Below are 56,997 nucleotides of genomic sequence, written 5' to 3'. Positions count from 1 at the left end.
CATATACTGTATCTGGTGCAAAAAACTTCGAGATATCTATTTCAGGCGCTTTTTCTGGAAGGTCTCTTTTTTCAATTTCTACTGGTTGATATTCTTCAAAAGGAAAATTCTCAATCTGTTCTTCATCTATTTCTTCTATAATCCAATAATTTTCATTCAAATCAACTGGATAGTATTTGTACCAATAGTCCCAATCATTTTTCAATACATAATGTGTCTGAGAGTGGACTTGTTTTGCATACACTTCTACAAGGTATTGTCTACCAAACCAGTCTGTCTGGTCATATGTAATATCCATACCTAGATTGTCTTCTGGATCTACAAGGATTCTGTTTTTATTTCCTTCATATTCATAATCATATGATTCACAAAAAGAGAAATCTTCAGGATATTTATCGTAGTATTCTTTTTCTTTAAAAAGGGTTTTTAATTCCTTTACCGCTTCTTCAGGTAATACTTCTAACTTCAAAAATGCTTTCATATCCTGACGAATGTCAATATTATATGATGACAAAACCTTTTGAATATCTCTTCCTAGCGTACGTTCATCATATATAAAGCAATCATATTGGGAACGATCGAAATCTTTCACAGGTATAATACGTTCTGTTTCCGGTAAATCATCGGCATAAATCCATTTGCAAGGCTGATCATATTCCCCTTTTTTTACTACATAGCTATGTAATGTTACATTTTTTTGCATCTTATCTCGTGGGAATACATAATATTTACTTCCATAGTCTGTCTCTTCTTCAAAGATTCGTTTTCCATCTAACCATATTTTCATAAAAGACCTCCCAGTTTACAGTGCATAACTCATATATAAAAATAACTAGACATATATATTTTATCATATTTCATGCGATATAAATTCACATTGAAGGGCATACAGACTTCTTTATGTAAAGAAGTCGAAGAAATTATGTACCTTAGTATTTTGACTTGCTGAATATCCATGTATCTCTTTCATAGAGACGCTTCCCTGTTAAGGGGATTCCCTTGATAAACTCTATACATCTAGTGTATCGAACATATCTATCTCTAGCCAAGCCGATGGCATCGCAATGGATTTTTAACGAATAGGAAAGGGCAAGTATTATGTCAGCTGAACTACATGATACTTGCCCTTTGTTTTGGGGTACTTCATTTTTCACTCCGCATATACAGAGCCATATTGATTGTTCTTCCCTATTATATAACAAATACCGACATTGTCACAGGTGAGATCCCCTATATAATGTATTTTCCTTTTACATTATATATTTTAATCGTGGTATGTGAAATTTTATTCTTCTATATGAAACAAAAACGAAATAATTTTCTGAATAATGATAAAATTACATTGATAACTATTTAAAAGGAGGAATTCATTTGACTTTTCTACGTGACATTGTTCGACCTATTATATTTTTTATGGTTCTGGTGCAAATAAAGGATCAATGAGGATTCCTACCGGAATCGTTCTTTACCCTGTTAATCCAAATAATTGATGAATGAATTGTTTTTGATTTTGAACAGACTGATCCCGTAAATCAATCTGTTCTTTTTTTATCATATGCATGGCTTCTACTCCTGCAAGAATCAATGTAGCTGTACGAAAAGATTTAAGTCCTAACATAGAGCGTATACGTTTTTTAATGAAACGATGATCTTGCTCTACGATGTTATTTAGATATTTTATCTGTCGGATTTGAATGCCTAACAGTATCTGTTTTTCTTTCTTTAACCCTGTGATAGCAATTGGATAAGCCGGGTTTTTATCAACTGTGATTGCACGAGGTTTTGAAGCATGAAAAGACCGCAAAGCTTTTTTGAAGAATCTCTTTGCAGCCTTATGATTTCTGGATTTACTTAGATAAAAATCAATCGTGTTTCCTTCAGAATCAACAGCACGATATAGGTACATCCATTGTCCTTTTACTTTTATGTACGTCTCATCTACTCTCCAGGAATCATTCGTTTGTTTGAGATGACGTCGAATTCGCTTATCTAATTCAGGCCCATATTGATGGACCCATCGCATAATCGTTGTATGAGCTAAGGATAGTCCTCTTTCCTCCATCATTTCTACCAAATCACGAAAACTGAGATTGTACCGCAGGTACCAGCGCACAGTTAACAAAATAATATCTGGCTGATAGTGCTTCCATTTAAACGAAGTTTCCTTTTTCATACTGATCACACACCTTTTTAAGAATAATAGTATCAGTATGTCCAAGTTTGAGAGATTATTTGCAAGTGGCCTGAAGTTTTTGCACCAGAACCGTAAAGTCTCAGTTCCCATTTGAATTCTACTGTTTTGTTATATTGATACACGTCCTTTTTAGTTTAGTAGTATCAGTATGTCCAAGACTTAGAGGTTAGTTCTAAGTTAGCTGAAATTTTGCATCTGAACCTTACAATGTAATAAAGCGTATTCCTGTTTATCCATTATATATGTAGAACTTTCTCAATATTTGTCGATGATGATGTGTGGTAAAATAAGTGTGGACATGAAACCCTTTCCGTTGGTCATAAAATAAACGCAAAGAAGAAACGCTTTCATAAGAATTGCGTTTTTTCTTTTTGTAGCAAATTTGTTAATTAAAGTGAAATATTCTCGGTATCCCTGTTTTGTACGCAGATCATTCCGTAAGATATTTCTCAACCTATGAAATCTAGTAAAGTAGAATCCATTATTGTATGGTTGTATATGCCATATATAACACTTTATTGGAGGGGTTTTACAAGATGAAATTACGAAACAATCAATTTATTTTAATTCCTAGTATTCTTGCTTGTTGTAGTTTTATGATAGCGGCGCCCTGTTCTGCGGCAGCGTTACCGACAGGAGAAAATATCGTAGATTCTTCGAGACAAGTTGTAGATGTATCACCAAATCAACCAGGTGGCTCTACAGCGTATCAATACACAGGATCGGAATGGTTAGATATCACACAAATCTTTCAAAAAAATAATACCGTCTATCTTCGATTAGCTCCAGAAGGAGCAATGGATGCACCAGGACCAGTGGTTTTGCCCCAAAAAATGAACGACCTATTCATAAAAAATACAAACAATTTAAAAGGATGGTACATGTATAAATACATGCGATATATAAAATATCCGAATGTACAAGAACTTCGATTTGATTTTTATGATAAAAATCAGCAATATCAAGGAACAGCATCCACGACCTATTGGTTACCTTAAATCACTTGTCGATCAGTAGAACGAGTACTCGCGATGATATTTTAATATGTACCAAAATATGAAAGGAGATTTACGTATGAAAAAAGCAATATGCAAGGTAGGTGTCATAGGCCTACTTGGAATTTCTATGATTTCTACTTCACTATTTGGTAATATCAGTGCAGCTTCTGCACAAGAACAAGAAACGACGTATGCAACTCAGTATGAATTTACAATGAACAACTTGAATCAATATAATGGTTTGAGAGTAAAAGAAGTGGGAAATCCTACTATTTATTTAATTGACAATGGAACAAAAAGAGGAATTACTAGTCCAGACGTATATAATCGTTTATTTCGAAATTGGGATAATGTGCATGAACTATTAACATTATCCGGTGTGCCAAACGGCACAATCATTGATGGTAATATAGGTCTTGTTAAATTTGAAAATAACCCTAAAGTGTACTTGTTAGATAAAAATATCCATGGAAATACTGTCAAGAGATGGATTACTAGTCCTGCGGCAATGGATAAATATCACTTTAGGTGGGACATGCCTATCATGCCAGCATGGATGGAACATACGATTCCAGATGGAACATCTATTCATTCTTAAAAAATCAGGACATAATTTTTACAAAGCCGGGCAAAAATGCCCGGCTTTTCCGAGGATATAAAGAACAAATACGTGAAAGTCATTATATATAGGAGGACAAAATCATGCGAAATTTTGTAAAAAAGACCTGGCCATTTGCAGTTGTGGCGTCGTTAGTAGTTACTTCGGTAGCAACCTGGAATGTTACGCGTTCTAGTGAAGTGAATGCAGACGAAAAGAACAGTAATACGAAGATTAAAAATGTGATTGTATTAATTGGAGATGGTATGGGGCCTTCTTATATGACAGCACATCGCTATATGAAAGATAATCCTAAAACGTTTGAAATGGAATCCACTGCATTTGATACATACCTTGTAGGCACACAAAAGACTTATTCAGAAGATGAACATGAAAACATTACGGATTCTGCATCAGCAGCGACTGCAATGGCGTCGGGTGTGAAGACATATAATGCGGCAATCTCAGTTGATAATGATAAAACAGCAGTGAAAACAGTTCTTGAGCAAGCAAAAGAACACGGGAAATCAACAGGACTAGTCGCAACTGCTGAAATTACCCATGCGACACCAGCTGCTTTTGGGGCGCATGATATGCATCGCGACAATATGGATGCCATAGCAAATGATTATTTTGATGAAAAAATGAAAGGGAAGCATAAAGTCGATGTGATGCTTGGTGGTGGCAGAAAAAACTTTGTAAGAGAAGATCGTAATCTGACAGAGGAATTTAAGAAGTCTGGTTATAGTTATGTAACGGATCGAGAACAACTATTACAGGATAAGAATGATCAAATCCTTGGTTTATTTGCGCTAGGTGAATTGGATAAAATGATTGATCGTAATGATAATACACCGTCATTAGAAGAAATGACACAAGCAGCAATTGAACGTTTGAACAAAAATAAAAATGGTTTCTTCTTAATGGTGGAAGGTAGCCAAATTGACTGGGCTGGACATGATAATGATATTGTCGGTGCAATGAGTGAGATGGAAGACTTTGAAAGTGCATTTAAAGCGGCAATTGAATTTGCTAAAAAGGATAAGCAGACACTAGTTGTGGCTACGGCAGATCACTCTACTGGCGGTTTATCTGTAGGAGCAAATGATGCGTATAATTTTAAAGTGGAACCCATTAAAGCTGCAAAACGTACACCAGATTTTATGGCTAATGAGATTGTAAAAGGGGCAAGTGTAGAAGAGACATTGAACACATATATTGATTTAGCATTAACGCCCGAAGAAATAAAGGCTGTACAAGATGTCGCGCCATCAAAGGATGTGACCGAGATTGATAATGCCATTGAAGCTATTTTTAATAAGTGTTCCCTTACAGGTTGGACGACGGGTGGACATACAGGTGAAGATGTGAATGTATATGCATTTGGGCCAGGTAAATATGTATTCTCTGGCGTTCAAGAAAATACAAATATAGCAAAACGTATCTTTGCTATTGTTGGTGGTAGTGATCCAAATAAAGAAAGACAATAAGTAGAACACGTGGGGGGACTTAGCCTCTCCTTTTATTTCAGATGGTACTATGTTGTAAATTTATTGTTTTTCTATACATTTCATTTACGAATAGCATGTACAGAATGGAACATATATACAAGGAGATGTCGAATAAAGTGAAAGTCTGTAAGAAACGAAAAACGGTAGTACAAACACCAGAAGAGATATGGGACGAAAAGTGTCAACAAGCAATTGTTTTATTTAATCAGGGAATAGCCTATCCAGATATCGCAAAAAAGGTTGGATGTCATGTGAGTCATCTATATAGAGAATTGAAAAAACGTGATTTGTTCCAGTTTCCAGAGTAATGTAGAAAGATAAAAATAGAGACATCTGTAACGTGAATCCTTGAGAAAAAAGCAATTGTATTTTAAATATACAAGATGGTTTTTTAACACGTATAATGATACGCTCTATGTATATCAAGAAATAAAATATGTATTGTGATTTTACAAGCAGAAGGGTATAACATGTAGGATTTGAACCTATGGCTGGACGGGTTAGCCGTATGCTATTACCAATGTAGCATGGCGAAGACTTTGAAATCTTACGGATTAAACAAAGCATCATTACATGTTAAGGGGATTCCCTTAACATGTATCGTGTCTTCGTCAAATTTTGCAAGACATGATTTAGAATAATAGGTGTGTGCTACAGCTACAGTTTCAGTCACACTTTTTATATAATAGGAAGAAACTCGGTTGTCTTCTTTTTAAATATCATTCAATTTCAGCTGTATATTTCGTTTTTCCTTGTGCTTCATATTCTTTTACTAGTTTATAAAAAGAAGAACGTTTTATATTATATTTTCTCATTGCTCCGACAGCTGTAATTTTTCCAGATTGCCATTCTCGGTATGCCTCCATAAATTGATCTGTAATTTGTACAGGCGGTCTTCCTAAATGTTTTCCTTGTTTCTTCGCTAACGCAATCCCTTCCGCTTGTCTTTGTTTGATATCATTTCTTTCTTTTTCTGCAAAAGCAGATAGAATGGTAAGGGTTGCTTTTTGTACAGCTTGCTGAATCACATCGTTTGTACTTTCGCCATTATAATTCACATTAATAAAGGGCTCTTTAATAAATTGCAAATTAATACGCTGTTGTTCAAAGTAACGAAATTCCTCTAACACATCATTCATGCTACGTCCTAACCTTGTTAAGGAATCAAAAACAATGGTGTCCCCCGTACGCGCCAATCTTTTTAACATTTGATAATTTTCTCTCTTCATATCTTTACCAGATTGCTTATCAATAAAAATATCTCGATCTTCTATTCCAAGATATTTCATATTTTCAATCTGGCGTTCTTCATTTTGGTCTTTACTGGAAACTCTGACATATCCAAACTTTTTATCTTGCAACATTTTCACCTCAACCATAATTATAGCTCATTTATATCTTTAAAGGTGTAAAAGTTTTAAAGATATCTGTAAAATTAAAAATGAACTTTTACGGATGTAGGTTTCCCTATGTTTCTATGTATCTGCAAAAGTACACCTTTATGAACAGGTTGAAAAATACTATGCTAGTTATTATTATAAAATTAACCCTATATCTTAGAATTAACCGTATTTTAATTATCTGAATTCTCTTTCATAAATTCAATTGAAATGAGTGATGACATGCTTGCCGTTAGAATTGAAGAAATCTATCAAGAAATATTAGATGGAGACAGAAAGAAGTTTCCACCTGGAACTTGGAGTGAAGATGAAAATAATGAACTAGCTAGGCGTGTTACAAAATATTTAATTGAACAAGTGTTAATATGGAATATACAAGATCTTCGTGAAGGCTGGAATCAAAAATTAATTCAAAAAATGAAATTAACAACAGTGCTTGCAAAATATAATAACAGTCCTTATAGGATGTTAAATGATGCGTACCCAGGACACGTAAAAGAATGGGAATTAAAAATGGCCCCTCTACATTTTTGGACGAAGGAAAATGGATTGAACGCTTTGAAATGGACTATTGAAGAGAAAGAACAATTAGATGAAAAAGAAATTTTGAAAGTATATAGTACAAAATGGCTTGCAAAGCATAAACTTACGACTCCTTGTCGAATTTTTTTTAAAGACAGTCCTTATATGATGATTAATTCATTATATCCTGGAAGGTTTAAAGAGTGGCAATTTCAATGTGTTCCTAAATATTTTTGGACAAAAAAAATAGCAATCGAAGCACTACTATGGACCATTGAAAAAAAAGAGCAATTAAATGCGGGAGAACTCTTGCAAAAATATAGTCTGCGTTGGATAAAAGAGCAAAATTTATATTCACCTTGCTTCATTTTCTGGAAGGGTAGTCCCTACGCATTTTTAAATGAGTTATATCCGAATCGATTTAAAGAGTGGGAATTACTAGTAACTCCAAAAGGGTTTTGGACAAAAGAAAAAGCATTAGAAGCACTAAAATGGACAATTGAGGAAAAAGAAAAATTATCAGACAAAGAGCTAAAAAGCAAGTATAGTATGAAGTGGTTAATTCAACATGGTCTACGCACGCCAGTAAACCAATTTTTTAAAGATAGTCCGTATCAATTTTTAAATGATTTATACCCCAATCGGTTTAAAGAATGGGAATTACCGGTAACTCCGAATGGGTTTTGGACAGAAGAAAAAGCATTAGAAGCATTAAAGTGGACAATTGAAGAGAAGGAGCAATTGTCGGACGAGGAGTTGAAACGAATATATAGTGCTAGGTGGATTAAAAATCAGAAATTATCTGTGCCATTACATAAATTTTGGAGTAATAATCCATTTATTATGTTAAATTCTTTGTATCCAGGGCGGTTTAAGAGATGGGAATTCTCAGTATCTCCTTATAATTTTTGGACAGAAAAGAATGCGTTAGAAGCTTTACGATGGACGATTGAAGAAAAGGTAAAATTAACGGAGGAAACATTGCTACAAATATATACGGGAAAATGGATCAAACAGCAAGGATTGAAGTACCCTTGTGATAAGTTTTGGGGAAGCAGTCCGTATGATATGTTACATGCATTATATCCGAATCGATTTCCTAAACATATGTTAAAAGGATACAAGCATCAAAAAAAGAACAGACTATTGGTATAGTCCATCCTTTGAAAAGGGAATAATGGCAATTATTCTTCTTTATTATACCAAATTAAACAGAAAATTCGTTCTATTATACATTGAGAAAATACTCATCTTCTGAAGTAAGGTGGTTGTTATGAATAAAGGCGATGCCATTTTAAGATTGCTATCAGAAATTAAGTTGGAACTTAAGGAAGTAAAAGAACAAGTGGAACAAATGCAAACAAAATTAGATATATTCGAACAACAAAATCAAGTGAAGAACAAAGTGGAGCAAAAGAAACCAAAACAAAAAACAAACATAAAACCTGATAAAAAAGATAAGCCAGATTGGAAATATCCAGCTAAAATGAAATAACAAATTGAATAGTGACTTCCCCTGATATATAATGAATATAGACCATTCTTTTATTCAGTCGAGGGAATGAGCGGATGATACAACAGTATACGATTCTTATTCTCTCTTATATCTTCACACATCATATGAAAAGGGTGTGCTATGTGTATATGATTTTCTTATATCGATTTGATGTAAAAGAAAATGGCATTCAATTTGTTTTAAATAAACAAATTGCGGCTGATATGCTTCCACACCATGATATTCTATTGAGACCATTAGTGACAGTATTGGCTGAAACCTTACAATTGTATTGCTTGTTAAGTAAAGAGCCGACCTTATTAACGAGTAACATGCGAGAAAACGGTGAAATAGAAGTCATGTTCAATCAAGAATTAGGACAATGTATAGACGAGTATACAAAAAATCACGTGATTTTGAAAAATGGCAAACGAATTGCTGATATTTTAATAGAAATTCGGAATGCTTATACCATATACCACTAAACTTACAAGAATAGTAATACATATATAAATTTCAATTATAAAAACAATTGAAAAGAATGTAACAGAAGAAGTGTATCGTTTGAATTTCCAGATTTCCTTTTCTATTTTTCCATAGTAACATGAAAACTATCAGTAAATTGGATGCAAATAGATATCGAAGACAGGAGAGGGATTATACGTGGACAAGTCATGGTCTGGTAATTCTGCACAATTGTTACAAGAAATTGATGGAAAAATGGGCAGAATTGAGTCTATTCTTCATCAGGTTTATATAGACGGTTTGATAGAAGAAGCATATGAGATTCACGAGATGCTTATAAAAGTGTCCCAGTTATTGCTCATCTTACAACAAGACCTCAAGATGGCACCAATGGCAAAAGGACTAAGTTTACAACTCCAAAGTATACAGGAACAGTACAATCGCTTGTTTAGCAGGAGAGAAATACAAACAAAACTCTCTGAATAATCAGACAATAAAAAGTAGGCATCTCATGTAGGGATGCCTACTTTTTATTGTCCCAAAATATGACGTATATCCGACAGGTCCATACTCGTAAACTTTGCAATATCTTCTATATCCATTCCGTTTTTATGCATGCCCTGAATTAGTTGGATTTTCCCTTCTTGAATGCCAACTTCTTTTCCTTTTTCCATTCCTTTTGCTATACCCTCTTGAAGCCCTTCTTCTTTTCCAACTTGCTTCCCTTTTTCCATTCCTTCTTCTATACCAACCTCACGAGCATGTGCTAATTTTGCTTGTTCATCAAATAATACTTTTTCACGTGCTTCATATGCGAGACGGAAAGAGCTACTCTGACTCATATTTTCCCATTTGTGGATTGCCTTCTGTAACATTGGATCTTGTTTCATGGCTATATCCTCCAACGTGTGGGTTAAATGTTCATCTTCGTGCGCTGGTAGTAAAAGTAACCAACGAGCGAATTCATTTTCCCACGGATTAATTTTTTCTTCTCTCCATTGTCTTACTAGCTTTGGAATCTCGATGAAATGTATTTCTAGGTCTTCAAGTAACACTTCCTTCTGTTGCCTGCTCCAAAATTCTCCGACTGTATGCATATCATCATAATGAGGAAAGAGCTTAAAATCTAATAGATTGATGGCAATCGTTTTTCGCAAAGAGCGGTAAGGCATCCCCTGCTCTAATTGGGATGTATATAACTTACTCCAATAATACAGGGAGCGTTTCACAATTTCTTGTGTATTTCGCAACTGAATTTCAATATTAACTTTTGTTTCATCTTGAAGTGTCGCTAATATATCTAGTATGGATAATTTATCTTCTTCGTATTCTTTATGGAGGTGTGGGTCTTCAATTTTTAGCGATACTATCGGTATAGATAAGGATTCATGCAAGATTGCATTTAAAAAAGAAATCAATAATTCCTCTTGTCCTTGTACACCAAATAATTGTTTAAAAGCAAAATCCACTCGTAAATTCACTAAAGGTTGATTCATAGAGTGAGTCACCTTTCTTATTTCATATTCTGTCTTTTTTGTTATTCCCCTTTTTCGGGGGAATGGGCAAAGAAAGTATATATCTATTGTAGCGGAGGAAGGAGAGAAGAAGCAACCTTTGTTTTGGATGTTTTATTTTATTCTTTTTACTATGGTACGTGAAATTTTATAAACCACTTGTATATGCACTTATTCTCACTGATTTATATCCCTTTCTACCTGAAATATTTACTATCCATATTTTTCATACCCTTATCTATTCGTATGGATGCTTTTTTTCTTTCAAGACCTAAATGTATTCGGCGCTTTCTTCTCTTTCGTTACAGAGGAATCTGAGCGTTCATGTTTTTATCACCTCGACTAATAAATTGGACTTATTTTCCATTTATTAGGTAGTATTCAAGTGAACAGAACATTCTCCTGTACCTCCTGAATTACATGTGAATCGTCAAATGGACCGAACAGTAAGACACCGCTCGTTGCTTCAACTCTTCGTACGTGCATAATCTTTGTTTCTCAAATAATTTCGGATGTTTCTGTCTATAGTATTGGAACAATTCTTCTCCATTATTTCGTATACGATACCGACGTGTTTCTCTAATTGTGCCTGGGATTTCTTCCGGATCAAATTGTCCTAGAATTTGTAATGCTTGTGAAGAGGGAATTTCTTTCCCTGTCACATAGGCATGGATAAAAATGATTTCTTTTATTGTGATATACGTGTAATATAAATTCCCACCCATAGAAGCCCCCTCTTCTCGTTTTATTTTTATATCCGTACATAACTAGGCAGATACACGAAACTAGCTGTTTAGCCCATCAGTACGTAAAGCGCTTGTTTCACTTGTTTATCGTCCACTCGATAAAATACTTCTGTTCCTTTGCGTTCATGTGATAACACTTTATGATTTCTCATTTTATGAAGATGTTGTGAAACCGTAGATTGCGGCAATTTCAAAATCTGTTGTAATTCGGTCACATTTAAAGTCTGTTTCCTGACTAATTGATGTACAATGTGTAGACGGACAGGATGTGCCAATACTCTCAGTATTTCCGCACCTCGTTCGAGTTCATAATCAAGATCGTTGAGCTCCATATAAAAAACATTTGTCATCTTCTTTCGCCTCATTCTCTTTTTAGGGTACTTTCTCATGTACACGTTTTCTCGTTCGCAAAGAATCTGATCTGTTACACTTACAAACTACCTTGCACCGTTTTCATTCTCGCCTTATACTAAGATAATAATCATGACAATAAGAGGTGTTTTATGAATAAAACAGAATTAATTCAAAAGGTAGCGATGGAAACAGGATTAAAAAGACCACAAGCAAGCCTAGCAGTAGATACCGTATTAGAATCCATCCAGCAAGCACTGCAAAAGGGGGACAATGTTCAGCTAATTGGATTCGGTACATTCGAAGTCCGAGAACGGGCTGCACGAGAAGGGCGAAATCCAAGTACGGGAGAGTCTCTTATCATTCCTGCGAAAAAAGCACCTGCCTTTAAAGCCGGTAAACAATTAAAAGAAGCAGTCAACAACTAAATATGTATCTGTCTATCAGACTACAGAAGCATGAAATCATTAGGATTCATGCTTTTTTATAATCGAATCGTTGAAATCGCATGTTTATAAATCAGATGATTTTTATCATCGAATTCTACCAAAATAGAAAATGCATCATATTCTTTTACGATTCCTTTCATATGAAATCCATTGATTAAAATCAACGAAATGACCTTCTTCTTTTGTATGACTTCTTGTAATAACCGTTCCTGCATCGATACGGTATTTCTAGCTCTTTCTTTTAAAATAGGTTGTGATTTTTTCTCCATCCTGCATTCCCCCCTCGTATTCTCAAACTCTGTCCAGATACTGTTCTAATTCCTCTAGAAGCTGTTTTGCCCCTTCTGGACTCAACGTCAGCTGTCCGTCCGCTAGTTTGATATTCTGGGAAGAAATTTCTCCTGTTACGAGACACGTACCATCCGATTTATATTTCTGTAAAATGATACTTTCCTCTTCTACAAATATTTCTATGGCGTCTTTTTCGTGGATCTCAAGCGTACGCCTTGTTTCCCTTGGTATCACAATCCGTCCTAACTGGTCTACTCTTCGTACGATCCCTGTTGATTTCATCCTTCTGTTTTCCTCCCTTTCAAATAGAATTTTTTCTCTCTCGTTACCGTTTTCATTCTGGTGAAATGTATGTATACTTTATAACATATTGTATACAACACGGGAGGCTATTCATGTCTACACCCTATATTTCCTATTTACAAAAGAAAATTAAGAAGAAACAAAAAATACTTCGGAAATTAACAAAATTATATGGATTCACACATCCTGTAGTTGTCGCCTATAGTCAAGAATTGGATCCATTAGTCGTTCTTGTCATGCGCTATCTTTCCTCTTGATGAAGGAGGAATTCGAATTCGGCAAAAGAACCGAATTCGAATTCCTTATACACATGTCTCCTCTATTTTACCATACTTTTTCATAGAATGGTTTTTATAACCATTTTCGCATAAAATTTTTCTTTTTGCACATCCTAACATGACAATCCCATCCAACTACTGTTATTTACACCATAACTACATCTGTTTCGTTGGATTGTCATTGCTTATTTTTCCTTAACTCCATTCAAAATGAGGACAAGACATATCAACATACATCGTCTTGTCCTCATTTTATGATTTCACTCAAAAATAAAACGAATCACCTAAAGAACATATAAAAAAACGGACTTCACATATAGTAAGAACAGCAATTCCACCATACAATTCATTCATTGCACACGAAATCCCTACAGAATACTACAAAGTGGCATTGCGCTTTCTCCTGAAAGGCATAAGGGCACAGAAAGGCGTACTGTTCTTCCGTACGTCTTTTTTCATACGCTCCCCTTTCGCATAACAAATCAGCATTCCGATTCTTTCATTTGTTATGCGAATCTATTTCTCTTCTTCCATCCTTCTACTTTCTAACTCGCTTTCTAATTTCCGATACCACTTTCCTTTTTTTCGTGTGAAATACGTCTTTACTTCTACATACGGTATCCAAATATCACGTGCCTGAATTCGTTCCATCACACTATCTAACATATATTCTTCTTCATAACGTTTGGGTTTTCGCAAATACATGACGATAAAACCTCGATATTCTTCTTGTAACCATCCTGCTATCAAATTCTTCTGATTCTGTTTCAGATGTGACCATTTCTTGTTCGTTTGGAGAATTTGACCATTTACATGCTCATGATTTTTCATCGTTCTCCCTCACTTTGCTCACCATTATTTGTTCCTTTATTATACCATATTCTACTTTCTTTTCGTTGTACTCCCCCAACCTATCCCAAAACGGAAAAACACGTCCCCACAGCGATGGGAACGTGTTTTAGGAAATCAGCTATTTAAGTAACAACACTACTCATATTAACATGCTAATTTCCTCACGTAAATAAGGAGGCGGAAGAACTCCAGAAAAATCGTCTAAATGGGTTGTCACTGCACAGAAAGAACAAGAAGATTGTGCGAAGGTCCTTGACAGACACCTTTACATACGTGCGATGAACGGGCGGGCTAAAAACAGATACCCAAAAGGCTAAAAGTTCCGCAAGGAACAGGTTGTATTTTCTTCCGCTTTGCTTCAGAAAATCTCCACCTTTGGAGAGGGCCACTCTACGTTGTTCCGTAGCCCTTCCATCCTTGCCAAACTTTTTTTGGCACGTCAACGTATCGTTGCTAAGCTGACGACAAAAAAGGAGATTTTAGGTTCTTCAGCTTACACCGAATAGTATACGTGCCAAAACGCCTGTACTATCGTCCATTCATTTCATGTATTTCATGTATCGTTACGTCAATCATGGGGACTAGCCCCCATACCCCCAGCTAGCTTCTGCCAAAAAAGAAGGAGACATTCTAAAATAAAGATATGCATTATTACATATCTTTATTTCTAATAAACATGGTATGATGTATACTATTCCCTTTAACTGTATAGCAAGTTACTACTCATTTGTATTTGTCTATTTTCAGAAAGCGACTGTATCATACAGTCGCTTTCTCATTCATGTCTTTGCTATTTTCTTTTTCTTCGGAAATACAAACTGAATATTCCCAGCGTCCAATTTTAAATACGCATCGAATTCCTTTTCTGATTTCCCTTTTAATCCTTTAAGTAACGTCGTTTTCTTACCCTCTAACAGCTTTATCATATTACTTTCACTAATCTTCTGTCCTAAAAATTCTTTCGAAACAGAAAACTTACAACTCTTTAGATTGTCTTTCGCATATCCAGAACAACCATATATCGTTTTCTTATCTACGACAGGTTTCCCGCAGGATGGGCACTCTCCTATATGATGTTCCGTTTTTTTATCCTCTACAAAGTCATTTATCGCCCATGCGTTTACTTGGTCTTTTGCTTCGTTGATGAGTTTCTGCGCTAACTTTTTGGAGGTTTCTACGAAAGGCTTATCCTTTTTCTTCCCTTCTCCAATTCCTTTCAAATATACTTCCCATTTTGCAGTTAATTCTGGTGAACCAATTGCGGTATCTTTAATGGCTTCCACCATCATTTTCCCTTTATTAGTTACATGTACGATGTTCTTTTCAATTTTGATATACAACAGTGTTTTGATTCTCTCTATAATGCCTGATCTCGTTGCTTCGCTGCCAATATCATGCTTTGCCATTACTGTAATTAGTTGCCCTTCTGTATATAGTTTAGGAGGTTGTGTTTTACCTTCATGTAACTTGATTTCTGTTGTCTCTACAGATTGACCTTGTTCTACAAGTGGAAGCGTCTGTTCTTTTTGATTCTCTTCCTCTTCTTTTCCAAACACGACTTGCCATCCAAGATGGGTAATTTGCTTCCCTGTCGATTTAAAAATATCTTGATTCACTTCAGTGAAAAAGTCTGTTTGATTATATGTCATAGGCTCATAGAACGTTGCTATGACGCTACGCACAACCTCATCATAGAGCCATCTTTCTTCTTTGGATAAGGTTTCTAAGTTAGGAACTTGATTCGTGGGAATCAGTGCGTAATGGTCTCCACATTTCTCATCATCCACGTACGCTTTTTGCTGTACAATCGTGTCTCTTTCTTTTTTTTCAATCAGAGTTTGATAATCTTTACAATTTGCGAGCTTTTCTAGAATACCTGGCAACTGTTCCGCTTCCGCAACAGGAATATGCTGATATTCTGTTCGGGGATACGAAAGCATTCTTTTATCGTATAGGCTTTGTGCAGTTTCTAGTACTACTTTAGGGGACATTTTATATTTCTTATTTAATTTTGCTTGTAAGCCCGACAGATTATATAATTTCGGCGCTTGTTTCAATTTTTGTTCCACTGTCACCTTTTGTATACGTGCTGTATGCTCTTGCAATTGTTGCAACTTTCCCTGTGCTTCTTCTTTTGAATGGAGTTTCATAATGTTATGATCTTGGAGGAGTTTTCCGACATAGGGTATTCCATTCGCATTAAAATGCCCATGAATTTCATAGAATGATTGCAATTTGAAATGCTCTAATTCTTTCTCACGTTGGCGAATTAAGTGTAACAAGGCTGATTGTACCCGTCCTGCACTGAACACCTCTTTCACGCCTTTCTTGTCTCGGAACAACAACGTAAATACTCGTGAGGCATTCATGCCTATAATCCAATCGCTAACAGAACGGGCTTGTTCTTCTAAATAATAACTATATGTTTCTTCTGCATCTCGTAAGTTTTGAAATCCTTTTCTGACTGCATCATGCGTCATACTCTTAACCCACAAGCGTTTTTGTGGTGTTTCGTTCACACCTGCCATGATAATAATATTTTTCGCAATGGCCTCTCCAGCTCTAGCAGGATCAGTCGCAATAATGATTTCATCTGCTTTTTGTAACCACTGTTTCGCATTTTGAAAAATCGTTTTTTTATCTTTTGACACCTTCATTTTAAACTCTTCTGGAATAATAGGTAGTTGGTCCATACTCCATTTTTTCCATTCTTCTTTATACTCATCAGGGTTACATAATTCGATGAGATGACCGAGCGCTGATATCATAATCACTTCTTCATCTCCGAAGATTTCCGTATCTTTTACGATAATATGTGTACTTTCTCGTTTGGCACTTTGAAATGCTTCCGAATAACTTTTCATTTGTTGCGGTTTTTCACATAGTATCACTTTCACGTGGATTCCCCCTTGAATTGAATTACAGTTAGAACTTCCGCTCTTCCTATTACTGTTCTATTTCCGCCCATCCATCCGTATAGTACTCCGTAAAAAAGTTTGCAGGGTCTGCATTCCATTCCCCTATACACACTCTACCTAGACTATTTTCTAATTTTTTGAATGTAACTTGTAGATAATCATGTAAACGTTTCAACTCATGTAAGTTATAATTCTTCAATTCTCCTTCAACGAGTGTTTCATCTCCATACGGAATCGTCATGAGTGCCTTGATTTTCTCCAAAAACTTTTCATTTTGTTCTTGTTCTAATAGCATTTCTTGCTCAATTATTTTTTGGAAGTTACATAAGTGAAACCAGCTTGGCTCGTGAATATGCTTTAAATAAACACCTTCCCAATTGTGATGCAGTTCAATTTCAACATACTCTTGATTCCACCTTCTTGCATGTGAAGTGAATCCGAAATATTTACACAATATATTTTCCAAAGGGGCACCAATAAACCAATTATCCTTTACTCGTTTACTTTTCATATTTAACACAATTTCTTCAATATGTTGTAACAGTTTCCGAACTATAATTTCAGCATGATGTGTAGATACATATATTGCTCCCTTGTCATATTCTAAGCTCAAATCATGATAGATTCGGTATACAGTTTCTTTTCTTTCTTGCACTTCTATATATTCTTCCAACTGTTTTCACCTCTTCAATTTAGTCATTTAGCAATATACACATTCCATGATTCTAATTTTCTTTTGCAATACTCAATATGCTCTTCTACTGTGCAAGTCGTACCCGTGTTAATATATAACTCATTTGTTGTTTCTTTATATAGAAAAGAAAGAAGCATGGAAAAAATAAACTTCACTTCTCTCACGTAAGGTTGCAATTCAGATATCGGCATGACAATATCGCCCATCGTAAGATAGTACCCTCGATATCCTTTAAATACATCATTCTGATAATCTTTTGGACTGGTATGAAACTTTTCAAAATCCCCCACATAACTGCACCAATTGAATTCAGGAAGTGTTACTAAGAATCTTCCGTTCCCTTCATGGTTATACACCTGAATTTCCATATCCCCTACGTTCGGAATACCAACTTGTGCATACACACATCCTGTAACATCAACGTGAATCCCCCATATTGCCAGATTCGCTTCACCATATCGGAATTGTTGTTCCAAATCCCTCACCTCAATTTGTTATATAGAATCAAGTTAGGTTCAACTCACATATTTTTTGTGTATTTTTACTAAGTACAACTTCCATTCTTTGAAGATTAGATTGTAAAAACATAATGTCAACATGCTTCTGTTCTTGTAAGAACACTACCGTATCAGCCAGTTCTTCTACTATTGCTCTTTTATTCTCACCGAGAAGAATCTCCGGCAAATTATGCATTCTGTCCGCGATTTCAAAAATAAATTGATGGTAAGCTGTTTTTCCAAGCATTTTCTTATACTGATTTGAAGAATACATTCGTAGCAACACAAATGTGTTGTGCATCAATCCTGCTGCCATTTCTTTTAATTGCAAGATGTCTACTTGTATTAATTGTTCTCTTAACCTGTGAATTTTCTCTCTTTCACCTTCGATTTCATGGAAATTTTGCACTTTCTCTTGTTTTTGTTCTTGCTGATTTCTATCATATTCTTCAGAAGAACTCCCCAATGTTTGAAGCATATAACAAATGACTTCTCGTTCGACATGAGAAAATGTACACCGTGGATTACTCCAGATAAACCGTACCATTTCTCTATACCTAACCTTAGTAAAGAGTTCATTCTGCTCAAATTCTTGTAAAAGTTCTCTTTGATATGCTGTTAATACCGATGTATCAATCACATCTAGGGATATAGGGGATTTCTCTACACCAAATAAGTTTCTTAGTTTCTCAAGGTTTTTCTGATACACCTTCTCTTCCTGTGCTGAAAAATCTTCAAAACGATATTCATGTACAAATTTGCTAAACTTCAGTAAACTTTTCAAAAAACGCTTTTCAAAGAATTTCATACTATACTCCTCCGATTCTTCTATAAGATTTCCTCCACAACACCTTCTCCTTTCTTCCAATATTTCAATTTTGCAAACAAGCCTATTCCGTGAAAATAAATAACCCTGTTACTTGCTCTCCTTCTACTGTTTTATAAGGGTCTAGCAATCCAATTCCTAAGCACTCTCTCATAAAACCTTTGTATTTCACTGCTGTTACATCGTTAAAGACAAAATCTATCTTATTAAGATCCTCAAGAATCGTTTCTTTCGCCATATTTACTACCACTAAGTCACTTGGTGCATCAAAGCAACGACTTAGCATAATACTTATTTGTTTACTCTCAATCAAGGCTAATACTTCTCTCACACCTTGCATCATAGTCTTTGTATCAATTTCCATTGGGATTTTTCGAGCTGACACAGCATCGCATAAGTAACAATCTGTTGATTCACAAACATTTTCACATCTTTCACATACATATACTTCTCTCGTTTTTTTCATTTTTTCTTCTCTCCTTTTGGATTATGAATCTGTACTCCAGCATTAAACTTTATAAGCAAGCTTCTCCTCTGTACTGGCGCTGAACCTTTGATATCCTCATACTCTTTTTCTTCGATTTTTTAATTTGCTCCCACATATATTGAAGAACTCGAGCTGTAATTTTTTCTGGAAAGAATCCCTGACGTTCTAATAGAATGTTTTCTATTACCCACGCCTTTCTTGTGTAATACTCATACTCTCCGCCTGTTTCATCCGCAGTAGCTTGTAATGTACTTTCTGTTTTGGAAGCTTTATTTAGTAGTTGTAAACCGTAATACGTTTGACTCCTTGCTTCTCTTACTTCCTTTAGCAACACATACAAATCGTACGTATGATACTGCTTCAACTCTTCTACAGACTGATGAATGTGTTCTAAGAAGAGTTGTTGTTGCATCTTAGTGAACTCAAAACGCTCCCCATTCTGACAAAGCTGTAAGACACCTGTTTGTTGTTCCCGCATATGACCACCACAGAATTCACAAATTTCTTGTACTACACCATTCTTATCAACTTGTATCGGAGTTGCACAGTATGGACAGTTCACGATTATCACACTACCTTTCGTTTAAAATTCTAAATTAATTATACAACTAACTACATGTAGTCGCAAGTAGTTGAAAGTAATTTAAATCATTTATATAATTACATTAGAGGTGGTAGAAATGGAAAACCGAGGCTTAAAAAATCGTAAGACACTTTCGAATGCAATTGCTAAAGAACTTTGGTATGATTTAGACCAATTAGCGAAAGACACTCGTATTAATAAATCTAAATTACTAGACGAAGCTGTTAGCGATTTACTAAAGAAGTATGAGAACCCTACAAAGAAATAACAACGTAGGGTTCTATTTTGTTGTCCACTCCTTATTTTTCGAAACTCACTGTAACCTCTTCTTCCATCACGATTTCTTCTTGTTTTTCCTTCACTAAATCCGCAAATTTTTCTACCTGCTTTTCGTCTGTTACTTCCTCTGCTATGACTGCTAACTCTTCTTTTTGATCTATAATCTTGGCTTGTTGGTTCACTAGTAAAATATGTGATACTTTTTCAATCCTTGTGACAAATTCTTCCGCATTCACTTGTTCAATTCGATGAATATGCGGATGCTGTTCTACAATATACTCTCGTAATGCTTCCATCGTTGCTTCTGGATGTTTTTCAAACTGTTCTGTTACCACTTCTTGAAAGTTCTTTTTTATCGTATCCGTAGGTATTTCAGCTTGTTGTTTTACTAAGAGGTCTTTTTCAAGAGGTTGTGGCATAGTAGGTTCTTCCACTGTTTTTTCTTGCACCACTTCTTTTTCTATAAGTTGTTCCTTTTCCTGTACAACCGTCTTCTCATTATCCTTTTCTCGTAACGTTTCCTTTTGATATGGTCTCGCCTGTTCCAGTTTTTGATTCAATTCTTGGCTCTTTGTAAGGATGAGATTATTTACACGAACTACTCCATCAATTAACCTATTTTTTGTATACTGTTTAACTTGCCCTGGTGCGTCTTTTACCGTTTGTACATTTTGTTTCACTTTTTGCATAAAGGTTTCTTTTAAGGTTTGATAACTCTGTTTTACATTTTCTTTTAAGGTATGAATGGCTTCTTTCCACGAAGCCCCCTTCTCTTTCTGTTCATAGTATTGATGAAGTGTTTGCTCTAAGCTCTTCACATGCTGATCTAATAACTCTTTCACATCCTCTTTGGTCAATGTAAAACCTTTCGGATTTTCTAAATCGCTTTCAATCAGTTGTTGCACGTCCTTCATACTTTTATTCAATACGTTTTTTACTGTAACCGTTTGTAAGTTGTCACGTAACACTTCCATTCCCTTTTCTAACCCTTTTTCTTCAGAAAGTTGATGTTCATATTCAAATGCCTGATTGACCTCATACACACCCGACTGTAAACGCTGTAAAAAGGTAGATTCTTGTAACGTCTTCATCGTCTCGCTGACAGTGCGTTCGGATACCTGTGTTTGTTCTGCGATTTCTTTTTGTGTCATATGCAATTGATTTTTTGCATCCAATCGTTCCATCACAAAATTTAATACTTGGATTTTTTTCTCCCCTTGTAACTGTAAATCCAATAGCGCATTCCAATTTCTATCATGCTTCATTTTCATATAAACCACTCCCTCTATATAAAATAATTAATTAATATATCCCTCTTCACCTAAAGGCTGTTGGATACTAATGTTTCCTACAATCCATTTTTTCTTTTCAGGACTATATACCATCTCAATATCTAATACCATTTGCATGGTACTCGTTACACCGTTTACAGTCGTATTAATCCACACACGAGAAAACACATTCGCTTTCTCACCATTTTGCACAGCTGTATAGTATAACTTGACATCTTTTATAGCTGAAACAATCGTTGTTTCTGGTGGGGTTTTTTCTGGCTTCTTTTCTTCTCCTGCTGGCTTTAACTTCCCTCTTACAGACTCTGTTGTATATGCATCAATTTTTGACCACCCTTGTTCACCTTTTGACGTATCATACGTAAAGAAGGCTCGTAAAAAGGCGTCTGTATCTTTTTTTACTTTTGTTTCCTCATTGTTCTCTTTTGCCTGCACCTTCTCTTTTAAACTGGTATTTTCTTTCAAAACTTGTTTATATTTTGTTTCATATACTTTCACCTCCCCTTTTTGTTTCCAAGCATACCCTATTAATATCACTATACCTATAGATAAAATCAGAATTGCTATACTACGTCTCATTTTCATTCACCCTTTCTCATCGTTATTGTACTCGACCAAACCCTGCGAGATGTTGCTGCCAATACGGTTTATTTAAATCAGCATAATCAAGGGGGGCACCAGCATGATACATTTGCATATTCCCTTGATAAATACCTACGTGCGTAATATATGTCCCTGAATTATATGTTCCATGGAAAAACACTAAATCTCCGGGCTTTGCTTCTTCAGCAGAGATACGTTTTGTTTGATTCCATTGCATTTGTGCGGTTCGATCTAATTGCACACCTGCTGTTCGGAATGTCCACTGGGTTAAACCACTACAATCAAAACTTGCAGTTGGGCTTGCTCCGCCAAATACATATTTATAACCTTTATATTTAATGGCTTCAGCCATAACTTTTTGAAAAAATTCGTCTCCAACAGCTCCACCACCAGCAATTTCACTCGTTTGATAGTATTTCAAAACTTTTTCAACATAGCTATAATCACCATAACAAAATGGACTTCTGAATCCACATTGTGTGCGCCCATTTGCCATTTTTAAGGCAAAACTTTTCGCTAATTCTAGAGTATATTCCCCGCCATTACTATTAATATAGTTCAAAAATCCCGGGCCAAAATTATATGTTTGAAGGGCTAATTTTATTCGATTGATATCAGATGGACTCTGCACATTTGCTATTGTAATAGAATGTTTGAATTCTTGTACGCCAGCCCATATGCTGTAGTCCGGGTCTGTGATTCCGTTTTGAATTTTCGGGTACTTCGTGTTAAAAGCGCCCTCTGCCGATTGCATGACATCGAGCAAACGTCCGCCGCTCTCCTGCATAATTAAACTTAGCATTAACGGTACATAGGGCTCTACACCAAATTCTTGTGCATATTTACGAACCGTAGGTTCCCATTTTAGAACTTCCGGTGGAACAGTTGTTGTTCCTGTCCCCATTGGTGTTTGTGGCTTACTCCCTCCTCCCCACATCAAACAGATGAAGAGACTAAACAAAACCAGTATGCCAATCAGTATAGGCTTCCAATTTCGTACAACGGTTACGGTTGCTTTGATATACACGGTTCATCATCTCCTCTTCATCAGCACTTGACGTGTCATAAATTTCATCATACTTCCTGTACCACTTGCCACACCTGTAGAATAGACAAATTTTTGTAAAACAGCTGGTGTTGTCACAACCCCTATTAAAATACCTGTTCCTAAAATGGCGTGACCAGATAACATACAATTAAGACCTAAATATAAGAAACTGACTTGGGCGGCTGCTGTTCCCACAATGGCAATCGTTTCTCTCCACCAAGTTGAATACATATCCATCTCTTCATTTAAAGCGGATAAGGCGACAAAAGGTATTAACACATAACAAAAGACAATTTGCCCAAGTCTCATAATCATTTGAATGTACATTAAGACAAACAAGATAGCGAGTAAGACTAAAAAGAAAATAGCGACAAATACAACCGTTCCTGCCATTTGCAATTGATATGTCTGTGCGATATTCCCTAACACAATTTCACTAACAGATTTTTTCTCTGTTCCTTGATTTAACCCCAAGAATTTTACAAATTCGTCAACTACCAATCCTTTATCTGAAATAAATCCCACCCAGAACGAATTGATTTTAATCATGATATCTAAAAACAAGGGTAACATGAGAAGACGATATGCAAACTTTCCGATATCCCCCATAATTTGAGACGTTGTTCTTCTTTGAATGGAACCCGTAGAAATCGCTAAGTATTGTTTAAATAATTGATGAAGGACAATGACTCCTACTAAGGCATAGACGAGAAAACGAACCCAAGAAAATACATCTTGTATCACCTGTACATTTTGATATTCCGTATCAATTTTCGTGACACTCACAATCGAACCTAAGAAAAAATTTAAGAGTTGAATCGACAATTCCACAATCCACCGAGAAAAGGCTTCAATGGGATTCGTTACCGTTGTAAAAAAGTCTTTCACCGCTTGCCACATGCACGTTCACTCCTTTTTGTTACTGCGCTGGAGGCACAGTCGCTTGTTTTTGTTGTAACTTTTTGTTTTCTTCAATGACAATTTTCAGTTGTCCCACAATTTCTTTGATTTCAGATTCTTTATCCTGCATTTTTTGTTGTAACTTTGTTTTCTCTTGTTCTAGCATTTGTATGTGTTTCTTTTGTTTTTCACTTTGTTCATCCTGTTTCGCATTCACCATCGCTGGCTGGATACTGTCTTTTGTGATAACATACAAATTACAGGAAACCGATAGTGTCAACAAAGCGACACATAACTTGGTGGAAAGAGGGAAAGAGAAAGGTGCGAATGACCAATTTCTCTTTCTCTTTTTTTGTTTTTCTTCCGTTTCTTCTGGTTCTTTCACGAGTTCTTGCAACGCTTCCCATGTTGTAGATTGATAGATATGTTGTAAGAATTCACTCCTCATTTCTACTGACTGAAGCATGCAAGCTTCAAATGATTCATTCGAAAAAGCAAAGGCAAGTAAACGTTTCGTATGGGTCAACCTATCATTTCGATTAAATCCCGTTACAGGCATGTGGTCCATTGCTTGATACATGAGCTTCACTTCCCCTTTCTTCGTGTAAAAAATATTGTCTGGAATGGGGAGGAGCATCGTTTCTTGATGTGTTTGGAAGAGGTGGACCAAGCGAGACACCACTTTCCGTTTGATCGCTTCATTTTCTTGTTGGATACGAGAAAACGATAACAAGTGGGGTTCTTTTTCATACCGAAGTATGACATCTCCTCGTATAATTTCCGCAAAGGTACACGGTAACAAATACGATTTGGTTTGTTTGATGCTGTCAAATGGAGCTTCTTGTTTTAACTTTGTTTTCGAAAACCGATATACATATTCTGTAGCGGTTTCCTCTACCGTCCCGTCCCCAAATACAATAATCATACCTACACCCCCGCTTTCTCTTTTTGTTCTTTCCTTCTTTGTGCTTCTTTCTCTTCGATATGTTCCACTGGCGAAAAATCTCGTTTTTGTTCTTTATAAATCAGACTGAGTGTAATGTGCTGGATCGCTTCTTTCACCTGTATCAGAAACTGTTCTTCTGTTTCCGTTACGTCATAGTGAGGAACGAACTCTATATCTGTCATCATGCAAGCTGGATTCTTCTGTACAAGAAACTGAACGCCCTCTTCTCCTTCTTCATCTGCTTCTAAGTCCATCGTATACAAAGCTTGTATCCGTCCATTTTTCTTTTCTACCCTTACAGGTTGTAACACCTCGTCTCCCCATAGTTCTCGTTTCACCGTAATCGGTAAGGACACAGTTTCTTCGGTATTTTGTTCCTCTTTCTGTTTCCCACTTTCTGGTGTTTCCTGTACTTCTCCTTCACTTGGTACAGATGCTTGCGATTCGTCTTGATTATTTTCCTGTTTTTCATCTTCTGATAAACAGGAAGACTCTACCGTTTCTTTTGGCTTTTCTTCTTTTGGTATACTTAATTCTGCTGACTTCCCTTTTAAATGCCATCCCATGTCTGCCTTTTCTCCTACTTGGTCAGCAAACCAGTTGGCTACCCATGCTTTTTGCGCATGAATGGGTAATCTGCCACGTTGAAATACATAACAATCATTATTTTTCATCTGATTCAAGAGTTCATCGGGTGTCTTGAGCGGTCTCTGTACGTAGGTATACGCCTGTTGATTGCTATCAAATTCTCCAGGTGTTTGGCTATCATTTCGCAACCTTTTGGTCGTCACACCCAGTCGTTCTGAGAAATATTTCGCTGTGTCGAGGTCATTTGTGCCTAAAAAAAGAGTCGTATCACAATTGGACATAATCTCACCAGTTTGTTTCTCACCGTATCGATCCATTAATTGCCCGATACTTTGCGCAATGATTGATACTTCCATCCCATAGGAACGGACAGTAGAAAGTCGTTCTGCAAAATCAGGCATTTTTCCAATGTTCGCAAACTCGTCTAATAAGAACCGAACAGGAATATCTAACGTATTATGGTTTGTATCCGCATAGGCACATAATTCTTGAAATAATTGAGCGAAAAATGTATTAATTAACGCTCGATACGTACGGTCTGCCAATGGAATGACCACATATAAAGCGATTTTTCTCCTCCCAATATCCGCTAATTTAAAGCTACTGTATTTTGAAAACGTACGAACCGATTTTAATTTCCATAGTTTCATTGCCTTGGCTGCGTTACTCACAATCCCGCCCCATGTTTTATCTGTCGCATTTTTCACGACACCAAAAGCAATTCTAGCGGACGATTCTTCTTCTAAATTTGCAAACAGATTCTTCAATTCCTTTTCTGAAGGTTCTGTCAATAAGTTGTATACATATTCCATCGAATGCTGTTCTTTCGGCAGGTTTTCTCTTACATATAGAATACCCGCAGTAATCAACGAAACTGCTTGTTCCTGCCAAAAACTATCTCCCGATTGTTGTCCTTCTTCTCCGCCTAAAACAAGCGTTGTTGCAAATTTTTCAGCATCTTGATCCAGTCCTACATAATCAATCGAGTTGTACATGTCGGATAATGCCATGTTTGAAAAATTAATGAGGTACACTTCATACCCTTGTTCTCTCTTCTCACGAGAAGTAAGTTCATAGATTTCCCCTTTTGGGTCTGACACGACAATCGATTTGTTTTTCGTATTGACGACATTGTTTAAGATATAACATTTTGTTTTTCCTGAACCAGAACCACCTATGACACATACATGACGATTTAAAAAACTGTCTTCCTTATGAATCATCAATTTATCATTATAGACCGCTAAAACAGTTCCTTCTTCTTTCCTGTCATCCGTAATATCTATCTCATCAAAAATGGTTACCTCATCTGAAAGAGAAGCACTCCCTAATCCTCCGTATTCGCTTGCATCTTCCACCGTATGTGGTTTTAACTTTCTCCATGTTTGGAAGGTTGTATAAGCGAAAATACCAAGTAGGATAAGTTGTGCATATTGATACAGTTCGAGTCCTAGTGCGAACGATACGGTTTCGATTGGACTCGTCAGGTAGGAAACCGCAAGGTCTTTTGCTGTACCATCTGGCAACTCCATTAACTCGTCTTTATGTTCTAATAAAAAATCAATCATTCGAAGGCCAAATGCCACCACATAATCAATCAAGAGACAGAAACTGAAAATCATTCCGACTGACAACCAAAATGTTTTCCGAGAATCCGCAAGGGGTTTTTCCTTCATACTCATCCCACTTCCCCCTCTTTTGGTTTTCCGCCCATCAGTTCCCATTCCACCTCTGTTGGTTCAATCAGAAGGTGGACACGTTTATCCGCATAGATAAAAATTCCTTCTCCTTTATTTTTCTTACGAGGTTTTAAAATTTTTCGTTCACTGTCTGAAAATTTGATTTGCGCCTGCGTCATCAAATCGTGAATGGATTTTTCTGCAAGTGGTAAGAACATTTTCATTAAACTATTTTCAATAACCGCTCCCCCGTAATTCTTTTTACCATCGCTCGCCCGGAGTAATTCTTCTACCTGTTGTGTTGCGCCCCATACGCTTCCATCATACTTTCGGATCCGCTTCCAAATCTGATAAATGAATTCCATACTTTGCGGATTAGACGGGTCTGCGAATACGTGTAATTCATCTAAAAACAACGTCTTTCTCCCTGCTGTTCTCGTAATCTCATCCCATAGAAACGATGTCGCATTGAACATCGCACAAGATTGTAAAGCTGAACCGACTCCTAGTCTGGAAATATCAAACGAAATGAGTTGATTACGTAAATCTACATTGGTAGGTCCATTAAAAATACGATTATTTGCACCCGAAACGTATTGTTTCAGTACATAGGAGAATAACTTTAATGTGTCGTCTCCTTCCTCGATTTTTTTCATCAATAGCGCATATAAATTTGCTAAGACAGGAAAATCTTCAGGTTCCTTTTGCTCAAAGTCTGTATCAAATGTCATGTAAAAAGGCTCTGATTCGTATAATTCCACCAGGTAAGCATCTAATACCGCTAATTCATCAATCGTCATAGACGGACGCATAATCTTGAAAAAGACTTTTACACGTTCTAAATGCTCCAGTAATGGATTTCCTTTCTTTTTTGTATCTCGCTCATAAAACACGTGTAACGGATTGACACGCGTATCTGTGGTATTGGACAGTTCAATGACCTGACCACCGAGTTTTCCAACAAATTCACTATCTTCTCCTTCTGGATCCATGTTAAAAATCCGAATCCCTTCCATAAAATCACGCATTAGTAACATTTGCTTCAATTTGGTTTTTCCGTACCCCGATTGCCCTAAAATAATCCCATTTCGGTTCTGTAATTCCCATTTATTCACGACAATGAGCGATTTTGTTTTGATATTTCTTCCCATCGCAATCCCGCGCTTCGTAAACAATTCTGTTTCATCAAAAGGAAAGAAAGTAGAGAATGCTTTTGTATCCATATTTCTTCTCGTATATTCTCCTACCTTATTTTCCAGAATGGGCAAACAAGATTCAAAGGCATCTTGCATGCGTGAACTCGGCACATAGGCAAAGAGATTACGAGCTAAAAATGCATTATTTACCTTATCAGTCAGTTTCTTCAACTGTTCAAGACTCTCGGCATGAAGCCGAATCAGGAAATGCACCAGTAACATGCCACCTGTATCATTCGCCACTAAATCCTCCAGCATATTATTGGCACTCTCTAATTCCTGTTCCGCTCGTTTTCTCATTTCAGGATTTAATTTTCCCGACAGCAATCTTGCTTCTAACTCTTCAATCGAATTACTAAAGCTCTTAATCATATCAGCAGAGGAAGTCGGTTCTACATGATAGGTAAAGGAGATATTTCCTTCTAACCGATACAATTTGGATAAGAACCCCATGTAGCTACCTGATGGATAATCCGTCATACAAAGGATACGTTCATATCCTTCTCCTACCCGGATATAATCTATTTCTTCCTCAAATATAGCTGGTGCAATCTGATCCGCTACAGAAAAACGTTGAAAGGTTGGTTCTTCTTTTTTCTCTTTTCTCTTGAATCGTAACATTCGCTATTCCCCTCCTTTTATATTTTGTCTACTTTTGGCATGTTTCACTGTAATATAGGGTGAGGAAACTTCTTTAAAACGATTAATACGTGCTTGATAGTTGTTAAAATGCACCTGAAGAATCTGAACAATCTCATGAGCATTTAAGATATGACATTCTAGCCCGTCTTCTGAAAGTTCCGTCAAATTCTCTCGCAACATCTCCGCTCTTTCTAAGAGCGTTTCTAGCCCGTTTTGAATACTTTCTTCGCTTCCCTGTACTTTCTCCCTTAAAAGAAGGTAATGCGCCTTTTTCAGCGTATTCTGAGCGTGTGAGGAGTTCTCTAAATAAGAAACATATCCACTTCTTAATAATTGACGCATGGCATTCGATTCTTCTTCTATCTTTTGTTTCTGATCTTCCACATAATCCGATAAGTCAACAGGTTCTGCCAGAACTTCAATTTGAAATTCACATGGAATTCCTGACACAATCGCACCAAATTCCTCCATCAATTCTAGTTTGTCTTCCTCACCCATTAATTCCAAGTTCATCGTCCCCACCCGAATGCCCACAATCAAGGTTTGCTTCTTCGTCAGAATCGCTTGATGATACAACGTTTGAATCGGAATTAAATCCTGTGTACGTTTTGCTTGTTGTCTCTGTTTTCGTTTTTCTTGCCATTTTTGGAAACCCATTTTCTCACCTACCTACTCTTTTTTATATAACAAGATCGTTTGCTTCTTTCTTTTTCGCTGATGAAAACGAAATACATCTAGCAAGTACGCACCTGCTTTCACGTTACATCCTTGAATCGCTGGTAGCACAAGTAACCCCGTAAATAGAACGAACAAGACTAAACCTAATCCAAGTTGTACAAAAATATGAATGGGTAACAGATACAATGTCCCCCCAACAATTGGAAGGAAGAGAAGATAGTAACCTATCTCCCTCCACCCTATGCCTGTATTCGGAATCAACTCAAACTTCGCATCAATATTTTTTGGAATATGAATGTGTTTTGGACTCATCTTCTTTTACCTCAACTTTCCAACCACAAAATTCACAATTAATGTTCCCATAAAAATAACGCCTGTCACCATCACAATCGATAGCATATCGCCTTTGCATTCTGCTTTCTCCGATGGGTTATTTGCGAGCTTCATTTTGATTCCTTTCCATCCAAACATACAAGCTCCAACAGATGGGGCAACGAATAGAATAATAGTCGAAACAGCATCTACAATACTTTTAATCTTTGTTTTAATCTGGTCTTCTTCACCAGCAGCAAAAGCAGTATGTGGAGTAAATATAATGACACATATCATCGCAAACATTGCATACTGCCAAATGATTTTATTTTGAAACAAGTTTTTTACTTTTTGCTTCATGACAACCACTCCCTCTCTTCTCTCCCCAATTTGACTTTGGGTCAATGATAAACACCTGCCCTTTCTTACTTTGCTCAGCTGTATAGAGCATACGTGCGTAAGTATAATCCCCCATTCCCACTACACTTGCCCTCCTTGTTCCATTAGCGCCTGCTTGGATGTGTCTTCTGTAGATGATGGTTTCTCGGGTTCGTTTGGTGCTTCAACAGGTGGGTCTTGCTTTTGTTCTTCTACTACTTTGACTACCACTTTCGTAACAGAAAGATTTCCTGCTTTATCGGCTGCCATCACTTCTACTGAAATATCTCCTGCTTTGCTCGTATCATACGCTCCAATCGTTACTGTAGGGTTTGCATCCTGATTATCTTGTACGGTCACCAAATCTTGTGGTAATAATTTTGCTCCGACTTTTACGGTGACATTCTCTTTTGGTGTAATCACAGGCGCTTCCGTGTCTTTATTCTCATTTACATCTATTACTTTCACCGTAACCATGACACTTGCCTGATTTCCAGAGCGATCTACCGCAATAACTTCTACCTGTATCTCTCCTGCTTTGCTTGTATCGTACTTGCCGACAGAAACAATTGGATTCGCATCCTTGTTATCACTTACAGTAACTAAATCTTGTGCGGAAAGAATATGACCAACTGTCACTGTAATGTTCTCTTTCGCTTTGATCACAGGCGCTTCCCTATCCTTATCTGCTTCGGGGTCGATAACGGTTACTGTTACCCTGATACTAGAACGGTTACCTGCTTTATCAATCGCAACCACTTCTACCTGCATTTCCCCAGTTTGACTTGTGTCATAGTTCCCGTTAATCGATAATAACGGACTCTGATCCATGTTGTCGGTTACGGTAACCAAATGATGAGGATTCAGATTCTGTCCTTTTTGTACCGTTAGATTCTCTTTTACTTTCATTTTTGGTGCTTCGCTATCTACGATTGGTTTCGGCTTTTCTGGTTCTGTGGGCGGTTCTACGGGAGGTTTCGGCTTATCTCCCCCATTTCCACCTGTAGGTGGTATGATAACGGGCGGTTTCGGTTTATTCCCCCCTCCATCATCTGTTGGTGGCATAATGACTGGTGGCGTAGGCTTATCAGGTTCTGTTGGCAGTTCTACCTTCACCTTCGGCTTTTCTATATTGATTGGTGGCGTAGGTTTTTCAAGTGAAATGGATTCTTTCGAATTTGATGTATTCCCTAATGGTGTCAAGATAACTGGCGGTGATGGTTCTATTTTTGGTGGTTCGATTGCAGGCGTTGGTAACTTTTCTTGCTCTATTTTCGATTTTTGATTCGTTTGAAGAATCGTTGTTAATTGCTTCGTTTCATCTTCTGTTAAATATTTTTTTGCTATCGTGGTAGAGATAGGAGAAGATTCTTTTTTAGAAGATACATGCATGACATTTTCATCGGTAGGATGCGGTTCTTTTTCTCCTTCCTTCTCTTTCTCTGACTTCTCCTTTTCCTTCTCAGGCTTCTTCTCTTTTTTTACTTCTTCCGTTTTCTTTTTGCCTTTTTCTTTAGATGATGCCTCGTCTTTTCCAAAACACCCAGTAAGAGAAGACAGCGCAAGCACTGTCCCACTTACAATCGTGACTTTCTTCAGAAATGCTTGTTTCTTAGTCATTTTGAACCCTCCATTTGTATAGTTCTCTAGTCATCTAGTGATTGCAATCTACCTGCTTAATTGGTATTTTTCTTGGAAGATAATACGTATCGAGTACAATCACTTCATTTTGTAGTAAAAAAAGTTCCATTTGATCGTATCCACTCATTCGACTAAAATATTTTGCATCATCCATACTATTTGTTCCAAAAAATAGGATTTGATTACAATACCCGGCAATTTGATTGGCAACCTGTTTCCCATAAACCTGTTGGAGATGAGCGTGTGACTGAACAATCATGGAAATATGAATTCTTTTGGCTTTCACAACTTGTAGGACATGCAAGAGATTGGGAATGGGATACAACTCATACTCATCTAAATAGAGATGTACATCTCTTTCTAATGTTTTTTCTTGTAGTAGGTCGAATACTTTTTGAAGACGATCTCCCCGCTCTTGATACGTACTATCAATGAGATTGGCAGAAATATATAACACAAACTTTTGTTGTGTAGCGTTCACTACCATGTCTTGTAAGCGTTCTTCAAATAGCGGATGAAGGAGATCCAATTGTAAAATTTCATATCCCTGCTCAGCTTTTGTTTGATTGGTAGCATAATAGATTTCCTTTTTCCTACTCTCTACAACGATGATGTTCTTTTCTTCTTGCTTTACATTTGGAATGGTATACCATCGTGTTTTTCCTGCGCCAGTAGGACCAACGACGTACACATTCGAATGGTTTTCTTTTTCAAACTTGATTTCAGTAGCCCCGATTAACATTTCTTTCACCTATCTTTCGGATTGTAATTATAAAAACCATATTAGCAATATAGCTATCCATGTTGGAATGGCTAGTAAACATGCATTCTTACACCCTCTAAAAAAATGGAACGTTTCTTCCGCCTCATAAGAATCTTCCTGAAGCCTTTCTTGGGACAGATATTCCTTTGCCTTTACCAACTTACTATTTTCCCTTTCAAAAATATAGATTTGACTCATTCCTTCTCCAGACTTTCCAACCACCAAGGAGTGTTTCTTCAATGGCTGACTCATATCCCTTCTCCCCTTCCTAGCCCTTTCAGATATCGCTGATAGATACAGTGTTTCCTAAGAATAGAAACTAACTGTTCAATAATCCCTGTCCTTGTCATACGTTCTGAAGGATCAATTCTCTTAAAAATATGATACGATGGGTGATTCTCTCCAATTGACGTCATTAACTCTGCTACATAATCCTCTTGTTCGGTTGCTTTCTGTAGCAAGTCTAATGTCTGTTCTACATCAAAATACAGAAGCTCTCCGCGCTTTTTTTGAAAATACATCATACAGCCTGCTAATAATTCTATAGCCGATTCTACCCAAAACCCTTCTCGTTCCGCTGGTTTGACAAATGTTCTCGCAATTGCCATTGCCTGCATATATTCATCAATGTGTAAGGTATACTTTTTTCCTTTTCCAACTGTACCGCCTGCAAATCCCTTCTGGTTTTGGTTATACATGCTTACACCACGCATTTTTCTCCCTACCTTCTCTTTTAGATAATTCTCTCAACTGACACCCTCTATACTATTCCGTTTCCCACCAACCCTTTGTCGTTGAAAATCATTCATTTACTTGTGTCAAACAGTTACTTTCTCGGTAAAATACGCACAACTTTGTGCCGATTCATTATCCCGATTATCAAACAGATCTCGATACTGTACCATCATGTCCATCCATTCTTCTTTTGAAATTTCCTGTCCTTTGGCATAAACGATTCCTATATCCTTGAAATACGCATCAATTCTCCAATTTACCGTGTAACCACTGTCTTCTAATAAGCGCTGATTTCGTTCAAATGATAGAATCGTTTCTTTGTCAAATGAGCATCTGACTATATCTGTCAGATAACAAGATTCCCCATTTTTTAAGAAAAGACGTTGCTCTGTCAATTCCTGATCTTCAAACAATCGTTCCTGTCCGTTTTCATCAAATACTTGAAACAAAACATGGACACTCATAGAACTTACGTCTTCTCCCTTATTCACAATTGGTTCGTTTGGTATGAATACATAGTCATAACCTAATCGATATTTCACCACTGTACCTCACCCTTTCATACAATTGATATCCTACTCATTCGCCTTTTTATTTGTACGATAGGCACGAATTGCGACAAGCCCACCTAATAACATGACAACTCCACCAATCCACATCCAATATGGATTCTCTGCTTTTCCACCTGTCGTTGGAAGCTTATGTTCTATTTTCTTTGGTGCTGGTTCTGCTGCTTTCACAATTGGCTTTTCTTTTACAGGCTGTTCCACTATTTTTGGTTGTTCAGGCTGTGGTTTCTCTGGTGTCGGTGCTGGCACTTCAGGTTTTTGTTCTTTCTCTGGTTGTGTTGGATTCTCTGGTGTTTCTGGAGTTGGTACTGGTTTCTTTGCATTTTTCACTGTATGCTTAATGATTTCTCCCTCTTCTTTGATTTCAAAAGAGAATGTTTCTTCATGTAAGACATATCCGTCTGGTGCTTGCGTTTCTTTGTATGTGTACTTCCCGTACGGAATTTTGAATGTTGCAATTCCTTGCTCATTTGTCTTTCCTTTTACAACTTCTTCACCTTTTTCATTAAAAATCGTAAACTCTGCATTTGGTAATTTATTATTTCCATCTGTGATATCAACCTTAGTTAGTTCTAATTCCCCTGTAATCAGCTTATTCTTAGCAACTAATTCCATTGTCTTTCCGTGTTCTGTAATTTCGAACGGAATTGGCTCTTTTGTTAGTACATAATTTTCTAACGTTTTCTTTTCTACAAATGTATACATGCCAAACGGAAGGTTTTCTACTTGAATTAGTCCGTTCTCATCTGTTGTATGTTCACTGACTGTCTTTCCTTCCCTGTTTTGTAGAAGGAACGTGACACCTGCTAGTTTCTGATCCGGATTCTCTGCATCCACTTTCAGAAGCTGAACATGCCCTTTGACTTCTTTGTTTTCTACTGTGAAAGTGAGCGTTTTCCCTTGTTCGCTAATTTCGAATGGATATTTCGTTTCGTTTACAAGATAGCCTTCTACTCCTTTCGTTTCTTTAAAGAAGTACTTGTTGAAAGGAAGGTTCTCTACTTTTGCAATTCCTTGCTCATTTGTCACAACTTTTGTTACTTCTTTTCCATCCGCTGTATATACGGTAAACTCAACGTTCGGAAGGACTTTCCCATTATCACTCAACTTCTTGATTTCCACATTCCCTTTTATTTTGTGATTCTCCGCTGTGATGTTTGCGATTTCGCCTGTTTTTACTTCCACTGTTTGTGGTGTATCCTGTAACACGTAACCCACAGGACTTTTTACTTCTTTCACGACATAAGTTCCCATCTCAATATTATCTAAAGAGGCAATGCCCTTGTCGTTTGTTGTAATCGTTCCCATACACTTCTGGTTGCTAGCTAACACTTCAAATACTGCTCCTGCCAGTGGTTTCTTGTTTTCATCCACTTTAAGGATTTTCAAACCGCCTACCGCTTTCCAAAAGACTTGTAAATCCTGACTTACTTTCTCTTGACTACGTTCTAATAGAACCGTTGCATCCTGAATCACACTTGTACCTTTATACATCACCGCATGTTGATTGGTCAGGTTGGCAGTTACTCGTAATGACAATTCCGCACTATTAGAGGATTTTGGTACTTGTACACGGAATTTTTCATCTAGTTGGAATGTTTCTTTTGCTTCTCCCTGTTCTGTGACAACTCGTGTTCCAACTGGTGCTTCTTGCAATAGAATCTTATACTCACCTTTTTTTGCATTCGTTTCTACAGCATATGTTGTTGTTTCAAAGTATTCACCGTTCAATTTTGCTTCTTGTTTATCTGTTGGCTGTACATTCATATAAACATCTTGTGTGTCTCCTGTATGCTCCGCCGCATACGTAATGGCTTCCGTTGATTGTTCCACAGCTGCATCTTTAAATTGCAACTCACCTGTATTGATTTGCCCAAGTGCATGCCAAATGCTCAGCTGCGTGGCGTAATGAGCCTGTTGCCATGTAGAAACTCCTAATTGTTCAGGTGTTTTTTGCGGATATCCATTTAGTAGTACACGGTAGACAACATCATCCGTTCGTCCTACCTCTGGTAAATCTGTACCATTTGGAGACTTGAGCCCGTATACCAAGCAATACGCAATTTGACCACTGGCGTTTTTCAAAAGCTCTGTACGGACATTTTTTCCGTATTGTGGACTGTAAGCCCAATTCATCTCGTAATTTTCACGATGAATCACCTCCGCACTCGCAGATTTCATCGGAATCAGTACACTGATGAAGAACACACATAAGCTCATCAACAAGGCCAAGGATTTGGAATACACGAATCTTTTCGTCATTGTTAGTAGCTCCTTTTTGAGTATGAAATTTTCAAAGATCCAAATAGATTTAATATTTAAAAAATTCAGTCTTATTTGAACAAAAAAATATACTTCATGAACATAGTTTCTACTTGCAGTTAAAAATGATTGAAATCTTTCTTATTTCCTATACAATGTACATTGAATGTATATTATATAGGTATACTTATCAAGTTAATTGGAATTATGTGATTTTAGCTCGATAATACGTCGGAATAAATAATCTATCTAATGGCTCGCCTAAAAGGTCAGAAATTTTTTGTGCTCTTTTAGCTAATACTCCTTTTCTCCCAGTCTCTACATCATATAAAGTAGTTACTGGAATATCGCAAATAGTTGCAACATCTTTAATACTAAATCCTTTAGTTTCACGTATTTTACGTATTGTAGTCAATTCGTCACCCCCTTATTTACATTGTATTCGGCTTAAAGCCTAAAGTCAACTTAAATATAATTATTTTTTTAACTATTTTTTAATGAAAGGGCGGATTTATATGTTTGGCCAACGCCTAAAAGAATTACGCAAAAATAAAAAGCTAAGTATGAGACAACTTGGAGAAGTACTCGGTGTTAAACAAACAAATGTATCTAATTGGGAAAATGTTGGAACAGAGCCTGATTACAAAACCTTAATTAGAATTGCACAATTCTTTGATGTTTCTACTGACTATTTAATAGGTAATTCCGTAGAATTCAATGACAATGAAAGTAAAGAAAAGAGAGAAATTGCATTATTAGCTCAAACATTACATAAAGAACTTTCCAAAAATCCAGATCTCAAAAATCAAATTGAACAAGAACTAATACAATATGTTCACTTTCTAAATTATAAAAATAGAGGGAAAGGCATATAGCCTTTCCCTCTATTTCTATAAACCTTAATTTCTTAAGGTTTATAATTCAATTCTTATTTGTAAATTATTTAAAAAAACATTAAACTAGTATGTAGAAGTATCTCTTAAACAATATTAACATACTAAATATAAGTTGAAAATTTAACATAATTTCTGTATTATTATAATCAAAGAAAAAACAGAAAAAAAACCCACCGCACAGTTATTAATTGGTTCAGGTCGGCAAACTCGATACCAATTAATAACTCCAAAAGATAGGGTTTTAATTCACACTATAAGTATATGTGGTTCTTTTTTATGTCATACTTGATATTAAAATTATACCATAATACACATACAATGTGAATATAAAACCTCCTATTTTTCCGTAAATTTGCGGTGGAAAAAATAGGAGGTTTTTTTATGGTAACTAGTTTTGAAACCCTAAGTGCTAATGATTTCACTAACAATATTCAATTAGAAACAAAAACTTTAAAAACAAACATGAAATTTAGTAAAAAAAATCAAAAATCAAAATACCTCATGCATGGGCCAAAGTTCTTTGATGAGCTTCGTATATATTTAATCAAGAATAACGAACTTGGTGAATATGCTTTACCTTCATCTGCATTAGCTACTCTTATTTTACTTCACTTTAAGGTGAATGATTTAGGACGACTTCCTCGTGATTTTAAATTATCTACTATCGCGAACGAATCTGATATTCCCTATTCAACTATTCATACAGGTTTTCAAGCTTTGCTTCATTCTGGGGCTGTTAGAGAAATTTTTATTAACGGGAAAATTCCAGTGTATGAAATTTGCAACTATGCAAGATTCAATCGTACAGCAAAAGAAACAAAAGATAATGATGGGAAACTTTCATATTTTCGAATTCCTCATGCATTATTAGAGACTTCTATTTTAAAAGAGTTAGTTTCCCATCGTGACAGCAAAGGTATTATTGAATTTTTAGGATTATGTACCCACTTTACTCATCAATTTAAAAATAGTAAAAATTCCATTGAAGATTATTCTTGTGTTCGTAACATGGACGGCTTAAAGAAACGTTTAGGACGCAATGCGAAAAAGGTGCGAAACTACTTAAAAATCATCTCGCCAATTTTTAAATTTGATGCTGCTATACAAAAGGTGCGAAACCCACGTAAAGGACGGATAGCTCGCATACGTGAAAAAATCCAACAAATCGTTATCACTCAATTTACGGTTAGCATGAATCCTGCATGTGTGATTGAAAATGACCGAGCTGAAATTAAGCAAACTGAAGCTAAAATGCGTAAAGAAGCAACAGCCCGTCTTGAATCCATTGGCATAGCATTAACCAATAAAGATCGTAAAGACATTGTTGTTTCTTATAAAGGAGAAGTATCACGAATCGCTACATATATTAAAAACAAACAACTTCGTGATGATTTTATGACTTATACCATGAGTTATGCAATGGATCAATGTGAAAGTTTCTTAACACTTGGAGAAAAAATAAAATCAATCGGTGGCATGATACGAGCAAAACTGCGTGAATCGTTTATTCCATGGGCGGAACGATATTTAGACGATGATACACGTCATGCACTTGTACTGGAACTCGTTTCTCATGATATTGATGTACCTGATGCATTCAAACTTACTTAAATTTTAAAAATGAATAGATTATGAGCCTTGTTCAAAAAAATCACTAAGGACAGGGCTATTTGTCATGTTGAAATAAAATAGACAATCTTTCTATTACCCTATAATTCTAACAAACAGTAGGTTTGATTTTCCTTCCCCTACTGTTTTTTGTACTTCCATATACTAGATTACGTCTAAATACTTGTGGAATTGTTAGTAATTTATTAATTAAATTGTGTAAACCTTAATACATTTTTATAAAACTTGTGTGAAACTGGATAGTTTGTAGTTGTAGTTATGGATAAGTTAGTATTTCGATTCAATTTTTTAGTCAATTTATCTAACCTTAGAGCGACAAGAGTTTCCAAGCTTTTCTTTTCATCTATATAGTATTTGTATCTTTTATATTATTATTGAAACTTTTATATAGTGATTGAAATTATTACTTAATAAATGAATCTATACATAAACAAATGAAAAATTAATAAAAAGCGTATTTTTCATACATTTAAAATTTCATAGAAAATTTTGACAAACCTCGTAAATAGAATTAAAACTTTTAGGGAAATTCAACTAGTTTTAGCGAAGCACAAGGGTTTTCATAAATCCCTTAGAATTGCTACAGCAACTGACTTAATCTCTAAAAATTTAATTAGGAGTTGATTGTATGAGTCACGTAATCTCATTACAACGTCCACAACGTCTATTAAACAGTTCGGACGTTGTAAACAAGCTAAACATACCCCCAAGCACATTGCGGACATACACGGCGCATTTCAGACGTTTGGGCCATACATTCCAGAAAAAGAATGGCCGAATATGGTATTCAACCCGTGATGTAGAGCTATTTACAAAAATGATGGAATTACATACACAAGGTTTTGGGACAATTCCTGAATGTGTTTACAACGTTGTAAACAGTTCAAACAATAGTGAGGACACAATGGACAACTTTGACAGTCAAAACAAACAAATTAAACAACCTCAGGACACCTCTTCACCAATTGACACAGTAGATGAGATAGCAAGGATCAGGAAAGAAATGGAGGAATTGCGGAAATATGTCGATGAAAGCATAAAAAAACGAGATGAGTTGTTGCTACAAACACTACGGGAAGTATTAGATTCTAAACAAAAGAAGCAAAAAAAGAAACGCTGGTGGCAATTCTGGAAGTAAGCCAACCATCCCCAACCCCTTCCAAGCTTGGAAGGGAATCGCTCGGCGCTAGCCAGGCAAACAGGTTTGGAAGACCTTCAAACCTATTTGCATAGGTTCAAGCGTTTGGGATAGGCAAATCTGTCCATTCCTTATCCTCCCTCGAAAAGAACGCTCAGTCCGGTATCATGGACAGATACAATGTGTATTCCACCACTGTTTGATTGTGGGAACCGATGATTTTAAAAAAAGGAAACTCGAAATATAGCTTAGAGTTTCCTTTTTTTCTTTTTAATTAGTAAGGTAAAGGGCTGTATTCTGAATTATCCGTTCTAAAATCACAATACCGACCAACGATCCCGATTTTATTACGATTACCTTATAAGTCTTATCTTTTAAAACGCAGAAATAATGTATTTAAACCATATGAAAAATATACATATTATATATTTAATTTATATATCATCCCCTTTTAGGGTTTTGTACACTTTATTCATATACAATTTATATATTAAATATATGAATTGCATATGAAAAATAAATAAAAAGTGTATATCGGTATGTTTTTGGTTAAAGATAAAATATTTTTAATACAAAAAATATATATAAAATATATGAAATAAATGCGTGCTTTATTGAAATCTAAAGGCGGATGGTTTAAAATATAAAAAACGTATAAAAATTATATGAAAAGGGTGGTTTTTGAATATGATGATGAGAACAGTCGCTGATATCGGAAATAGTGAATTGAAAATGGTGATTAATGGTGGAAAGGTAATCAAACTACCAGATGTAAATAAGCGTGTATTTGGCCGCGTGACAAATAAAGAAGGAAGTTTGCAACAAAGTGTAACTAATTTAATGAATGAGATTTGTGTTCATGTAACAAGTGATGCAATTGAACGTGATGGAAAATTCTATGTAGGATATCGTGCTGCACATTCAAATGGTAAGCCTGATGCCCTTGATATTGAATTGGGAGATAAATATAAACGAGATATACCAGTGGTTAATGTTCTATCTGTTATGGCAACAAAAGCGGTTCAAACGATTTATGAAGAAGTAGGAGAATTATCAAAAAGTATAGAGGTACCTGCATCACTAATATTAGCCATTCCAGCTTCTGAATATGAAGGAAAGAAAGCTCGTTTCCTAGAAAGCCGTTTTAAAGAAAATGTGCATATTGTGATCGTGTACGTGGGTGAAGAAAAAGTAACAGTGCAAATCGAATTTGAAACTGTAAAAGTAACTCGTGAAGGTATTCCAGCTTTATATGCCATCTTTGAAGGGAATCAAGATATGTTCGATGACTTTAATAAGTTGTATAAAAAAGAAACAGATAGTAAAGAAAATGATAAAGAGGTTAAAAAAAGAAAAGCTAATCTATTGGTAGAGGAAAAAGTAAATGGTGAATATTTTAAAAATAAAAAAATTCTGCACGCTGATATTGGAGATGGTACCTCTGAATACATTTTTTCGAAGGGTTTAAACCCTGTTCCAGACGCTTGTTGGGGAGAAAAAAGAGGGATTGGTCATGCAATAGAGGGAGCAATTAAATTGTTGCAAGAAGAATATGAGGGTGGCGTAGATATCAATCGTCAACAATTCAGTGAATTAGTTACTGATCCTAATGATAAAAAACATGATAAGGCTGTAGAATTTTTAGAAGAAACTCGTTATATGCAAGCTCAAGGGATTTATGATGATATCGAAAAAGCATATGTTTATAAAACAGCTAGCCAAGCTGAAGTTCTCGCGGTTTACGGAGGAGGAAGCATTGCGCTAAAAGAAGATTTGTATAAAAAAGCATTTGAGTTTTGTGAAGTAAATGATATGCAATTACTGTGGATTTCACCAACTTATGCAACAGAAATGAATGTTAGAGGTATGGAGATTTTAAGTAAGAAATTGGCTTCTAAGGTGGCTAAGAAATGAGTAAACAGAAACAGAGAGAACAATACAATTGGAATTTTAAAAAAGAGACAAATCCCAAATTTTATGATTGGCTCAATGCACAAACGAATCTATCTGAATCGTTAATTACGTTAGTTTTACATTTTGTAGATCAGTACGGAATAGATGATGTAACAGATTATGAAGTATCGAAGAAAATGCAAAGAGATCTGTTCATGAAGGAAAAGTTTTATCAAGACATTTCAGCGTTGCTAGAAAACGCGAATATAAATAATTTTCATCAAAACAAGAATGTTCCAATTGCTGAAGTAAAGGAACAAAAAGTCGAGAAAGAAGAAAAGCATATTGAGAAAGTGGATATGAGCGAGAAAGTAAAAGCACAACAAGAATCAGAGTCAATTGAAGAGAAACAAAAAGCTAATGCTTATTTGGATGACGTTGATGAGAGTACAATATTTGGCGATTAGTTCAAGATGATAATTTTCGGGAATTGATAATTAATTTTTAGCATTTTGTACAATAGAAAGGGAGAGATGAAATGTATATAGAATTGGATTTCGTCATGCAATATTTAGATCATAAGAAGATGCCTTGTACGTTTGTGCTGTAAGGTGGGAAGTCGGTAAAGGGAATTATAGATGGGAGAGATACCTATACTATTTTTGTTCAAACAGAAGAAAAGACGCATTGTTTGTTTAAAGGCTCCATTATAGATATTATTCCAGCGGAGAAATTAGATTTGAAAGAAATTAAAGATATCACCTTTGAATGGAATCAAGAACAAATGAAGAAAAAACAAATGAGCCCCAAAAAATAATGTCAGTAAAAAATCCCTGTTCGTAGAAACGAAATTCTAAGACAGGGATTTTTCTTGTTGTATGGCTTTTATTCTCATAATTGTTGTGAGGTATGCTAAATCTTCTAAATAGCAATATTCACAAATTTTTTTGTTGGAAAACTGAAGTGAGGAGATTTTAATTTTGTGCATTTCTTCTTTATCCGAATGCTTGAACTCAGCGGCGGATTTTTTGATTTTACGTAACGTACTATAACTTAGGTGTTCAACTATATTATTGCATTTCATACAATATTTCATTGAACATCACGTTCCAATAGGAAACTTTTTATTTGAATCAAGGGAAGTCCTTCTTTCACTAAAAATTTTAAAAATGAAGAGAGGATTTCATCACTTATTGTGATAAGATATCTCTCTAAATACAGTTTGAAATTTACCTTTTTCTTCATCCCATTTTCTCTTACTCATAATGAGATAACGAACATAATTATTGTCGGATTTATTGTGAGCTGATATCATTATTTCATCTTTTTTGCTATAGCAAGATATATCATGTATTCTCCACGTCTTTTGCAAGTCAAATGAAGAATGTTTCAGATTTTCACAAGCTTGTTCTAGGTTACTTGCTTGGATGAATGAAAGTGTACTATCAAACATATTTAACACAACGTACGTTGTCAGATGCATGAAAATAATAATCCCCCTTTGTATGAGTATAGTTACTTAGAAGGTCTACAGAGCTACAGAAGAATGTTTGGAAACAGTATTGTTATTTTCATCTTCAGATGAAATATATTTTATTTGTTGTGCGCTAGAAAATAAATTCTCAATTTTTTCATTAACACGAATAGAAATTGATTCAAATAATACTTCTCGTTCTTCGATAGATAGATGCTCAATATTGAAATATTTTTCTGTTAGTTCACCAGTATCTTTACACAGCTTCTCTCTTTTTTTCTTTTCCTCAAGTTTCACTTTTCTTTTTAATTCTTGTTTTGCTTTTTTGAGTTGTTCTTCCTTTTCTAAAAGTATTTTTAATTTTTCTACGGTTTTATTACTCATGTAATCTACCACCTTTTATAAATTACTTTGTTAACCTACTAAGTATTTTCTTTTTTATGAAAACGATTAGGCATATTTGCTTTGATGTAATTAGAAAATATTTTAAATACTTCCTCTCGATCTTCAATTGTCATGTGGTACATATCGAAGTATTTTTCGCATAACGCACCTGTTTCTATTAATCGTTTCGTTCGTTTTTTTCTATCATGTTGCTTATCTTGAAATTGCAATTCTCGTTTTGTGATCTTTAAGTACTCTAATTCTCGTTCAATCTTTTTTAACTCTGTTTCATGTTTCATTTTTTATCACCTGAATTTCAGTAGATAGAAAAACTATGTACATCAATTATAATTTGTGTGGATAATAAAATCAATAAAAATAATTCAGAAAATTATAGAAAGAAAGAAGAAAAGATGGTAAAATATTCACTGTAAGGAACGTACAGTGCGCACTTACACAAACTTTCAGTTTGTACGTTTTACCAACCGAAATACATCGGTTGTTCCCTACGGGGTTTGTATAGTGGAAGTATCAAATTTGAGGAGGTGAGCTAGGATATGGCGATTTATCATTTAAAGGTAAAAACAATTTCAAGAAAGAAACAACAAAATGTAGTAGCGAGTGCTGCGTATCGAAGTGGTGAAGCATTGTATTGTGAACGAACAAAAGAAACCAAATACTACTCTCGTACCGTGCAACCTGAGACGCATATCCTAGCACCTTCTGAAGCACCATCATGGGTTTTTCGTCGTCAAGATTTATGGAATGAAGTAGAACGTTTTGAAAAAAGAGGAAACAGTCGATTAGCAAGAGAAGTGGTTGTAGCAATCCCGAATGAATTGTCAGAAGAACAACAACGAGAACTTGTTTTAACGTTTACACATGATACATTTGTACAACAAGGCATGATTGCTGATGTTGCCATTCACCGAGATGATAAAAATAATCCTCATGCCCACATTTTATTGACAACTCGTGAGATTTCTCAGGATGGATTTGTGAAAAAGAAAAATAGAGATTGGGATAAGAAAGAAAATCTACTTGCATGGAGAGAAGCATGGGCGAAGTATGCAAATTTGTCTTTAGAAAAAGAAAATGTACAAGAGAGAATTGACCATCGTTCTTACGAAGAACGAGGAATTGAGTTGTTACCAACAAAGCATATCGGTTATAAAGAACATCAGTTAGAGAAACGTGGGATTCGTACAGAAACAGGAGAATATAATCGTCGTGTGCAAGCCTATAATCAGCGTCTCATTTCCTTACAAGAAAAGAGACAATCGCTCGTTAAAGAACAACAAAAGAAAGAAACAGATTCGATTTCAAAAGTAGAGATATCCGTAAAAGGATATGTCGATCTTAATAAAAAAATCGAGCTTGTTACGAAACAACAAGAACGTTTACAAGATAGTAAATCGAAACAGAAATTACATTCTTATACATGGTTAAAAGAGCAAATTGAAACATCCGCTTATCGACAGTTAGAAGAGAAAAATCTGCACGTATATATTCAAGAACAACCAATGGAATTACAAGGTGAATATTCGGTTCGCATGTATGAAAAAATGAAAGAATTGCAAACAGAAGATATGGTGTCACTTGTAGAAGCGGTCGAGCGTGACATGGTTATGGAAAAGGTTGAAAGTCATCTGAAGCAATCTGTAACTTATGAACGTCTACAATCTCATGTAGTCCTGTTAGATCGTTGGGAAAAGAGTATGCAAAAACAGCAGAATGATGGACGTATTTCGGATACTCGTTTTGTGTCAAATATGAATATATTAGAAGCACAAAGAGAGGATACGAAACAAGCCATTCAGTGGTATGAATTGCAAGCGATGTCCTATCTTTCTCGCCAAGGATACAGCGTATATCTTCGTGATTGGAAGGAAGAAAAACACCCAGAAATTGCGATTCAATTGTTAGAAGAAATGAAACAATCGCCTTCACTTTCTATGGGCATGATTGTGCAAAGAGTGAAAGAAAATGAAGTGCTATCAGAAGCGGGAAAAATTATCAGAAAAGAAGTAACCATTGATGCCATTGATAAGCGTAGAAAGCAACTTCATAAATGGAAAGTGGCGGAACAAAAACAAAAACGTTCGGAACGTGTGGAACACATTATTGAGCAAGCAAAAGTGTTAGTGAAAGCTCGTAAGATTTTAGTAGAACGTTGTGAACAAGAGTTGAAACAATATCCGAAAACACAAGGGGTTATTCAATCATTAGGGATGACAGAAAATAGCCCTGTTATGAGTAAGTGGTTAAGCTGGAAACAAGAGACGGGAAGAGATGTAACAGAAGAAGAAAGTATATCTTATGTAACAAAACTTTCGCTACAGCAAAAAGAAGAAAAGATGTTACAGGAAGCCAAACAAGTATTACGGAAAGAAGTAACCTATCACAATGTGTCTGTGGCTATTGACCAGTTGCAAGAACAATTAACGAATACACCAATTAAGATCATATTAGATGAAGCTAGAACAAAAAGAATGGCATATGAACTTGCGATTGAACGAGCAGGTGAGTATCAAAAACTTTCTTCAAAGTGGAGAAAAACAAGTTCTCATCAATATCAATTAGAGAAATTAAAAACGTGGTTAACTCAAAAAGGAATTGATGTAAATAACCTAGCATATAGTTTACAACGAATGAAGTGGAATGTAGGGAAAATAGAGAAAGAAGCGCTTCGGAAAGAACGGATAGCGGAAGTGCAATTACCACTTATTCAACAAGCGAAAAAGGTATTGGAAGAACAAGCGATTCGTTATGTGGGAGAAACATATCCAGAGCTGAAAGACTTGTATACCCATCGTCATTTACTGAGTCAAAAAGAGCGACAAGTATTGGTTCAAATGAAACTGTGGAATGAAGAAAGTGGCACGGTGTATGATTTTGTGAATCGTCAAGGGAACTTGGAAGACCTACAAGATAAAATTATTCGTAAAAAATTGCATGTGAAGCAAAGTATTTCGCATGTATCAGCGGTGGTACAAAAATTTGCGAAAGTACACCAGGCAGAACAAGTCTTAGCACAAGCAGAAGAAGAGAAGAAAGAGTTAGAAACAAAAGGGAATACGTTCAAGCGAGTGGTACTACGAGATCAAACATTACTCAAAGAGTATCAGGCTGTACAGGAGCGTATTGAAAAGGCGAAAGAGGTTCTACAACTCAAGCAAGAGTTAGTCAAAGAAAATGGGGAAGCACGCCAAGCAGAGTTGGAAGAACTGAAGTTGTCGTATCATCAATTCCAAGAGAAAGAAAATCGTTTAGATGGTTTACTGGAAGTATCAGATATTCTGGAGCGTACGCGTCAAAAAATGCGTCAAGAAGCAAAAGAAAGAGAATATGAGCATCAACAAGAAATCAGAAGGCAAAAAATGAAACATAGAGGTTTAGAACTATAGAAGGAAAGGGTGAATAGCTTGAAACAGACAAAGGTGTTATATAGTGTCATCGGTGCTTTACTCCTTGTAGTGGGAGTTATGGTCGGAATCATCGTAGCCAAAAGCGGTGATTCCTCTCCTACGGAACAAGTAGCAAAACAGGAAGTGCAACAAACTTCTCAAAAGAAAGAGCAAAAAAAGAAATTAACAGCTGATGATGTAAAAGTCGTGGAGCAACGCACGAAAGAATATTTAGATCATTATTTATTTAAAAAAGATAGTAGGATATCGGATGAAACGGTACGTGGGATACAACAGAAATATTTAACGAAGCGTGTTCAAGAAGAATTATTGCCGAAGTATTCGTACCTTGCAGACTGGAGGGCCGCAACTAAAGAAGGGAATATACAAACTTTTCAAGTATTAGATACATACAGTCAAATCGATCAGCCAAATCAAACAATCACGACATATGTGAAATATAGTAAGCCTGCTACTGTGTATGGGCAAATGGTAGATATTGAATTTTGGATAGAGTGGATAGAGGAAAATAAAGAATGGCGTATCAATAGTAGTTCGAATTGGACTAATCGTTCTACAGGAGAAATGCTTCCCGAAGCAAAATCAATTTCCAATAATAAACGAACAATTGGAGAAGATGGGAGAGATATTCGCTTTGAAACCAAATAAAAAAGCGGTATGAAAATACCGTTTTTTTATTTGGTTAAATTCCTTTGCCGTGACCATATTGAATAAGAATTTTATTTGATTTTTGATCAATTCCTAGTTCTTGATTATGGTCGTTGGGTAAACCGAATGATAATAATCCAATACTCATTATTGTTAATATAGTAAATTTTAATATTTTCATTTTATTACCTCCCATTAATTAAGTGATTTTTTGGTAGTATAACTTTTATAAAAGAATTCGTTAGATTTTTCAGGGTTTTTTTGGTTTAAATAACGAATTGCTAATTCATCACTATAGAATTGAATGTCTTTCCATAGTCTATGCGGTTCTAGATATTCTATAGCGGTTGTTATGATATCTTCTAATTCTTCTAACGGTTTATTTTCAATGAAAGCCATGAGGATATTATAATGCTGTGTATATAGCTTATCACAGAAAGGCAAGCCTTTCTGTAATAAAAATAACGCTTGTGTGTGGTTATTTGATTTGTAATATTCACGAGCTAAAAGAAACATTGTTTTATAGTCTTTTTCATTTTCAAAAGAGTTCAAAAGGTGCTCTATAGCCAGATTAGGGCGGTTTTGTTCAGAATACAATAACCCTAAATTGTAAGTTACTTTTAAAACGCATTGTTGTAGATTGTGATTTTTGAACGTGTTAAGTGATGAAAGTAAATATTCTTCAGCCAATTGCCATTTTTCTAATGTTGTATAGGACATGCCTAGAGTGTTTTCGCAGGCAGCTATTTTTATTTCGTATTCATTATATTGAGAAAATAAATTAAGACTACTATTACTATGATGAATCGCTAATATAGGATCATCTAGATAGTAATAGTAAAGAGAGGCGCGATAATTAAATTCTGCAATTTCGCATTCGTCATCAATATATTTTAGTAATTCTTTGGCATTATCAAAATAATATTGAGCTTGTTGATAATCTCCAGTATTTGTACGGTGTATGAATTTGAAAAAATGATAATAATAGTTCAATTTAAAATCACTATCAAACTGTGAGATATTTAGTTCTAAATCACTTTGATAATCCTCTAATAGTATTAAGTACCTATAACGAAATAATAAGTATAACGTAGCTATTGGAGAAGCTGTTTTGGAAAAGGATACGTTAATTGAAGTGTAGTATTTTTCAGCTTCTTTTACATGTTGTTTTCGAATTAATGAATACCACTTTTCTAATTCGATTACTAATTGGTTGTTAGAACTAGATTGCATTAAATTCATTATGAGTCTCCTTTTTTAATTTTTAAGTCTTATTATTTTAACATAAAAATAATAATTATAATATTGAGAAAATTTAAAACTGTTATCGTTTAAAATTTCAACATGAAGAGTTAACATTTTTTAGTTATCTTATGGCAGATAAGAACAATTTTCTTATCATTAGATCTGTGAATGGCCCGAAAAAGCATTAATCGTTGCCGTGGGTCTAGTATTTATTTTTTGTACAACTTTAGTTTTCTTCTACTCCCTCATATGTATCTAAAGAACCTAGAATTTTATATGGATGGTGAGGATGTATGAGTCAATATCAAATGTTGTACAGCACACCGTATCTCTATTCTTCTCGTACATTGCAACAAATGTACAAAAGTACAAGAAAAGAAGAGGATGTAACAGCGATACAGGAGCACATGCTACGTCATGACGTGTATCTGGACCGACAGTACCGAGGTTATTATTATTTAAGTCAAAAAATTGAAGAAGATTTATATGATGATGAACATCCTGTCTCTTGGAATGAGTTATTAGAAGATTATCAGTTGTTTAAGGATTCCCAAGGGAATTTATCCATTCAACCGAAAGGATGGCGATAACATGACCATTGTAGGCGAATTAGGGGTTGTATATGGCGTGACAGGTGCAACCGTTATGGGTATTAAATTGCTGAAAAGAAAAGGGCTTCACCTTCCCGATTGGGTGCTACGTGCGGGTCTTAAATGCTTGTTGATTGGCACGGTCTGGTATGTGCTACGTGATATGCTCGATGTATTTCTACGCTAGTATTTCATCGGGTAGTTGAAGGGAGCTGTCGCAATGCATGGAAACAACTTCTTTCTTATGTACTACATAACCCCAACTACCTCTAGGGAGGTATGGAGTTTATGTTTTCGCTTTTGGTAATTCCAGTTACTTTTTTAACAGTAGCGTATTTTTTTAAGGGAAAAGAGCTAAGTGATAAAAAGAAAATCAAAGCGTTTTTTGAAATCACGAAAGTGTGTGTACAGCATAAAGGAGAAATGCAGTACCCCGTATTTTTGAAACAAACAGAGGATGATATTAGTACAACATTTGTCTATCGGCTGCCATTAGGTGTGCCGAGTCAGCTCATACAGAAGTTAGCGCAAGTATTAGAGGAAGGGCTGTATAAACCCGTCATGATTTCCTTTCAACGACGGGAGCTGTTTATACGGGTATTCCAGCAATGTATTCCTGAAAAATGGCATTGGTCCAATGAATTGTTACGAGAGAAGACATGGAACGTCATCATTGGAAGAGCGTTAGATCGAATGATTTATCATGATTTTGAAAAAACACCGCATATGTGCGTGAGTGGGATGACTCGTTTTGGCAAGACAGGTTTTCTCAAAAATATTATGACCAGCTTAATTTTACAGCAATCCAATCATGTAAAACTATATGTCATTGACTTAAAAGAAGGTTTAGAGTTTAGTCCCTATGGGGACTTATTACAGGTAGAAGAAGTGGCGGAGAATCCCATGCAAGCATTTGATATGTTGAATCGTATCCGTGAAAAGATGGTAGAACAGGTAGTACGCATGAAAGAATCTTATTTTACCAACATTGTAGATACACCAATCAAAGAACGCTATTTCATTATAGTTGATGAATCAGCGAACTTGTGCCCAACACAGGGATTGCCAAAACAAAAGAGAGATATGCTCTATATGTGTCAAGAAATGTTATCGGAAATAGCGAGGATTGGCGGAGCATTGGGGTTTCGACTGATTTTTTGCACCCAATACCCGACTTCTGATACCTTACCAAGACAGATTAAACAAAATAGTGATGCGAAGATTGGATTCCGCTTACCGACCGTAGTGGCTTCACAAGTGGCGATAGATGAAAGTGGATTAGAAGAACTTCCATCCATACCAGGGCGAGCGCTTTTCAAAACAGATCGTGTAGAAGAAATTCAAGTGCCTTATCTGTCCAATAAGGAAATGTGGAATGCATTAAAACAGTATAAGGTGGTGAAACAAATTGAAACATCAAAAACTGAAACAAAAAGCGAGACACATCGAGATTTTATCGAGTTTAAGTAAATTGGAATTTGCGTCTAGACGACAGTTGCAAGCCATTCATTGTCTAGGTAGCATTCGGAATGCCAATCGTATTCTGAAGGATTTACGCTCCTACTGTCATGTGACTTCGCACAACCGAGAGTATGTGTATTATCTCAATAAAAAAGGGATGGCACTACTCGGCATACAGGCAAAAGAAAGAAAAAAGAAGCATCAATTAGAACATATTTTATTGCGAAATGAAGCATGGATGTGGCTAGATTTTCCTGACTGGAAGACAGAGCAAGTCATCACTCTGCGCTATCAAGGGGAAGAAAAAACAATTGTTCCAGACGCATTTTTCACAAAAGACAATGTTCCTCACTTTGTAGAAGTAGACCGGCTACAGCATATGAAAGTGAATGAAAAGAAAATACAGTATTATGCTTATTTAACTAACATTTATCAGAAGCAACAACAAATTAAGCCCATCATCATCTTCTGTACGATATCTGACTGTAGGGAAAAGCAATTAATGAATTATGCTATGAAATATGGCGTATATATGCAAACATACCTACTACAGGATGTCGTATAAACAATTGTGTAATTTCTCTAAGCCCAAAAATCAGTGTAATCAACATTTTTTCCTGTTAATTTACGAAGAGCCCTAAGTATCTTACTAGCGTTTTTAGCGGTTGGAGAAACACTACTTATATTACAAACGCGACTAAGTGTAGCTTCTTTTACACCGCTTACTTTAGCTACTTCAATTTGTTTGAGATCATGAGCATCTATAAATTTTCCTAACTTAGAACGGGGCTTTTTAAACCAAGGCATTGGGGCCACCAGCTTTCTTTTAATTTATTAATAGTAACTTGTCCATAAATTTCATTTTTTAAACTTAAAAAAATAGAATAATAAAACAAGTAAGGCATATATTATTAATAAAAGTGAATGAAATATGTAATTATTTTGTGGAATATAGCATACATATTAATAGCTACAAGTTGCGACTACACTGAAGTATAAATTGCAACTTGTTGTAAAGGGTATGCTAGTAAAATAAAAAAGCGAAAACTCTTACTCTCGCAAGGGGTTTCGCTTTTTGTATGAAGTGAGGGATTGGAGATGGTTAAAAAGAAAAATAATAATTTCACGTACTATAATGTAAAAGCATGTAAAATAAGAGAGAACCATCTCAAATAAGGGGTTTTCTCTGTCATCCTATCGATATTTGCTGTATAATAAGGAAGATCAATTAATATGACTTCCAATATGCGGAGTTTAACATGTTTCACTTTTTTCATAGTAGCTTCAACAAAAATCAAAATCCCTATGGATAGCAGGCACACAATACTGACGTTGTATTGTATGCCTGCTCTTTTTTTAGTATAGGTAAGGCGTAGCGAAGCACACAGTCTTGGCAACGGAATGGCTATAGAATAAGAGAGTAGTCGCGAGGTGTGTAAAGGGAATCCCCTTGAGAGTCACATGCATGTTTCATGCGATTCCAAGGGGATTTTGTGTAGGAACACATGATGAATTTTCCAGTATTCCTCTATATGAGTATATGATATAATCAAGGGGTTCCGTATATTCCATTATATTGAATACCCATAACAAATGCCTACAAGCAGGGGGCATTTGTTTCGATTTTTCCCTTCAGGTAAGCTAACGACCTGAAGGGTTTTTATCGTTAGAAAAGGGACAGTTGGATGGGTTCATGTTCTTCTTTTTCTTGATTTGTACAAGAGATATGTCGATTGTATCCCTTCCCTAATCTTCGCTGCATTTCATCATCTAGTAATTGAATCGCACGCTCTTGTGAGGCTGTATACATGACTACTTCTTGTGTCGGGTATATTTCTCCACTTGGTGCTACGATGGTATAAGAAAGTGTATAGGCACTAATTTTCAAAAAAACGCCTCCTTATTGCGCATAATAGTGAAAGCAATAGAATACATACGTGATGAGGACACCTACAAATATGATACCGTATAATTTTAATCCGATCAGTGCGCGTTTAGAAAAAATAGATAATCCTTTTTTTAGAAATGTAAATAAAACACCAGCCAAGAATAAGACAACAGAACCACTTATGAGAAAACTAATCAATATTTTCACCTCTTTTTTTGTGTATGCTGTATGATTGGTTATAGTTCTTCCAAATCTGTTTCCATCATGTATACAGGTGCAACGTGTTCTTGTTCCAGCAAGGTTTGCAACGGTTGTTGGAGTTCAAATCCATCTCCCGACTCAGCCAGCAGAAAAGACTTTGAAAAGTTGTTTCCATCCACAGAATAGCTCACATCAAATAGGTACATACTCACTGTGCCACTTTTTACAGGATTTGAATGGAATGGGTTTATATTGCTCATGTCGAACAACTTGGCGTCCATCAATTCCAAGTTGGAAAAAGGATTCCATTTCAGAAATATCTACCATACTAATATGTTCAAGTACCTTTACAATGTATCCTGTTACTTGCAGAGAAAGTTATGACGGTAAGAAAATGTTACATAATCCCCAACGTTAATTTTGTTAATGCTTCCATTAGAAGCCATAGTAGACACCTCCCATCACGTACGTGATTGTGAATAGAATAATAGGTGCAAGAAAAGTACCGAAAAAGTATAGTTGAGACTCGTTACAACCATCAATTCCAAACTATTCACACAGTGCGTAATATTTGGTAAGTAGCTTATTTTTTTGCGTCTGAGGTGTCTGTTGTGGTCTTTCAGAATGTGATACAATAGCTTCATCATTTTTAATTTGTAAAGCGTTTGACATATTTGTCATCCTTTCTGAATGGAAATGATATTGTGGAAAGTCCTCGCAGTCTTGGTGGGTGCTGAGGGCTTTCTATTACCTTCTTTTTTCTTTACCATAAAGACGTTCCATCGCTTCAACAGTGAATAAATATTCTCCACGTTTGTTTCCGGGTTTCAGGAAATATTTAATTAATCCTTGTGTTTTTAACTCGTCGATTATAGAACTATTTTTAATCCGCATTCGTAAGGTGGATTCGTTAATATTCCATCGATAGCTTGCTTCGTTAGTGGTCATAACATCTTGTAGTTTCATGTCATTCATGTGCATCTCCTATATGTTGTAAAGGTCTAATGTCCTCTTTTTCCTATATTATAGGTCTATTGTAATGACTTATAAGTCAATTGTGAATTGATATTTTCAAAAAATTATATTTTTAATTGAACGAACTTGAATATCGAGATAAAATAATGCAATGTGACAAAATGTTCAAACAGAAATGGAGAGAGGCATCGCATGTATCCCAAATGGATTGACAAAATGGCATTTTCAAAAGCACATCAAGAGTTATTAATTCAGTTGTATAGAAAGCAAATCACACGAAGAGAATATGATTCTTTGGTGAATGAGCTATATGTTTTAGAAACAAAGGGGATCTCAAAATAAAACATAAAAAAATTATTTTGAGAGGTTTTTGATATGGAAATAGAATGGAGTGAACTGTAATGAGGGGCAATAAAAAAGAAGAGCAAATACAGAAATTCATACTTATGCAAGAAGAAATCCGGCTATGGATTCAATATGTATTTCAGCAATGGGAGAGCAAGAAACAGGAACAGTGCAATTCATTTCCCGAATTAGCGTATATAGAGACAGTAGCATTTGAAAGCTCAGAAGCATATTAAGAAATACAAAGACTTTCTGTAGAATTGATGCGAGACATGACAACCTATAAAAGAGAGAAGTTGTTGGTACAAGTAACGGAATTGCATCAGCATATGCAAAGCATTGTGTCAGCTGTCCTAGAAACGATACAAAAATATTCTGTATCCTAATATAGAGCGATATCTCATTTGAAAAAGTGTTGTAAGTGAACAGTACGTAATAAAAAAGAGTAGCTAATAATGGCTACTCAAAATGGAATACATATTATGGATGATTAACAGTGTTCTCATATAAGTTGTACTTTATACAAAAGGTTAAGAAAATTATAGGTGTGTGCATCCTTTGTCTGTTTTATTTTAAACATGCTGTTTCGATTTGAATGGAAAATTGATATTGCTCGTGTGATTCTTCTTCTAACAGAGTAGCAAGGGCTTGTAATTGGTGAATGACTTTCTGTTTTGATTTACGACCTGTATAGTGGATATGAAAGGATTCTGGAATAGAAGACTCTATCGGTGCTGACGGAATTGTTGTCGGTTCAGTTTCTGGCATTACGGGTACTTCTTGTATGGGAATGGTTGGTGGAAGTATTTGCGTTTGAGCTAGTTCGGTGGAATGAGTATATTGTAGATTGCTAGGTGTATCTTCTTTGGGAGTAGTCTCTTCTTTCCCTTTTCCTTTTCGTTTTGCCTGCATGTGCCCTTGGGTTGTAATTTCATGTTTTTTATACAAATCATAGAGTTTATTTTTATAGGTTCCTAATCCTTCTAAGATTTCTTTGATTGAAAAGTGCTCTTTCCAATATTGTAGTCGCATCTTTTGTTCTTCCACAGGTAGTGCTTCTAAAGAAGCCAATGGCAAGAATGTGTTGAGTTCCTCAATTTTTACGATTTCTGTCAATGAAAATCACTCCTCTTAAAAATTGATATGGTGTACAAATTCTATATGAGAACAAAATCTCCTTTGGAAAAGAATGGGTGAGTCGAAAATTAAAAATCTTTTCTTATAGCGCACGAAATATATTGTGAAATTTCAGAATATTTACTTTTAATTTATTTCCTGCTGTGATATGATGTTTCCAACCCTTTCGTATGACATGATTTGACACGTTTCGCAAATAAAAAGGGAAAAGAGGAGGAATATAAGTATGAAACGATATAAGGTAATCAGTGCTACAGCTTTAGCAGCGATGTTAGTAACAGGTTCATCTACATTCGTATTTGCTGCAGAAAAAGAAACGACCACGCAACAAGTCGTAGAAGCATCTCATGTATTCTCACCCCATTTTATTGAACAAACGAAAAATCTAGATGCTATTCCTATGAATAATCTCGATAAAGCGGTTCAAGCTGCTTTGTTAGGACCTGAAATAAAAAAATTAAAAGTATTTGACCATGAATTTAATGTGAAACCAGCTTACATTTCGAAACTAGGCAATCAAACTATCGTAAATGGTCAAATTTCACATCATTTAAGTTTTCGTTTAGATGATCAAGTCTATTATCGCTTTGTAAAAGAAGATGGGGTAATCAAAAATTTAGAAATTAAAATCGATCGTGGTGGATGGACAAAAATTACAGCACCTATTGGTGCAATCATTGCTCAATATTTTGGCGTTCCGATTACACCAGATCTCCTATCACAAATTGGCCAACAATTAGGAGCTTTAACAGATGGAAAATGGGAATATGCTTCGGAAGCGATTGTTGCCGCAATTGGTTTATATGTAGAATAAACGGTATTAATTTCTTTTATATTATTTCATAACAAAAAGGTGGGTTTTACCCAAAAACTACTTGCTTGTTTCTCATATAGTTCGAAAAGTGTGGAATGGAGATATGCAAAGTTACATATGACAAACGCTCCATCAATCGTATAAGATAAAGCAAATATGGCAAAAAGAAAAAGTTTCAAAGGGGAGGAATTGAGATGTCAATTGCAATCGCAGTCTTAACATTCATTGGAGGAGTTGCTCCATTAGTTACACAATTGTTAAAAGCATTTATGTAGTTTATCGTTTCTAACATGTTGAAAACGTGATAGAATATGATTGTCTGTTATTTGTTTTGGTTCTGGTGCAAATAAAGGATATATCCCAAAGAA

At 35.7% G+C, this 56,997-nt stretch carries 67 protein-coding genes (1 of these 67 only partly in view); 24 read left to right on the top strand and 43 right to left on the bottom strand.

The window, feature by feature from the left end:
• On the bottom strand, positions 1-787 hold the 5' portion of the coding sequence (locus tag MHH66_RS28295) for a hypothetical protein (protein WP_078186027.1). The gene continues 254 nt to the left of window position 1, outside the view; the window shows 787 of its 1,041 coding nt (coding positions 1-787); the start codon lies at positions 785-787; its stop codon lies beyond the left edge, outside the window.
• Between the two features lie 678 nt (positions 788-1,465).
• The gene (locus tag MHH66_RS28290; RefSeq protein ID WP_340868115.1) at positions 1,466-2,173 is read right to left on the bottom strand and encodes an IS6 family transposase; all 708 of its coding nucleotides are present in this window, start codon (positions 2,171-2,173) and stop codon (positions 1,466-1,468) included.
• 557 nt (positions 2,174-2,730) lie between these two features.
• Here MHH66_RS28290 and MHH66_RS28285 point away from each other — a divergent pair.
• The 4 genes from MHH66_RS28285 to MHH66_RS28705 all read left to right on the top strand — a co-directional run bounded on the left by MHH66_RS28285 (position 2,731) and on the right by MHH66_RS28705 (position 5,609).
• Entirely contained in the window at positions 2,731-3,192 is a 462-nt protein-coding gene (locus tag MHH66_RS28285; protein WP_078185727.1) for a hypothetical protein, read from the top strand.
• A gap of 76 nt (positions 3,193-3,268) precedes the next feature.
• Positions 3,269-3,790, top strand: coding sequence for a hypothetical protein (locus MHH66_RS28280; RefSeq protein WP_078185726.1), 522 nt, complete (start codon positions 3,269-3,271; stop codon positions 3,788-3,790).
• Between the two features lie 104 nt (positions 3,791-3,894).
• Positions 3,895-5,280, top strand: a complete 1,386-nt coding sequence (locus MHH66_RS28275) for an alkaline phosphatase (RefSeq protein WP_078185725.1) — start codon at positions 3,895-3,897, stop codon at positions 5,278-5,280.
• 41 nt (positions 5,281-5,321) lie between these two features.
• Positions 5,322-5,609 carry a helix-turn-helix domain-containing protein gene (locus tag MHH66_RS28705; protein WP_371411528.1) on the top strand — a complete coding sequence of 96 codons (288 nt, stop codon included), beginning with the start codon at positions 5,322-5,324 and terminating at the stop codon, positions 5,607-5,609.
• Positions 5,610-6,020: 411 nt separating this feature from the next.
• Here MHH66_RS28705 and MHH66_RS28265 read toward each other — a convergent pair whose 3' ends face one another.
• Positions 6,021-6,680 (bottom strand): recombinase family protein, encoded by a 660-nt coding sequence (locus tag MHH66_RS28265; protein WP_078185724.1) that lies wholly within the window; start codon positions 6,678-6,680, stop codon positions 6,021-6,023.
• A gap of 231 nt (positions 6,681-6,911) precedes the next feature.
• Between MHH66_RS28265 and MHH66_RS28260 the strand changes: the two genes are divergently transcribed.
• The 4 genes from MHH66_RS28260 (at position 6,912) to MHH66_RS28245 (ending at position 9,669) form a co-directional block, all read left to right on the top strand.
• Positions 6,912-8,378 (top strand): hypothetical protein, encoded by a 1,467-nt coding sequence (locus MHH66_RS28260; RefSeq protein ID WP_340868109.1) that lies wholly within the window; start codon positions 6,912-6,914, stop codon positions 8,376-8,378.
• 118 nt (positions 8,379-8,496) lie between these two features.
• Positions 8,497-8,718 (top strand): hypothetical protein, encoded by a 222-nt coding sequence (locus tag MHH66_RS28255; protein ID WP_078185722.1) that lies wholly within the window; start codon positions 8,497-8,499, stop codon positions 8,716-8,718.
• A gap of 149 nt (positions 8,719-8,867) precedes the next feature.
• Complete coding sequence (locus tag MHH66_RS28250) at positions 8,868-9,203, top strand: hypothetical protein (RefSeq protein ID WP_134208736.1); 336 nt, start codon at positions 8,868-8,870, stop codon at positions 9,201-9,203.
• 178 nt (positions 9,204-9,381) lie between these two features.
• Positions 9,382-9,669, top strand: a complete 288-nt coding sequence (locus MHH66_RS28245) for a hypothetical protein (protein WP_078185720.1) — start codon at positions 9,382-9,384, stop codon at positions 9,667-9,669.
• A gap of 44 nt (positions 9,670-9,713) precedes the next feature.
• On the opposite strand, the gene MHH66_RS28240 is transcribed toward MHH66_RS28245, so the two are convergent.
• The 3 genes from MHH66_RS28240 to MHH66_RS28230 all read right to left on the bottom strand — a co-directional run bounded on the left by MHH66_RS28240 (position 9,714) and on the right by MHH66_RS28230 (position 11,793).
• Positions 9,714-10,679, bottom strand: a complete 966-nt coding sequence (locus tag MHH66_RS28240) for an Rpn family recombination-promoting nuclease/putative transposase (RefSeq protein WP_078185719.1) — start codon at positions 10,677-10,679, stop codon at positions 9,714-9,716.
• 434 nt (positions 10,680-11,113) lie between these two features.
• Complete coding sequence (locus MHH66_RS28235; protein ID WP_078185718.1) at positions 11,114-11,422, bottom strand: hypothetical protein; 309 nt, start codon at positions 11,420-11,422, stop codon at positions 11,114-11,116.
• A 68-nt stretch (positions 11,423-11,490) separates the two neighbouring features.
• Positions 11,491-11,793, bottom strand: a complete 303-nt coding sequence (locus MHH66_RS28230) for an ArsR/SmtB family transcription factor (protein WP_078185717.1) — start codon at positions 11,791-11,793, stop codon at positions 11,491-11,493.
• Positions 11,794-11,946: 153 nt separating this feature from the next.
• Here MHH66_RS28230 and MHH66_RS28225 point away from each other — a divergent pair, with 153 nt between their 5' ends.
• Positions 11,947-12,222 carry an HU family DNA-binding protein gene (locus MHH66_RS28225; RefSeq protein WP_065486420.1) on the top strand — a complete coding sequence of 92 codons (276 nt, stop codon included), beginning with the start codon at positions 11,947-11,949 and terminating at the stop codon, positions 12,220-12,222.
• 56 nt (positions 12,223-12,278) lie between these two features.
• On the opposite strand, the gene hfq is transcribed toward MHH66_RS28225, so the two are convergent.
• Entirely contained in the window at positions 12,279-12,512 is a 234-nt protein-coding gene (gene hfq, locus MHH66_RS28220; protein WP_078185716.1) for an RNA chaperone Hfq, read from the bottom strand.
• A 22-nt stretch (positions 12,513-12,534) separates the two neighbouring features.
• Positions 12,535-12,816: an AbrB/MazE/SpoVT family DNA-binding domain-containing protein gene (locus tag MHH66_RS28215; RefSeq protein ID WP_078185715.1), complete on the bottom strand. Its 282-nt coding sequence runs from the start codon at positions 12,814-12,816 to the stop codon at positions 12,535-12,537.
• Positions 12,817-12,929: 113 nt separating this feature from the next.
• On the opposite strand from MHH66_RS28215, the gene MHH66_RS28210 reads away from it, so the two are divergent.
• Positions 12,930-13,094: an aspartyl-phosphate phosphatase Spo0E family protein gene (locus MHH66_RS28210; RefSeq protein WP_075718517.1), complete on the top strand. Its 165-nt coding sequence runs from the start codon at positions 12,930-12,932 to the stop codon at positions 13,092-13,094.
• Positions 13,095-13,631: 537 nt separating this feature from the next.
• Here the strand turns inward: MHH66_RS28210 and MHH66_RS28205 are convergent.
• The 7 genes from MHH66_RS28205 to MHH66_RS28175 form a co-directional block, all read right to left on the bottom strand.
• The gene (locus tag MHH66_RS28205) at positions 13,632-13,946 is read right to left on the bottom strand and encodes a transposase (RefSeq protein WP_078185714.1); all 315 of its coding nucleotides are present in this window, start codon (positions 13,944-13,946) and stop codon (positions 13,632-13,634) included.
• An 800-nt stretch (positions 13,947-14,746) separates the two neighbouring features.
• Positions 14,747-16,864 (bottom strand): type IA DNA topoisomerase, encoded by a 2,118-nt coding sequence (locus tag MHH66_RS28200; RefSeq protein WP_078185713.1) that lies wholly within the window; start codon positions 16,862-16,864, stop codon positions 14,747-14,749.
• Between the two features lie 49 nt (positions 16,865-16,913).
• A complete protein-coding gene (locus MHH66_RS28195; RefSeq protein WP_078185712.1) occupies positions 16,914-17,558 on the bottom strand; it encodes a hypothetical protein in 645 nt (214 codons plus the stop codon).
• 23 nt (positions 17,559-17,581) lie between these two features.
• Positions 17,582-18,055, bottom strand: coding sequence for a hypothetical protein (locus MHH66_RS28190; protein ID WP_078185711.1), 474 nt, complete (start codon positions 18,053-18,055; stop codon positions 17,582-17,584).
• Between the two features lie 28 nt (positions 18,056-18,083).
• Positions 18,084-18,884, bottom strand: coding sequence for a hypothetical protein (locus MHH66_RS28185; RefSeq protein WP_078185710.1), 801 nt, complete (start codon positions 18,882-18,884; stop codon positions 18,084-18,086).
• Between the two features lie 82 nt (positions 18,885-18,966).
• Positions 18,967-19,368, bottom strand: coding sequence for a hypothetical protein (locus MHH66_RS28180; protein ID WP_078185709.1), 402 nt, complete (start codon positions 19,366-19,368; stop codon positions 18,967-18,969).
• 49 nt (positions 19,369-19,417) lie between these two features.
• Complete coding sequence (locus MHH66_RS28175; RefSeq protein WP_234803750.1) at positions 19,418-19,951, bottom strand: hypothetical protein; 534 nt, start codon at positions 19,949-19,951, stop codon at positions 19,418-19,420.
• A 118-nt stretch (positions 19,952-20,069) separates the two neighbouring features.
• On the opposite strand from MHH66_RS28175, the gene MHH66_RS28170 reads away from it, so the two are divergent.
• Positions 20,070-20,240 (top strand): ribbon-helix-helix domain-containing protein, encoded by a 171-nt coding sequence (locus tag MHH66_RS28170; protein ID WP_000431537.1) that lies wholly within the window; start codon positions 20,070-20,072, stop codon positions 20,238-20,240.
• A gap of 31 nt (positions 20,241-20,271) precedes the next feature.
• Here MHH66_RS28170 and MHH66_RS28165 read toward each other — a convergent pair whose 3' ends face one another.
• The 18 genes from MHH66_RS28165 to MHH66_RS28080 all read right to left on the bottom strand — a co-directional run bounded on the left by MHH66_RS28165 (position 20,272) and on the right by MHH66_RS28080 (position 36,898).
• Positions 20,272-21,522: a replication/maintenance protein RepL gene (locus tag MHH66_RS28165; RefSeq protein WP_078185707.1), complete on the bottom strand. Its 1,251-nt coding sequence runs from the start codon at positions 21,520-21,522 to the stop codon at positions 20,272-20,274.
• 27 nt (positions 21,523-21,549) lie between these two features.
• Positions 21,550-22,122, bottom strand: a complete 573-nt coding sequence (locus MHH66_RS28160) for a hypothetical protein (protein ID WP_078185706.1) — start codon at positions 22,120-22,122, stop codon at positions 21,550-21,552.
• Between the two features lie 22 nt (positions 22,123-22,144).
• Positions 22,145-23,173 (bottom strand): bifunctional lytic transglycosylase/C40 family peptidase, encoded by a 1,029-nt coding sequence (locus MHH66_RS28155; protein ID WP_078185705.1) that lies wholly within the window; start codon positions 23,171-23,173, stop codon positions 22,145-22,147.
• Positions 23,174-23,179: 6 nt separating this feature from the next.
• Positions 23,180-24,094 (bottom strand): conjugal transfer protein TrbL family protein, encoded by a 915-nt coding sequence (locus MHH66_RS28150; RefSeq protein ID WP_016099658.1) that lies wholly within the window; start codon positions 24,092-24,094, stop codon positions 23,180-23,182.
• A gap of 19 nt (positions 24,095-24,113) precedes the next feature.
• The gene (locus tag MHH66_RS28145; RefSeq protein WP_078185704.1) at positions 24,114-25,019 is read right to left on the bottom strand and encodes a hypothetical protein; all 906 of its coding nucleotides are present in this window, start codon (positions 25,017-25,019) and stop codon (positions 24,114-24,116) included.
• Between the two features lie 2 nt (positions 25,020-25,021).
• The gene (locus MHH66_RS28140) at positions 25,022-27,310 is read right to left on the bottom strand and encodes a VirD4-like conjugal transfer protein, CD1115 family (RefSeq protein ID WP_078185703.1); all 2,289 of its coding nucleotides are present in this window, start codon (positions 27,308-27,310) and stop codon (positions 25,022-25,024) included.
• Positions 27,307-29,124, bottom strand: a complete 1,818-nt coding sequence (locus tag MHH66_RS28135; protein ID WP_078185702.1) for a VirB4 family type IV secretion system protein — start codon at positions 29,122-29,124, stop codon at positions 27,307-27,309. The genes MHH66_RS28140 and MHH66_RS28135 overlap by 4 nt, the downstream gene beginning before the upstream one ends.
• Positions 29,125-29,127: 3 nt before the next feature.
• On the bottom strand, positions 29,128-29,802 hold the full coding sequence (locus MHH66_RS28130; protein WP_078185701.1) for a hypothetical protein: 675 nt from the start codon (positions 29,800-29,802) through the stop codon (positions 29,128-29,130).
• A gap of 12 nt (positions 29,803-29,814) precedes the next feature.
• Positions 29,815-30,135 carry a hypothetical protein gene (locus MHH66_RS28125; protein WP_078185700.1) on the bottom strand — a complete coding sequence of 107 codons (321 nt, stop codon included), beginning with the start codon at positions 30,133-30,135 and terminating at the stop codon, positions 29,815-29,817.
• A 6-nt stretch (positions 30,136-30,141) separates the two neighbouring features.
• The gene (locus MHH66_RS28120) at positions 30,142-30,495 is read right to left on the bottom strand and encodes a TrbC/VirB2 family protein (protein ID WP_000810964.1); all 354 of its coding nucleotides are present in this window, start codon (positions 30,493-30,495) and stop codon (positions 30,142-30,144) included.
• On the bottom strand, positions 30,461-30,616 hold the full coding sequence (locus tag MHH66_RS28115; RefSeq protein ID WP_165689477.1) for a hypothetical protein: 156 nt from the start codon (positions 30,614-30,616) through the stop codon (positions 30,461-30,463). The genes MHH66_RS28120 and MHH66_RS28115 overlap by 35 nt, the downstream gene beginning before the upstream one ends.
• Complete coding sequence (locus MHH66_RS28110) at positions 30,616-32,133, bottom strand: hypothetical protein (RefSeq protein ID WP_078185699.1); 1,518 nt, start codon at positions 32,131-32,133, stop codon at positions 30,616-30,618. The genes MHH66_RS28115 and MHH66_RS28110 overlap by 1 nt, the downstream gene beginning before the upstream one ends.
• A 34-nt stretch (positions 32,134-32,167) precedes the next feature.
• Positions 32,168-32,896 carry a type IV secretory system conjugative DNA transfer family protein gene (locus tag MHH66_RS28105; protein WP_078185698.1) on the bottom strand — a complete coding sequence of 243 codons (729 nt, stop codon included), beginning with the start codon at positions 32,894-32,896 and terminating at the stop codon, positions 32,168-32,170.
• 27 nt (positions 32,897-32,923) lie between these two features.
• Positions 32,924-33,169 (bottom strand): hypothetical protein, encoded by a 246-nt coding sequence (locus tag MHH66_RS28100; RefSeq protein ID WP_078185697.1) that lies wholly within the window; start codon positions 33,167-33,169, stop codon positions 32,924-32,926.
• Positions 33,166-33,630: a hypothetical protein gene (locus tag MHH66_RS28095; protein WP_078185696.1), complete on the bottom strand. Its 465-nt coding sequence runs from the start codon at positions 33,628-33,630 to the stop codon at positions 33,166-33,168. Before MHH66_RS28095 ends, MHH66_RS28100 begins: the two co-directional genes overlap by 4 nt.
• Before the next feature lie 105 nt (positions 33,631-33,735).
• Positions 33,736-34,197 (bottom strand): hypothetical protein, encoded by a 462-nt coding sequence (locus MHH66_RS28090; protein WP_078185695.1) that lies wholly within the window; start codon positions 34,195-34,197, stop codon positions 33,736-33,738.
• A gap of 30 nt (positions 34,198-34,227) precedes the next feature.
• Positions 34,228-36,483: a SpaA isopeptide-forming pilin-related protein gene (locus MHH66_RS28085; protein WP_078185694.1), complete on the bottom strand. Its 2,256-nt coding sequence runs from the start codon at positions 36,481-36,483 to the stop codon at positions 34,228-34,230.
• A gap of 205 nt (positions 36,484-36,688) precedes the next feature.
• The gene (locus MHH66_RS28080; protein ID WP_000207879.1) at positions 36,689-36,898 is read right to left on the bottom strand and encodes a helix-turn-helix domain-containing protein; all 210 of its coding nucleotides are present in this window, start codon (positions 36,896-36,898) and stop codon (positions 36,689-36,691) included.
• Positions 36,899-36,998: 100 nt separating this feature from the next.
• Here MHH66_RS28080 and MHH66_RS28075 point away from each other — a divergent pair, with 100 nt between their 5' ends.
• The 5 genes from MHH66_RS28075 (at position 36,999) to MHH66_RS28055 (ending at position 42,506) form a co-directional block, all read left to right on the top strand.
• Positions 36,999-37,358 carry a helix-turn-helix domain-containing protein gene (locus MHH66_RS28075; RefSeq protein ID WP_000467904.1) on the top strand — a complete coding sequence of 120 codons (360 nt, stop codon included), beginning with the start codon at positions 36,999-37,001 and terminating at the stop codon, positions 37,356-37,358.
• Positions 37,359-37,760: 402 nt separating this feature from the next.
• A complete protein-coding gene (locus MHH66_RS28070; RefSeq protein ID WP_078185693.1) occupies positions 37,761-38,990 on the top strand; it encodes a hypothetical protein in 1,230 nt (409 codons plus the stop codon).
• Positions 38,991-39,636: 646 nt separating this feature from the next.
• Positions 39,637-40,146, top strand: a complete 510-nt coding sequence (locus MHH66_RS28065) for a MerR family transcriptional regulator (protein WP_078185692.1) — start codon at positions 39,637-39,639, stop codon at positions 40,144-40,146.
• 687 nt (positions 40,147-40,833) lie between these two features.
• Positions 40,834-42,060 carry a ParM/StbA family protein gene (locus MHH66_RS28060; RefSeq protein ID WP_078185691.1) on the top strand — a complete coding sequence of 409 codons (1,227 nt, stop codon included), beginning with the start codon at positions 40,834-40,836 and terminating at the stop codon, positions 42,058-42,060.
• A complete protein-coding gene (locus tag MHH66_RS28055) occupies positions 42,057-42,506 on the top strand; it encodes a hypothetical protein (RefSeq protein WP_078185690.1) in 450 nt (149 codons plus the stop codon). The genes MHH66_RS28060 and MHH66_RS28055 overlap by 4 nt, the downstream gene beginning before the upstream one ends.
• A 719-nt stretch (positions 42,507-43,225) precedes the next feature.
• Here the strand turns inward: MHH66_RS28055 and MHH66_RS28050 are convergent.
• Genes MHH66_RS28050 through MHH66_RS28040 form a run of 3 tightly spaced genes read right to left on the bottom strand, consistent with a single transcriptional unit; the run spans position 43,226 to position 44,196 of the window.
• Complete coding sequence (locus tag MHH66_RS28050; RefSeq protein WP_078185689.1) at positions 43,226-43,522, bottom strand: hypothetical protein; 297 nt, start codon at positions 43,520-43,522, stop codon at positions 43,226-43,228.
• Between the two features lie 45 nt (positions 43,523-43,567).
• Entirely contained in the window at positions 43,568-43,897 is a 330-nt protein-coding gene (locus tag MHH66_RS28045) for a restriction endonuclease (protein WP_078185688.1), read from the bottom strand.
• Between the two features lie 38 nt (positions 43,898-43,935).
• A complete protein-coding gene (locus tag MHH66_RS28040; protein ID WP_078185687.1) occupies positions 43,936-44,196 on the bottom strand; it encodes a hypothetical protein in 261 nt (86 codons plus the stop codon).
• Between the two features lie 258 nt (positions 44,197-44,454).
• Between MHH66_RS28040 and mobQ the strand changes: the two genes are divergently transcribed.
• Both mobQ and MHH66_RS28030 read left to right on the top strand, forming a co-directional pair.
• A complete protein-coding gene (gene mobQ / locus MHH66_RS28035) occupies positions 44,455-47,304 on the top strand; it encodes a MobQ family relaxase (RefSeq protein ID WP_078185686.1) in 2,850 nt (949 codons plus the stop codon).
• 9 nt (positions 47,305-47,313) lie between these two features.
• Positions 47,314-47,973, top strand: coding sequence for a hypothetical protein (locus MHH66_RS28030; protein ID WP_078185685.1), 660 nt, complete (start codon positions 47,314-47,316; stop codon positions 47,971-47,973).
• A gap of 34 nt (positions 47,974-48,007) precedes the next feature.
• On the opposite strand, the gene MHH66_RS28025 is transcribed toward MHH66_RS28030, so the two are convergent.
• Positions 48,008-48,154 carry a hypothetical protein gene (locus MHH66_RS28025; RefSeq protein ID WP_000698019.1) on the bottom strand — a complete coding sequence of 49 codons (147 nt, stop codon included), beginning with the start codon at positions 48,152-48,154 and terminating at the stop codon, positions 48,008-48,010.
• Between the two features lie 14 nt (positions 48,155-48,168).
• Complete coding sequence (locus MHH66_RS28020) at positions 48,169-49,215, bottom strand: hypothetical protein (protein ID WP_078185684.1); 1,047 nt, start codon at positions 49,213-49,215, stop codon at positions 48,169-48,171.
• 296 nt (positions 49,216-49,511) lie between these two features.
• Here MHH66_RS28020 and MHH66_RS28015 point away from each other — a divergent pair, with 296 nt between their 5' ends.
• The 4 genes from MHH66_RS28015 (at position 49,512) to MHH66_RS28000 (ending at position 51,834) form a co-directional block, all read left to right on the top strand.
• Positions 49,512-49,808, top strand: a complete 297-nt coding sequence (locus tag MHH66_RS28015; RefSeq protein ID WP_000085122.1) for a hypothetical protein — start codon at positions 49,512-49,514, stop codon at positions 49,806-49,808.
• 1 nt (position 49,809) lies between these two features.
• A complete protein-coding gene (locus MHH66_RS28010; RefSeq protein WP_078185683.1) occupies positions 49,810-49,995 on the top strand; it encodes a hypothetical protein in 186 nt (61 codons plus the stop codon).
• A gap of 101 nt (positions 49,996-50,096) precedes the next feature.
• The gene (locus MHH66_RS28005) at positions 50,097-51,278 is read left to right on the top strand and encodes an FtsK/SpoIIIE domain-containing protein (RefSeq protein ID WP_078185682.1); all 1,182 of its coding nucleotides are present in this window, start codon (positions 50,097-50,099) and stop codon (positions 51,276-51,278) included.
• The gene (locus tag MHH66_RS28000; RefSeq protein ID WP_078185681.1) at positions 51,217-51,834 is read left to right on the top strand and encodes a replication-relaxation family protein; all 618 of its coding nucleotides are present in this window, start codon (positions 51,217-51,219) and stop codon (positions 51,832-51,834) included. The genes MHH66_RS28005 and MHH66_RS28000 overlap by 62 nt, the downstream gene beginning before the upstream one ends.
• Positions 51,835-51,851: 17 nt before the next feature.
• On the opposite strand, the gene MHH66_RS27995 is transcribed toward MHH66_RS28000, so the two are convergent.
• From MHH66_RS27995 to MHH66_RS27975, 4 genes are all read right to left on the bottom strand, one after another.
• Positions 51,852-52,076, bottom strand: coding sequence for a helix-turn-helix domain-containing protein (locus tag MHH66_RS27995; RefSeq protein WP_016112081.1), 225 nt, complete (start codon positions 52,074-52,076; stop codon positions 51,852-51,854).
• Between the two features lie 859 nt (positions 52,077-52,935).
• Entirely contained in the window at positions 52,936-53,157 is a 222-nt protein-coding gene (locus tag MHH66_RS27990; protein ID WP_065486452.1) for a hypothetical protein, read from the bottom strand.
• Between the two features lie 236 nt (positions 53,158-53,393).
• Complete coding sequence (locus MHH66_RS27985; protein WP_340868150.1) at positions 53,394-53,648, bottom strand: hypothetical protein; 255 nt, start codon at positions 53,646-53,648, stop codon at positions 53,394-53,396.
• Positions 53,649-54,105: 457 nt separating this feature from the next.
• Positions 54,106-54,333, bottom strand: a complete 228-nt coding sequence (locus MHH66_RS27975) for a helix-turn-helix domain-containing protein (RefSeq protein ID WP_078185679.1) — start codon at positions 54,331-54,333, stop codon at positions 54,106-54,108.
• 401 nt (positions 54,334-54,734) lie between these two features.
• Between MHH66_RS27975 and MHH66_RS27970 the strand changes: the two genes are divergently transcribed.
• Positions 54,735-54,914: a hypothetical protein gene (locus MHH66_RS27970; RefSeq protein ID WP_234803749.1), complete on the top strand. Its 180-nt coding sequence runs from the start codon at positions 54,735-54,737 to the stop codon at positions 54,912-54,914.
• Positions 54,915-55,245: 331 nt separating this feature from the next.
• Here the strand turns inward: MHH66_RS27970 and MHH66_RS27965 are convergent, their stop codons facing one another.
• Positions 55,246-55,794, bottom strand: a complete 549-nt coding sequence (locus MHH66_RS27965) for a hypothetical protein (RefSeq protein WP_078185678.1) — start codon at positions 55,792-55,794, stop codon at positions 55,246-55,248.
• Positions 55,795-56,035: 241 nt separating this feature from the next.
• Here MHH66_RS27965 and MHH66_RS27960 point away from each other — a divergent pair, with 241 nt between their 5' ends.
• Entirely contained in the window at positions 56,036-56,629 is a 594-nt protein-coding gene (locus MHH66_RS27960; RefSeq protein WP_165689478.1) for a methyltransferase, read from the top strand.
• Positions 56,630-56,997: the final 368 nt, after the last annotated feature.

Source organism: Bacillus sp. FSL H8-0492 (genome assembly GCF_038006145.1).
GTDB classification, from domain to species: Bacteria; Bacillota; Bacilli; order Bacillales; family Bacillaceae_G; genus Bacillus_A; species Bacillus_A mycoides.
Note: the sequence above shows the minus strand (reverse complement) of the source record. Positions and strands in the feature narration are given on the sequence as shown.

Excerpts from the sequence above, each read along its gene's own strand:
- MHH66_RS28140 (WP_078185703.1), bottom strand. The coding sequence starts at position 27,310 with ATGAGTATGAAGGAAAAACCCCTTGCGGATTCTCGGAAAACATTTTGG.
- MHH66_RS28015 (WP_000085122.1), top strand. The coding sequence starts at position 49,512 with ATGAGTCAATATCAAATGTTGTACAGCACACCGTATCTCTATTCTTCT.
- MHH66_RS28100 (WP_078185697.1), bottom strand. The coding sequence starts at position 33,169 with ATGAGTCAGCCATTGAAGAAACACTCCTTGGTGGTTGGAAAGTCTGGA.
- MHH66_RS28215 (WP_078185715.1), bottom strand. The coding sequence starts at position 12,816 with ATGAAATCAACAGGGATCGTACGAAGAGTAGACCAGTTAGGACGGATT.
- MHH66_RS28280 (WP_078185726.1), top strand. The coding sequence starts at position 3,269 with ATGAAAAAAGCAATATGCAAGGTAGGTGTCATAGGCCTACTTGGAATT.
- MHH66_RS28230 (WP_078185717.1), bottom strand. The coding sequence starts at position 11,793 with ATGACAAATGTTTTTTATATGGAGCTCAACGATCTTGATTATGAACTC.
- MHH66_RS28210 (WP_075718517.1), top strand. The coding sequence starts at position 12,930 with ATGTCTACACCCTATATTTCCTATTTACAAAAGAAAATTAAGAAGAAA.
- MHH66_RS28145 (WP_078185704.1), bottom strand. The coding sequence starts at position 25,019 with ATGATTATTGTATTTGGGGACGGGACGGTAGAGGAAACCGCTACAGAA.
- MHH66_RS28135 (WP_078185702.1), bottom strand. The coding sequence starts at position 29,124 with ATGTTACGATTCAAGAGAAAAGAGAAAAAAGAAGAACCAACCTTTCAA.
- MHH66_RS28065 (WP_078185692.1), top strand. The coding sequence starts at position 39,637 with ATGAGTCACGTAATCTCATTACAACGTCCACAACGTCTATTAAACAGT.
- MHH66_RS28255 (WP_078185722.1), top strand. The coding sequence starts at position 8,497 with ATGAATAAAGGCGATGCCATTTTAAGATTGCTATCAGAAATTAAGTTG.
- MHH66_RS28250 (WP_134208736.1), top strand. The coding sequence starts at position 8,868 with ATGATTTTCTTATATCGATTTGATGTAAAAGAAAATGGCATTCAATTT.
- MHH66_RS28040 (WP_078185687.1), bottom strand. The coding sequence starts at position 44,196 with ATGAAACATGAAACAGAGTTAAAAAAGATTGAACGAGAATTAGAGTAC.
- MHH66_RS28240 (WP_078185719.1), bottom strand. The coding sequence starts at position 10,679 with ATGAATCAACCTTTAGTGAATTTACGAGTGGATTTTGCTTTTAAACAA.
- MHH66_RS28265 (WP_078185724.1), bottom strand. The coding sequence starts at position 6,680 with ATGGTTGAGGTGAAAATGTTGCAAGATAAAAAGTTTGGATATGTCAGA.
- MHH66_RS28105 (WP_078185698.1), bottom strand. The coding sequence starts at position 32,896 with ATGTTAATCGGGGCTACTGAAATCAAGTTTGAAAAAGAAAACCATTCG.
- MHH66_RS28110 (WP_078185699.1), bottom strand. The coding sequence starts at position 32,133 with ATGACTAAGAAACAAGCATTTCTGAAGAAAGTCACGATTGTAAGTGGG.
- mobQ (WP_078185686.1), top strand. The coding sequence starts at position 44,455 with ATGGCGATTTATCATTTAAAGGTAAAAACAATTTCAAGAAAGAAACAA.
- MHH66_RS27970 (WP_234803749.1), top strand. The coding sequence starts at position 54,735 with ATGAGGGGCAATAAAAAAGAAGAGCAAATACAGAAATTCATACTTATG.
- MHH66_RS28275 (WP_078185725.1), top strand. The coding sequence starts at position 3,895 with ATGCGAAATTTTGTAAAAAAGACCTGGCCATTTGCAGTTGTGGCGTCG.
- MHH66_RS28160 (WP_078185706.1), bottom strand. The coding sequence starts at position 22,122 with ATGAGACGTAGTATAGCAATTCTGATTTTATCTATAGGTATAGTGATA.
- MHH66_RS28205 (WP_078185714.1), bottom strand. The coding sequence starts at position 13,946 with ATGAAAAATCATGAGCATGTAAATGGTCAAATTCTCCAAACGAACAAG.
- MHH66_RS28055 (WP_078185690.1), top strand. The coding sequence starts at position 42,057 with ATGAGTAAACAGAAACAGAGAGAACAATACAATTGGAATTTTAAAAAA.
- MHH66_RS28185 (WP_078185710.1), bottom strand. The coding sequence starts at position 18,884 with ATGAAATTCTTTGAAAAGCGTTTTTTGAAAAGTTTACTGAAGTTTAGC.
- MHH66_RS28125 (WP_078185700.1), bottom strand. The coding sequence starts at position 30,135 with ATGAGTCCAAAACACATTCATATTCCAAAAAATATTGATGCGAAGTTT.
- MHH66_RS28120 (WP_000810964.1), bottom strand. The coding sequence starts at position 30,495 with ATGAAGCAAAAAGTAAAAAACTTGTTTCAAAATAAAATCATTTGGCAG.
- MHH66_RS27995 (WP_016112081.1), bottom strand. The coding sequence starts at position 52,076 with ATGCCTTGGTTTAAAAAGCCCCGTTCTAAGTTAGGAAAATTTATAGAT.
- MHH66_RS28045 (WP_078185688.1), bottom strand. The coding sequence starts at position 43,897 with ATGAGTAATAAAACCGTAGAAAAATTAAAAATACTTTTAGAAAAGGAA.
- MHH66_RS28705 (WP_371411528.1), top strand. The coding sequence starts at position 5,322 with ATGGTACTATGTTGTAAATTTATTGTTTTTCTATACATTTCATTTACG.
- MHH66_RS28075 (WP_000467904.1), top strand. The coding sequence starts at position 36,999 with ATGTTTGGCCAACGCCTAAAAGAATTACGCAAAAATAAAAAGCTAAGT.
- MHH66_RS28060 (WP_078185691.1), top strand. The coding sequence starts at position 40,834 with ATGATGATGAGAACAGTCGCTGATATCGGAAATAGTGAATTGAAAATG.
- MHH66_RS28130 (WP_078185701.1), bottom strand. The coding sequence starts at position 29,802 with ATGGGTTTCCAAAAATGGCAAGAAAAACGAAAACAGAGACAACAAGCA.
- MHH66_RS28290 (WP_340868115.1), bottom strand. The coding sequence starts at position 2,173 with ATGAAAAAGGAAACTTCGTTTAAATGGAAGCACTATCAGCCAGATATT.
- MHH66_RS28285 (WP_078185727.1), top strand. The coding sequence starts at position 2,731 with ATGAAATTACGAAACAATCAATTTATTTTAATTCCTAGTATTCTTGCT.
- MHH66_RS28085 (WP_078185694.1), bottom strand. The coding sequence starts at position 36,483 with ATGACGAAAAGATTCGTGTATTCCAAATCCTTGGCCTTGTTGATGAGC.
- MHH66_RS28095 (WP_078185696.1), bottom strand. The coding sequence starts at position 33,630 with ATGCGTGGTGTAAGCATGTATAACCAAAACCAGAAGGGATTTGCAGGC.
- MHH66_RS28225 (WP_065486420.1), top strand. The coding sequence starts at position 11,947 with ATGAATAAAACAGAATTAATTCAAAAGGTAGCGATGGAAACAGGATTA.
- MHH66_RS28020 (WP_078185684.1), bottom strand. The coding sequence starts at position 49,215 with ATGAATTTAATGCAATCTAGTTCTAACAACCAATTAGTAATCGAATTA.
- MHH66_RS28150 (WP_016099658.1), bottom strand. The coding sequence starts at position 24,094 with ATGTGGCAAGCGGTGAAAGACTTTTTTACAACGGTAACGAATCCCATT.
- MHH66_RS28050 (WP_078185689.1), bottom strand. The coding sequence starts at position 43,522 with ATGCATCTGACAACGTACGTTGTGTTAAATATGTTTGATAGTACACTT.
- MHH66_RS28235 (WP_078185718.1), bottom strand. The coding sequence starts at position 11,422 with ATGGGTGGGAATTTATATTACACGTATATCACAATAAAAGAAATCATT.
- MHH66_RS28010 (WP_078185683.1), top strand. The coding sequence starts at position 49,810 with ATGACCATTGTAGGCGAATTAGGGGTTGTATATGGCGTGACAGGTGCA.
- MHH66_RS28170 (WP_000431537.1), top strand. The coding sequence starts at position 20,070 with ATGGAAAACCGAGGCTTAAAAAATCGTAAGACACTTTCGAATGCAATT.
- MHH66_RS28180 (WP_078185709.1), bottom strand. The coding sequence starts at position 19,368 with ATGAAAAAAACGAGAGAAGTATATGTATGTGAAAGATGTGAAAATGTT.
- MHH66_RS28260 (WP_340868109.1), top strand. The coding sequence starts at position 6,912 with ATGAGTGATGACATGCTTGCCGTTAGAATTGAAGAAATCTATCAAGAA.
- MHH66_RS28025 (WP_000698019.1), bottom strand. The coding sequence starts at position 48,154 with ATGAAAATATTAAAATTTACTATATTAACAATAATGAGTATTGGATTA.
- MHH66_RS28070 (WP_078185693.1), top strand. The coding sequence starts at position 37,761 with ATGGTAACTAGTTTTGAAACCCTAAGTGCTAATGATTTCACTAACAAT.
- MHH66_RS27975 (WP_078185679.1), bottom strand. The coding sequence starts at position 54,333 with ATGAATGACATGAAACTACAAGATGTTATGACCACTAACGAAGCAAGC.
- hfq (WP_078185716.1), bottom strand. The coding sequence starts at position 12,512 with ATGGAGAAAAAATCACAACCTATTTTAAAAGAAAGAGCTAGAAATACC.
- MHH66_RS28005 (WP_078185682.1), top strand. The coding sequence starts at position 50,097 with ATGTTTTCGCTTTTGGTAATTCCAGTTACTTTTTTAACAGTAGCGTAT.
- MHH66_RS28165 (WP_078185707.1), bottom strand. The coding sequence starts at position 21,522 with ATGAAAATGAAGCATGATAGAAATTGGAATGCGCTATTGGATTTACAG.